We start from the raw sequence: 54,905 nt of genomic DNA, 5'->3' as shown, positions 1-54,905 counted from the left end.
AGGCGGGGGCCATTTCCGGCACCCGGGGGCTCAGCGGAGGGTGGTCAGGAAGTCCGTGCAGGCCTGGGCGCACTCCCGGCAGGCCTTGGCGCCGTCGTGAGCTCCGGGAGAATCGTCGAAGACGCGTGCGCACTCCAGGGCGACGGTGCGGCACCACTCCACCTGGAGGCGGATGCCCGCCTCGTCGAGGTTGGCCTCCTCGGAGAGCGCCCGACACGTGGCGTCGCACACCTCCGCGCACATGATGCCCTTGCGGCGCATCTTCTCCTGGGCCTCGGGCCCGTCGGGATCGGCGAGGCTCGCCCGTAGCGCGCACGCCCGCGCGCACTCGGTGCACGCCTGCGCACAGGCGAAGCGGTCCTCGAGGAATTGGATGAGTTCCCGCTGGGATGTCGTCGTCGTGGTCACCCCGGGCGGGTAGCCGGTGCCCCTCGCACCAAACACGGGCCACCGGGATCCGCCCGGCACGCGGTTCGGGGGTTCCGTTTCCGGGAGTCCGGACAGGGCACCCGGGCACCAGCCGTTCGATGCGGGCCGGTTCACTCGACATATTGGGGGTATTCATCCCTTATGAACATGGAATGGACTGATATAGCCGCAGAACGAAGCGTACTGGCCGGTGCCGCCCCGTTCGTGGCAGGGCTCGTGGTGGTCGCCATGCTCATCGGCGCCCTGTGGCTGGGCGCCCGCGTACGCGCTCGTGAGCCGCGCCGACCGCGCCCCGACGAGCAGCCCCGGATGCCCGAGGGCGGCCCCGTCCGTGAGGAGCAGCTGAACCGCGAGCCCGACGAGATCCCCCAGAGCGACCGCCGGCTGACGCCCTACGAGGTGCACGGCAACCAGGGGACCCGGCCGAGCCCGGACAAGAAGCGGCCCCGCTGGAGCAAGAACAGCAGCGGCGGCTTCGGCAGCGGCGGCCTGGGCGCGCACTGACGGTATACAGCGAACGCCGAGGGGCGTGGCGTCGAACAGATTCGTTCGACGCCACGCCCCTCGGCGTTCGCGCGGTCGCACCGGGCGATGCCCACCGCAGCGCGCTCGCCACCGCCCGGTCAGGAATCGGCCTCCAGCGGCAGCCCCGTGTAGTTCTCCGCCAGTTCGGCAGCCGCGTGGCGCGAGGTGGCGACCCGGTCGAGCTGCGAGAGCTGGAGCCTGGTCTCGAACGGGGACTGGTCCGGGTCCGCGTGCAGGGTCGTGGTCATGAAGTAGGAGAAGTGCTCGGCCCGCCAGACCCGGCGCAGACAGGTGTCCGAGTAGGCGTCGAGCAGCTCGGTCGAGCCGGTCTCCCTGAGCCGGGCGAAGGCGCGGGCCAGCACGATGACGTCGGTGGCGGCCAGGTTCAGCCCCTTGGCGCCGGTGGGCGGCACGATGTGCGCGGCGTCGCCGGCCAGGAACACCCGGCCGTAGCGCATCGGCTCCGTGACGTGGCTGCGCATCGGGAGGACGGCCTTGGAGGTGACGGGCCCGCGCTTGAGCCGCCAGCCCGGGTGTGCGGTGAGCGCGAGGCGGGCGTCCAGCTCGTCCCAGATCCGCTCGTCGGGCCAGTCGGCCGGGTCGGTGCCGTTCGGGACCTGGAGGTAGAGGCGGCTCACGGACGGCGACCGCATGCTCGCCAGCGCGAAGCCGCGCTCGGAGTGGGCGTAGATCAGCTCGTCGTAGACGGGCGGGGCGTCGGCGAGGATGCCCAGCCAGGAGTAGGGGTAGGTCCGCTCGTACGTCGTCCGCACGCCGGCGGGGACGGCGTCGCGGGCCACGCCGTGGAAGCCGTCGCAGCCGACCACGTAGTCGCAGGTCAGGGTCTGCTCGCGGTCCCCGTGGGTGTAACGGATCGAGGGGCGGTCGCTGTCGGCGCCCTCCACCGCGTGCACCTCGGCCTCGAACAGCAGGGGTCCGCCGCTGGTCAGCTGGAGGGCGATGAGGTCCTTGACGACCTCGGTCTGGGCGTAGACCCACACCCGGCGCCCGCCGGTCAGCTCGGGGAAGTCGACGCGGTGGGCGCGGCCGTCGAAGCGCAGCTCGATGCCGTCGTGGGGGATGCCCTCGGCGTCCAGCCGGGCCCCCGCACCGGCCGAGCGCAGCACGTCGACGGTGGCCTGCTCCAGGATTCCGGCGCGCTGACGCTGCTCGACGTAGGCGCGGTCCTTGCGTTCCAGAACCACACTGTCGATTCCCGCGTTGTGCAGCAGACGGGCCAGCAGCAGCCCCGCCGGGCCGCCGCCGATGATGCCGACAGTGGTGTGCATTGAGTACTCCTCGTCGTTGAGGACGAGCCGCCGCGTCCCGTCCCCGGGTCCCGTGCTTGTTCGCCAGGTGAAATTAGCTTCACTATGTTGTGCACAAGAGTCTGCGCCCGGCCTGCCCGCCTGTCAACGGTCACACTCCACCAGAGGGGCCGGGCGGGCGGTCGGGTTCCATGGCGGGGCGAACGGGAGTCAGGCGACGAAGTGGAGACCGGGGTGCGGATGCATCAGGAAGTCGTGGTGCGAGATGTTCCAGGCGTAGGCGCCCGCGAGGGCGAAGGCGACCCGGTCTCCCGCCCGCAGCCCCGGCGCGTGCGCCCGGCGCGCGAGGAGGTCCTTCGGTGTGCACAGCTGCCCGGTGAGGGTGACGCGCTGCCCCGCGGCCGACGGGCGTGGCCACGGGTGCGGCCACTCCGCCACCGGCAGCACCGAGCACGGCTGGTCGTGGCCCTTGGCCGCCGGGGTGCGCAGATGGTGGGTACCGCCCCTGACCACGGCGAACTCCTCGCCGTGGCTGCGCTTCACGTCGAGCACCTCGGTGGCGTACCAGCCGCAGTAGGCCGTGAGGGCCCGGCCGGGTTCGATGCGCAGTGTCAGTTCCGGGTGCGTGTCGGCGAGCCGGGCGAGGCCTTCGCCGTACTGCTTCCAGTCGAAGCGGCTGTCGGGGCGCGTGTAGTCGACGGCCATGCCGCCGCCGACGTTCACCTCGCGCGGCGGTACGTCAAGAGCCGTCGCCCATTCCACGATCGAGCGGGCGAGGAGGAGCAGTCCGGGGGCGTCGAGCCCGCTCGCCAGGTGGGCGTGGACGCCCAGCGGTTCGAGGTGCGGGTAGGTGCCGTCGGTGAGCGGGCGCAGTACGTCCGCCGCCCGGGTCGGGTCCAGGCCGAACGGGGTGGGCCGGCCGCCCATCGCGAGCGAGCTGCCCGCGAGCGAGCCGTCCGTCACCGCGAGGTTGAAGCGGAGCAGTACCCCGACGGGCCCGGCCGGTGCCACCCGGCGTGCCAGCTCGCCGAGCATCCGCAGCTCGTGCTCGCTCTCGACGTGGAAGCGCGCGACACCCCGCTCCAGGGCGGCCCGGATCTCGTCCGGGGTCTTGCCGGGGCCCCCGAAGGCCAGCGGTCTGTCCGGTACGGCCCCCGCCACGTGGGCGAGTTCACCGCCGGAGGACACCTCGTAGCCGTCGACGTACGGACCGAGCGCGGCCAGGATCTCCGGCTCGGGGTTGGCCTTGGCCGCGTAGTACAGCTCGACCCGGTCGGGGAGGGCGGCCCGCACCTGCGCGGCGTGGTCGCGCAGCGCCGTCAGGTCGTACACGTAGGCGGGGAGTCGGGTGGGCGGCAGGGACAGGACACGGTCGCGTACGGCGGAGGTGGGCAGGGTCATCGAGGCTCCTGGATCAACGGGCGCCCCGGCTCAGGACGTCCTCGGCGAGGGGGGAGGGCAGACGGACGTAGTCGGCCTCACGGTCGGCCCTGCGCTCCCAGCGGGTGAGCAGATTGGCCTTGGCGGGGAGCGGGTCCCCGGCGAGGAGGGCGGCGAGAAGGGGCGGGCAGCCCTCCTCGTCGGCGTGGGCCCGCAAGGTCGCGCGAACGGCCGCCCACAGGTCGCGCTCGGTCCCGGGGTGCAGGTCGGCGAGGGCGGCGAGGAGCTCGGCGACGTGGTTGACGAGGAGGCAGTACACGACGCGGTCCCAGCCGCGCCGGGCGTCGTACGACATCGGTCCGGCGACCTCGGGCGGGAGGGCCGCGAGGGCGTCGGTGTGGTGGTCGGGGACGAGCTTGGCGCCCTCCAGGTCGCGGAAGAGGACCTGGGCGGGCATGCCGTCGGTGTCGACGCAGACGAGGACGTTCTGGAGGTGGGGTTCGAGGACGAGCCCGTGGTCGAAGTAGGCGGCGAGGACGGGCGGCAGGAGGAGGCGGAGGTAGGACTTCCACCAGGTCAGGGCGGTCTCGGGGCCCGTACCGTCGAGGAGGCGGGAGATGTGGGCCGCGCTGGTCGGGTATTCGTCGGCGACGGCGGCCGCGAGCAGCGGGGTGGTGCCGGGCAGCAGGCGCCGGGACAGGCCCTCGCGGACGATCACACCGAAGCCTTCGAGGAGGGCCCGGTCGGGGGTGCCGTCGGGGCCGGGGACGGCGAGGCTGCGGTAGGCGGGTTCGCGGAGCATCGCGCTGCCGGGGAAGCGGCTCTCCAGGTCGGTGAGGACCGGGGCGAGGAGGCGGGTGAGGGCGACGGCGCCGGATAGTTCGTAACTGGCGTTCTTGCGCAGGCAGTTGGTGATGCGGACGTTGAGGCTGAACTTCAGGAAGGCGTCACCGTCGAAGAGGGTGCGGACGGAGGCGGTGGCCGCGTACTCGCGGCCGCCGGGGCCCAGGTCGAGGATGTCGCCGCGGCCCAGCGCCTCACGCAGCAGCCGGTGTCCGCGCAGCATCTCGTACTGCCAGGGGTGGGCGGGCAGCGGCCGGTAGCCCTCGGGGACGTCGCCGAGGTCCCGGTCGAGCACGGCGGTGGCCCCCGCCTCGGCGCTCTCCTCGGCGACGAGGTGGTCGCGGACGGCGAGGCGGCGCAGCGGGAAGGAGGCGCCGGCCTCGGGGGCGTACGACTGCCATGCCTCGATGTCGCCGGTGCGGGCCTTGGGAGTGGGGTGGAAGCGGTGGCCGAACAGCAGGGACTGCTCGGAGGCGAGATAGTCCGGGCGCCCGTGCGGGAGGTGCGCGCCGGTCTCGCGGGCGTCGAGCGCGGTGGCGAGGGTGCGGTGACTGGAGTCGACCTGGTGCAGGAACTCGGGGTTGCGGACGCCGGTGCGCAGGGACAGTTCGTCGTGCGTGTACTCGGCCAGGCGGCGCCAGTCCAGCCGCGTCCAGCCGGTGTCGGACCGCTCGTGGACGGGGCCGGTGAAGCGGTGCGCGCCCAGCAGGGAGGTGCGGCGCAGGGCCACCCGGAGGAGGAGGCCGCGGCGGGGCAGGCGCAGCAGGAGGTGGCCGTCGCTGACAGCGGTCTGGTGTTCGGGGCCGGACACCTCCCGCAGCAGACAGTTCAGGAGGGTGTGGGCGACGGCGTCGTCGGCGGCGGGGAGGTGGGTGGTACCGAGCGAGTCGGTGAGCGGGGGCATGCGGTGGCTCCAGCGGGTACGCGGACGTGGGGGCGGGGCGGTCACTCCGGCGGCGACGGCGACGGCCTGAGCAGGTAGTTGGGGCCGGTGGTGTAGTGCTTGTTGATGTCGGCGGCGCCCGACCGCTCCTTGCTCAGCAGGGTCCCGGCGGTCACCATCGCCTTCACCGGCAGCTCGGGGGCGTCCAGCACCCGCGCGCGCAGTACCGCCGCCGCGTCACCGCCGAGGCGGTCGACGGCCTCGGCGAGCCGCTCCCGTACGAGGCTCAGCAGTTCCGGCAGCGGGGCGCGGCCGTGCCGGGCGAGGCCGAACGCGTAGGCCCCGGCGCACAGGTGGACCGTGATGGTGGTGAAGACATCGGTCACGGCACGGTCGTCGGTGGTGAAGGTGCGGGCGTCGTCGAAGCCCCAGGTGCCGCCGTCCTCCCCTTCGCGTGCGCCGAACGCGGCGGCCAGGCGGACGCGGTCGACGCGCGGGCCGTCGTTGTCCTTCAGCAGCAGCCGCAGGGCGCCGGGGGCGGGGCCGAGGACCAGGGAGACGTTCTGCTGGTGCGACTCCAGCGCGATGCCATAGCCGAAGAGCGTGGTCTGCCAGTCGAACAGCAGGGTGAGCACGGCGTCCAGCAGCGCGATCGGGTCACCGCCGTGGAAACGGTCGGCGAGGTGGTCGAGGACCAGTCGCCCGCCGGGTGCCGGGGCGAGGAGGGCGGCCATGGGGACGACGGCCGCGTCGTCGAGGTCCGCCGGGTGGCGGCGGCACAGTACGGCGAGCAGTTCGTGACCGGCGTGCGCGTACACCGACTCGTCGGCGTGCAGCACCCGGCCCCGGAAGCGGGGCTCGCGGTCGGTCACCGCCGCCAGCAGCCGCTGTCCGGCGGCGCCGTCGGCGAGCGTGCCGGGCCTGATGGACCGCTTGTTGCGCAGGCCCAGGGTGGCGGTCGCCAGCGGCAGTTTGAGGTGCAGCGCGGGAGCGGCGGCCGGGGCGACCGTACGCATCGACAGGGTGGGAACGACCGAGAGGTACGGCCGGTCGGCGAGTACGGCACGGTCGGCGAGTCCCGCCTCGCGCAGGGCCGCGTCGAGAGGCGGGCCGACGGTCGACGGGTGCACGGGCAGGGTGACATGGGTGTGGTCGAGGCCCGCGAGACCGAGCCCGGAGGGGATGGGCCAGCCGTCGGGGAGGTCCCCGGTCACGGAGACGGACTCCCGGGGCAGGGCGAGCCACCGAAGCGGGAAGCTCGGGTGGAACTCCGGTGCGTAGAGCCGCAGTTGTTGCTCGTCGAGGCCGGAGCGGCCGCGTGCGGTCGGGTAGACCGGGTGGTCGAGGCGTGCGGCGAGGGTGTCGTGGGCGAGGCCGGCGCGCAGGCCCGTCCAGTCGGCGGGGTCGGCGCCGTACAGGCCGGCGAGGTTGTCGGCGGTCTCCTTCGCCGTGGCCTCGTGCAGCAGCATCGTGGCGAGGGTCTGGCGGCACTCCTCGGCGAAGGCGTCGAAGCCGGCGCGGTCGACGGGCTCGGCGAGGGCGCGCAGCGCGGCGAGGACGGAGCCGCAGGTGACGAGGTGCGCGCCGTCCGACTCCCGCACGAGCAGGGGCAGTCGGGCGGCGTGGGTGTACTGGAAGCCGTCCTCGGTGACGGGCATCAGGAGGGCGTCGGCAGCGGCGGGCAGACGGAGCCAGGGGCCGTCGGGGTGGTGGACGAGGGTGCTGCGGGAGCGCAGGCCGACGACGTCCTCGCGGAGCAGGGCGCCGAGCACGCGGGTGAGGAGTTCGGCTTCGACGGTGTGCGCGGGGGCGTCGGCGGCAGGGCGGGCGGCGGGCGCGGGAGCGCTCCCGGAAGCGGCGGTCGCGTGCTCGGTGGCGGCGGGCGTGAGGTGGGTGGCGGTGTTCACGGGTGGATATCCCAGCGCTGGGCGGCGAGGAAGTCCGCCGCGACCCGGTCGACGGTCTCCTGGGAGGTGCCGGTGGCGTGGAGGACGCCGAGGTAGTCGCGGTTGGTCCGGTAGAGGTCGTGGTGCTCGCCGGTCGGCCGGAGCGGACGGTACGTCAGATGTACGCCGTCGACGTCGAGTTCGGTCGGGCCGGGCGCGGCGACGAGGGTGCCGGCCCGGTCGGCGCAGGGGTAGTCCAGGCGGGCCGCGCCGTCGCGTCCGATGCCCAGGTCGACGGGCAGCGGCTCGCCGAGGTGGGTGCGGAGGATGTGTTCGAAGAGCGGCAGGCCGAGGAGCCGGGCGAGCAGCAGGTCGCACTGGTCGCCGATGGCACGGTAGTTGACCTCGATGATGCGGGCCCGGCCCTCGTGGACCACGAACTCGGTGTGGCAGGCACCGAACCCGACGCCGAGCGCGTCGAGTTGGGCGAGGATCTGCGCCACGACCGGTTCGGGGTGGGCCGGGACGAAGGTCAGTCGCTCCTCGACGAAGTACGGCAGCGGGGACAGTGTGGTGTGGAAGCCGCCGATGACATGGCGGACCCGGCCGTCGCCGAGGGTCTCCAGGGTGTACAGCTCGCCGGGCAGGTACTCCTCGACGACGAGGGTGGCGCCCGGACGCCGGGCCAGGATCTCCTTGCCGCGGGCCACGAGGTCCCCCGCGCCGGCCACGAGCACGACGTCCTCGCTGGCGACTCCTTCGCGGGGTTTGACGACGCAGGGGTAGGGGGCGTCGGCGACGAGCGGGCCGGTGAGGCCGGCCGGGTCACCGATCTCGGCGGACCAGACGGTGTCCACGCCGGAGGCGGCCAGACGGCGGCGCATCTCGCCCTTGTCCTTCGCGCGCAGGGTGGCCCGCCAGTCCTTGCCGGGGAGTCCGAAGTAGTGGGCGGCGAGGGCGGCCTGGGTCTGCAGATGGTCGCTGTTGGTGAAGACCGCGTCGGGCCGGTGACGGGTGGAGATCCGGGTGACGACGGCACGGTGGTCCCGTACGTCGCACTCCAGGATCTCGGTCTCGGGGTACGCGGCGCGATGGGCGTCGGGCTGGTCGGTGAGAACGGTGACGTGCAGGCCGAGCCGGGCCGCGGCGGGCAGGAAGCCCTCGGTGACGGAGTCCGTGGGGTTGAGGGCGAGCAGGTACAGACGCATCGGGTGGTGCACAACTTCCGCTGGTGGGTGGGGTGTCGGCGGGGCGGGCCCGTCTCGCGGTGGGGCCCGCCCCGGGCACGCGGGAGTCACTGCTCGGGCGGCCGTACGCCGGTGGTCCTCGGAACGGCGACGGGCTCCTCCCGGCCCTGCGGATGCCCGGAAGCCGACCGCCGGGCATCCGGGCATCCGAGGTCTCGTCCGGTGCCTGGGAGGACGGGGTGGGAGGTGGCCCGCTTCCCGCCGGGTCCTGTGCGGAGTGCCGGCGGTGGTGACGAAGATCAGGTCGGCGTCGGCCCGGTCGATCTCCTCGGGGTGAGTCTGGTCATCGCTACGCGATCTTGTGGATAAGGTAAGCCTCACCTACCCCGACCGCCAAACCCCCTTCACGCTCTGGAGTGACCGATGACCGTGGCCCACCTGGAGAACACCCAGGCCGACACCGCCACGCCCGTCCCGGAACTCCTCGCCGCCGCCTACCGCCGTCTGGACGCGGAGTGCGAGGCCCTGGCCGTACGCGTCGCGGAAGCCGGCCGCCCGGCCGCCCGACAGTGGCCGCCCTCCGGACCGAACTCACCCCGACTCGGCACGCCCACCATCGGGCTGATGGACGGTCAGAGTGCCGTCGAGGCGTTCGTCGAGGCGGAGGCCGCCCGCATCCAGGACCGCTACGACCACTCCGCGCCCCGGCATGTCGCCGCCTCCCGCGCCCTGCACGACTACGCCTGGTCGGTCGGCCTGCTGATGAGCGGAGTCTGGTACCTGGAGCGGCGCGTACCCCGTATCGCTCCCGACGACATACGGGTCGACCTCGCGACGGGCACGTTCGAGGTGCGGCCCGGCTCCGGACTCCTCTGTCTGCCGGACGACCCGGTGGCGGTCCTGCCCGGTGCCCGTGCCGTGGCCCACGAGGAGGCCTTGCGCGCCGAGTTGCGGGCCGCGGTCGCGGACCACATGGGCCCGGTGCTGGACGCGATCGGCCCGTACGTCCGCCGGGGCTCGCGTGCGCTGTGGGGCCTGGTCTCCGACGACCTGGTCTCCGGCCTCTGGTACCTCGGCCGTACGCGCGGCGACGAAGCCGCCGGCGTCCGGGCCGCCTCCGCGGTCCTCCCCACCGCCCACGCGCCCTTCCCCGGCGGCGCAGACTTCCGTTCCCTCCGCACGAGTGACGGCCGCGACCACCCGACCCGCACCCGTGTGGGCTGCTGCCTCTACTACACGATCCGCCCCGCCGAGGCCTGCTCCGCCTGCCCCCGCACCTGCGACGCGGAACGGCTGCGGCGGCTGGAGGGGTGACCACCACCCGGCCGACGCCCCTACGGCGCGAAGCCGAGGGAAGCCGTGACGACCGCGTGGGCCGCTCCGCACCGCCGCCGAAACTTTCGGACCGCTCCGGAGGCCCGTTCCGATTGACGCCGCTCGCCACAGATGGCAACACTCTTCGACGAGTTTCCAACAGGAAGCGTCAAAGGTCGCAGCACAGGAGGTCGGCTTGCGCGAGTACGCCGGATACGTCTTCGTCTACTTCACCGGCGAGGGCACCCCGGACGGCGAGCGGATCAGGTTCGCGCTCAGCCGGGGGGACGATCCCCTGCGCTGGCGCGAGCTGAACGGCGGGGAGCCGGTGCTCGGTTCGGACCTGGGCACGCGCGGGCTGCGCGATCCGTTCGTGGTCCGCGCACCGCAGGGCGACCGGTTCCATCTGATCGCCACCGACCTCCGGATGCACGGCGAGCCCGACGGCGACTGGGACCGCGTCCAGCGCACCGGCAGCACCTCCCTCATGGTCTGGGACAGCACCGATCTGGTGCACTGGACCGACCGCCGTCTCGTGCGTGTCGCCCCCGACACCGCCGGCAACGTCTGGGCGCCCGAGGCCTGCCACGACCCCGTCCTCGACGCGTACGTCGTCTTCTGGGCGTCGAAGCTGTACGCCGAGGACGACCCCGACCACACCGCCGAGACCCACAACAGGATGCTGTACGCGACCACCCGCGACTTCCGCGTCTTCGGCGAGCCCCGCGTCTGGAACGATCCCGGACACTCGGTCATCGACTCGACCCTCGTCCGGCACGACGGCTCGTACTACCGCTTCACCAAGGACGAGCGCGGCAACTCCCCCGCCACCCCGGGCGGCAAGTTCATCACCGTCGAGAAGTCGGCCGGGCTGTGCGACACCTCGTACGCGTTCGTGGCCGACCGGATCGGTCAGGGGGCTGTCGAGCAGGGCGAGGGGCCGATCGTCTTCCGGTCGAACACCGACGAGGACAAGTGGTACCTGTTCGTCGACGAGTTCAGCGGACGCGGCTACGTCCCCTTCGAGACCTCCGACCTCGCCTCCGGCAAGTGGACGCCCTGCGAGGACTTCGCGCTGCCGCCCGGTGCCCGGCACGGTTCGGTGCTGCCGGTCACGCGGGCCGAGTACGAGCGGCTGCTCGCCGCGTACGCGCCGAAGGCGTCCGTCGTCGACGCCACCGTCCCCGGCGGCCTGAAGGCGTACGCGATCGTGGACGACGCCGCCTCGAAGGTCGTCCTGCCCCTGCACCCGGGCACCGAACTCGACGGTCTGGCACCGGAGTTCGACCTGTCGGCGGACGCCCGCATCGATCCGCCCTCCGGCACCCCGCGCGACTTCCGCAGCCCGCGGCCGTACACCGTCACGCCGGCCGACGGAACCGCGCGCACCTGGACCGTCGAGGCCCTGCACATGCGCAGCCCGCTGCTGCCGGGACTGTATGCCGATCCCAACATCCAGGAGTTCGGGGGCCGTTACTACATCTATCCGACGACCGACGGTTTCGAGGGCTGGGGCGGGACACGGTTCGAGGTGTTCTCCTCCGACGACCTGGTCACCTGGGAGGGCCACGGGGTGGTCCTCGACCTGGAGTCCGCCGTCGGCTGGGCGGACCGCTGCGCCTGGGCGCCGGCCGCCGGGGAGCGCGACGGGTCGTACTACTTCTACTTCTGCGCCGAACAGCAGATCGGCGTGGCCGTCGCGGACAGCCCGACCGGCCCGTTCCGGGACGCGCTCGGCCGGCCGCTCATCGGGCGCGACGACTACGAGGGCCAGATGATCGACCCGGCCGTCTTCGTGGACGACGACGGCACGGCCTACCTCTACTGGGGCAACTGCGAGGCCTACGGGGTACCTCTCGCCGAGGACATGGTGTCCTTCGACCCGGCGCGGGTACGGCGGTTCACCCCGGACGGCTTCCGCGAGGGGGCCTTCGTCGTCAAGCGGCGGGGTGTCTACTACTTCATGTGGTCCGAGGACGACACCCGCAGCGAGGACTACCGCGTCGCCTACGCGACCGGGCCCACACCGCTCGGCCCGTGGACGAAGCAGGGTGTCATCCTGCGGAAGCGTCCGGGGTACGGGATCCTCGCCACCGGCCACCACACGGTCGTGAACGTCCCCGGCACCGACGACTGGTTCATCTGCTACCACCGGTTCGCGGTTCCCGGCCCCGGCACCCCGCGCGGCGACGGCGTCCGCCGCGAATCCACCCTGGACCGGCTGGTGTTCGCTGCGGACGGCTCGATCGAGGAGGTCGTGCCGACGCTGGAGTCCATCGGGCCGGTGACCGGCGCGGGGTGACGTCCTCAGTCGTGCGGCGTCAGTCGTGCGGCGTCAGTCGTGCGGCGCCTGTCCGCTGACCCTGTGGTCCGCGTGGCTGAGGGCCTCCATGACCAGGCGGCGCAGATGTCCGTCGCCGAGGCTGTAGTAGATGTGACGGCCCTCCCGGCGGGTGTCCACCAGTCCGGCGAGCCGGAGTTTCGCCAGATGCTGGCTGACCGCCGTGCGGGACGCCTCGCAGCGGTCCGCCAGAGAGCCGACGTCCGACTCGCCCTGGGCGAGCAGCCACAGCAGATGGAGCCGGGTGGCGTCGGAGAGCATCGCGAACACGCCGGTCGCCTCGGCGAGCCGCGCGCTGTCGGGGGCGCGCAGATGCGTACCGGACGCAGGTGACACCGCGTGGCGTTCTGGCATGGCCCCAGCGTAGGCGGTTCGTCGGCGGAGCGGGGTGTCGCACGCTCGGGCACCATCATGTGCGCAGGTGCGCACATGATGGGTACACTGGGCCGTCCCGACACCCGACGCCACGCCGAGGGGAGCCGTTCCTATGCTCGCCGTTCTGCGTCATCGCGCCTACCGGCGGCTGTTCGCCGCCCAGGTCGTCGCTCTCGTGGGCACGGGTCTCGCGACCGTCGCCCTCGGACTGCTGGCCTACGACCTGGCGGGCGCCGACGCCGGTTCCGTCCTCGGGACGGCCCTGGCGATCAAGATGGTGGCGTACGTGGTGATCGCCCCGGCCGTCGGCGCGGTCGCCGACCGGCTGCCGCGCCGGGCGCTCATGGTGACGGCGGATCTGGTGCGCGCCGGGATCGCGCTGTCGCTGCCGTTCGTCGGCGAGGTCTGGCAGGTGTACGTCCTGGTGTTCCTCCTGCAGTCCGCCTCGGCCGCGTTCACCCCCACGTTCCAGGCCGTCGTCCCCGACGTGCTGCCCGAGGAGCGCGACTACACACGGGCGCTGTCGATGTCACGGCTGGCGTACGACCTGGAGAGCCTCTTCTCCCCCGCCCTCGCCGCCGCCCTGCTGTCCGTCGTCACCTACGACCGGCTGTTCACCGGCACCGTCCTCGGTTTCCTCGCCTCGGCCGCGCTGGTGGTCTCCACCGCCCTGCCCGAACGGGCCGCCGCCCTCCCCCGCACCGGCGGCGTGTACGCCAGGGCCACGGCCGGCACCCGCCTCTTCCTCGGTGTCCCCGCGCTGCGGGCCCTGCTCGCCCTGAACCTCGCGGTCGCGGCGGCCGGTGCGACGGTGACGGTCAACTCCGTGGTCTACGTCCGCGATGTGCTGGGCCTGTCGGCGGGTGCCGTCCCGCTCGCGCTCGGGGCGTACGGCGCCGGGTCGATGGCCGTCGCCCTGCTGCTGCCCCGCCTGCTGGACAGGGTGCCGGACCGGGCCGTGATGCTGCCGGGCGCCCTGTCCCTGACCCTTGTCTTCGCCGGGCTCGGGGCCGTCACGGCCGCGCGGGAGGGGAGTTGGCGGCTGCCCGCCCTGCTCGTTCTGTGGGCCGCGTTCGGCGCCGCGTCCTCGGCGGTGCTCACCCCGGCCGGGCGGCTGGTGCGCCGCTCGGTGGCGCCCGGGGACCGTACGGCCGCGTTCGCCGCGCAGTTCTCCCTCTCGCACGGCTGCTGGCTGCTGACGTACCCGCTGGCCGGGTGGCTGGGCGCGGCGGGGCTCGGCCGGGCGGTGCTCGCGCTGGGGGCGATCGCCCTGGGCGGGGCGCTGCTGGCCGTACGGCTGTGGCCGCCGGCGTCGGTGACCGCCTCTCCCGCGGCCCCCGCGCCGACGGCCCACGTGCACGCGGACCTCCCGCTCGGCCATCCCCACCTGGTGGGCGCCCTGCGCGTGCCCACGGGCTGGCGGCACAGCCACGGACACCTCAGCGACGGGCTGCACGCCCGGTAGCGGCGGCGCGCGGTCCGGCCGCCTCCCGTCGGCGCCGTCACACGCTGAGCGCGGCCCTGACGGTCCGCTCGGCCCCCGTCCCCCCTTCGCCCGAGGAGGTGACCCGGCCCGCCTCCAGTACGTAGTACCGCTGGGCCGCCCGCATGGCGAAGCCCACGTGCTGTTCGACGAGGAGGACGCAGAGGCCGCCCCGGCGGGTCAGGGCGAGGATCGTCTCCTCGATCTCGGCGACGACGGAGGGCTGGATGCCCTCGGTCGGCTCGTCGAGCAGGAGGAGCCTCGGACGGGTGATCAGCGCGCGGGCGAGGGCGAGTTGCTGGCGCTGACCGCCGGAGAGGAGACCGGCCCGGCGGCCGGACAGCTCCCGCAGGACCGGGAACAGGTCCAGGGCCTCCGCGACCGCCTCCCTGCCGTCCGGGCGGCCGTCGGCGACCAGTTGCAGGTTCTCGGCGGTGGTGAGGTGCGGGAAGGACTGCTGGCCCTGCGGGACGTACGCCATGCCCCGGGCCACCCGCTGGTGCGGGGCGAGATGGGTGATGTCCTCGCCGTCCAGCAGGACGGTCCCGCCCTTCGGCCTGATCAGCCCCATGGCGGCGCGCAGGAGGGTGCTCTTGCCGGCGCCGTTGTGGCCGAGGACGGCCGCGACGCCGTCCCCCGGAACGGAGACGGTCACGCCGTGCAGCACGGTCGTCCGGTCGTAGCCGGCCCGGACGGAGTTGATCTCCAGCATGGACGTCACGCCTCCTCGGCGACGGGGACGGGAGCGGCGACCGGCTCCGTGGCGGTCACGGACACGGGATCGGGCTCCGACGCGCGGCCGAGATAGACCTCCTGGACCCGGGCGTCGGCCTGGACCTCGGTGACGGAGCCCTCGCTGAGGACCCGGCCGGCGTGCAGGACGGTGACGCTGCGGGCGAAGGAGCGCACGAAGTCCATGTCGTGCTCGATGACCACCACCGTGCGGTCCTCGCCGATCCGCCGCAACAGCTCGCCCGTGGCCTCGCGTTCGTCGTGGCTCATACCGGCGACCGGTTCGTCGAGGAGGAGCAGCTTCACGTCCTGGACGAGCAGCATGCCGATCTCCAGCCACTGCTTCTGGCCGTGCGCGAGCACACCCGCCGGACGGTCGGCCAGCTCCGTCAGACCGGTGGTCTCCAGGGCCCGGGTCACCTCCTCCGGTACGCCCTTGCGGCGCCGGAGCATGGTCAGCGGGCCGCGCCCGGCGCCCGCCGCGATGTCGAGGTTCTGCAGGACGGTCAGCTCCTCGAAGACGGTGGCCGTCTGGAACGTACGGCCGATGCCCTTGCGGGCGATCCGGTGCACCGGTCTGCCGATGAGTTCCTCGCCGCCGAAGCGGACCGATCCGGTGGACCTCACCAGACCCGTGACGGCGTCGACGAGCGTGGTCTTGCCGGCGCCGTTCGGGCCGATGAGGAAGCGCAGGTCGCCGGGGTGGATGTCGAGGTCCACGCCGTCGACGGCCTTGAAGCCGTCGAACGTCACCCGCAGATCGCGGACCGTCAGGCCCTCGCCGCTCATGCCGTTCCTCCTGTCGGGGCCGAGGCCGGAGCCGTGATCGAGGTCGTGGCGGCGGGGCCGGCCGTGGGGGTACGACGGCGGCGCACCACGCTCGCCAGGGAGGCCAGGCCGCCGGGCAGGAAGCCGACCGCCAACACGAACAGCAGGCCCTGGAGGTACGTCCACGCGGCGGGGAAGGCGTCGGAGAGGGTGCTCTGCGCCCAGGCCACCGCGATCGCGCCGAGTACGGCGCCCACCAGGGAGGCCCGGCCGCCCACCGCCGCGCCGATGACGAAGCCGATGGACGGGACGACGCCGATCAGCGCCGGGGAGATGATGCCGACCGCCGGGACGAACAGGGCGCCCGCGAGGCCGGCCATGCCCGCCGCCACGACGTACGCGACGAGCTTGACGTTGGCGGGGTCGTAGCCGAGGAAGCGCACGCGCTCCTCGGAGTCCCGTACGGCGACGAGGAGTTCGCCGAAGCGGCTGACGAACAGCTGGCGGGCGGCGGCCATCAGCAGCAGGAGCACGGCGGCGATGACGAAGTACACCATCCGCTGGTTCACCGGGTCGTCGAGGTCGTAGCCGAAGAAGCCCCGCATGTCGGTGAGGCCGTTGGTGCCGCCGGTGGTGGCCTGCTGGCCGACGAGCCAGATGGCGAGGGCGGCGGCCAGCGCCTGGCTGAGGATCGCGAAGTAGGCGCCCTTCACCCGGCGGCGGAAGACGAAGAAACCGAGCAGCGCGGCGACCGCCATGGGCAGCAGGACGGTCATGGCGAGGGCGAACGCCGGGTCGGCGAACGGCCGCCACCACCAGGGCAGGGTGTCGCCGGTGCCGTAGAGCTGCATGAAGTCGGGCAGGGTCTGGCCGGTGTCGGCGGCGTCGGCCAGCTTCAGGTGCATGGCCATGGCGTAGCCGCCGAGGCCGAAGAAGACGCCCTGGCCGAGGACGAGCAGGCCGCCGCGGCCCCAGGCGAGGCTCACGCCGACCGCCACGATCGCGTAGCACAGGTATTTGGCGAGGAGGTTGAGCCGGAAGTCGGAGAGGACGAGCGGGGCGACGCCGAGGAGCAGGACGGCGCCGAGGAGGAAGGCGCCGGGGACGCGGAAGCGGTCCAGGAGGGACGGCGACGGCTCCGGCGCGACGGACGTCTTCTCGGGGGAGGGTGTGGTCGTCGTCATGCCAGGCTCCGGGTGCGCAGTGTGTACAGGCCCTGGGGTCGCCACTGCAGGAAGGCGACGATCGCCACGAGCACGATGACCTTGGCGACGCTGACCGTCGTCGAGTACTCCAGCACGGACTGCAGGACGCCGAGCGCGAAGGCGGTGATGACGCTGCCCTTGAGCTGGGCGACGCCGCCGACGACCACGACCAGGAAGGCGTCGACGATGTAGTTGGTGCCCATCGTCGGGCCGATCGGGCCGACCAGGGTGAGCGCCACCCCGGCCACGCCCGCGAGGCCCGAGCCGATGAAGAACGTCGTCCGGTCCACGCGCTCGGTGGCGATGCCGGACACCTCGGCGAGGTCCCTGTTCTGCACGACGGCCCGGATGCGACGGCCCAGCGGGGTCGTGCGCAGGATCAGGGTGAGACCGAGGACGCAGAGCAGCGCGAGACCGAGGATGAACAGCCGGTTGGTGGCGAAGGTGATGCCGCCGACCGCGATGTTGCCGGTGAGCAGGTCCGGGGCGCGGGTCTGGACGTTCGGGGCGCCGAAGATGTCACGGGCGAGCTGCTGGAGCATCAGGGAGACGCCCCAGGTGACCAGCAGGGTGTCCAGGGGTCTGGTGTAGAGGCGCCGGATGAGCAGCCATTCGAGCAGCGCGCCCATGGCTCCGGCGACGAGGAAGGCCAGCGGCAGGGCGAGGAGCAGGGAGAGGCCGGCGCCGCTGATGGACTTCTGGAGCACGTACGTGGTGTAGGCGCCGGCCATGATGAACTCGCCGTGCGCCATGTTGATCACGCCCATCTGACCGAAGGTCAGGGTGAGGCCGAGGGCGATGAGGAGGAGGACGGCACCGATGCTGATGCCGGTGAAGGACTGGTTGAGGATGACCGTCATGACGCGGCTCCCGGTCGGGGGGTGGGGTGCGTTGGCGGGTGCGGACGAGTGGGGGTGCTCGCGCAGTTCCCCGCACCCCTGAAAGACACGGCCTCCGCGGGCCGATGAAAAGCAGCGGGCGCAGCCGCGCTTGTCAGGGGCGCGGGGAACTGCGCGACCAGCCCCCAACCACCCGCGGACTCACGACAGACCGGCGGCCCAGGCGTACCCCTTCAGATACGGGTCCGGCTTGATCGGCTTGCCGGAGTTCCAGACCTCCTCGATCAGCCCGTCCGAGCCGATCTTCCCGATCCTCGCCGTCTTGTAGACGTGCTGCGTCGCGCCGTCGACCGTGACCTTGCCCTCGGGAGCGTCGAGTTCGATGCCGCCGGATGCCTTCTTGACCTTGGCCACGTCGAAGGACCCGGCCTTCTCGACCATCTCCTTCCAGAGGTACACGGAGATGTACGCGGCCTCCATCGGGTCGCTGGTCGGCTTGTCCTTGCCGTACGCCGCCTGGTAGGCCGCCACGAACGTGGTGTTGGCGGCGCCCGGCGTGGTCTCGTAGTAGTTCCAGGCGGTCAACTGGCCTTCCAGGTACTGGGTGCCGATGCTCTTGACCTCCTCCTCGGCTATCGACACCGAGAGCACCGGCAGACTCTTCGCGGTCAGCCCGGCGGACTTGTACTCCTTGAAGAAGGCCACGTTGCTGTCGCCGTTGAGGGTGTTGAAGACGGCGTCCGCGCCCGCGTCCTTGACCTTGTTGACGATGGTGCTGAACTCGGTGGAGCCGAGCGGCGCGTAGTCCTCGCCGACCACCTTCATGCCCTGGGCCTCCGCGTACGCCCTGATGATCTTGTTGGCGGTGCGCGGGAAGACGTAGTCGCTGCCCACCAGGTACAGCCGCGTCAGGCCCTGCTTCTTGAGGTAGTCGAGGGCGGGGACGATCTGCTGGTTGGTGGTGGCGCCGATGTAGAAGATGTACGGGGACTGCTCCAGGCCCTCGTACTGCACGGGGTAGAACAGCAGCGACCTGTAGCGTTCGAAGACCGGCTTGACGGCCTTGCGGCTGGCGGAGGTCCAGCAGCCGAAGGTGGCGACCACCTTGTCGTCGGTGATCAGGGCCTCCGCCTTCTCCGCGAAGGTCGGCCAGTCGGAGGCGCCGTCCTGGCTGACGGGCTTCAGTTTCTTGCCCAGCACGCCACCGGCGGCGTTGATCTCCTTCACCGCGAGCAGCAGCGCGTTGTGGACGGTGACCTCGCTGATGGCCATGGTGCCCGAGAGCGAGTTCAGCAGACCCACCTTGACGGTGTCTCCGGAGGTGTCCGCCTGCGCACCCGCGGCCGACGACGTACCGCTGCCCGTCTTGGCGCCGCACGCGCTGAGGGCGGCGGTCGTACCGAGGGCCGACGCACCCGCGAGCAGACCACGTCTGCTGATACCGATCCGGGACATGCAATACCTCCTAGGTCGCTGAAGTGCGACCACAGCCTGCGAGAGGACTGTTTCCCCGGCGTTTCACGGCAATTGAAGAACAGTTTCCTGAGGAAGTATTTTTCGAGGGCCACGAAATGATTGTTACTTCGCACGGAAAGGATGCACTCCTGGTTTGTCTGTGAGGAGCGGGGTGATCGACGGTAAGCTCCCGGCACCACCGTCGCGGGGTCGGTGGAGAGCGAGTCGAGGAGTGCGATGGCGAGGCGGCCCGAGGAACTGCTCCATCTGCTGACCCGGGCGGAGCGCCTGTCCGTACGCCGAGTCCAGTCCGTCCTCGACGAGTTCGGCTGTTCGGTCGAGGCGTGGCGGGTGCTTGACCTGCTCTCCGACGGGCACGGCCACAACATGACGGCCCTCGCCGAGCACGCCTTCCTGCCGGCGCCGAGCCTGACCAAGCTGATCGACCAACTCGTCGACCAGAACCTGCTGTTCCGACGCGTCGACCCCGTCGACCGGCGCCGCGTCCTGGCCCACCTCACCCCGCGCGGCAGGGAGCGCTGGCAGCTGCTCGCCCGCGAAGTGCGCGCCGACTGGGCCGAGTCGGAGCCACCGCTCACCGACGAGGACGGTCACCGGCTCGAAATCCTGCTGGACCGGCTGGCCCGGAATCTGGAGGGCGGCGGGAGCGCCGACGGCCGGGACCGGGTCAGCGCAGGTCGTGCGGAGCGCGCAGCTGGGCGAGGACGTTGAAGTCGTAGCCGTCCGCCCGCGCGAGGTAGATGCGCTGGCGGACATGCCGCCCGTCCAGGCCGAGCAGCCCGCGCGGGCCCTCGTACGAGACGGTGTCGGCGACCGCCCCGATCGCCGACACGTCCGCCGCGCCCGCCCGTTCGACGAGCGCGGCGAGCAGCAGGACACCCTCGTAGCAGGACTCACCGAGGCTGCCCGGGGTCGGCGCCTCCAGACCGAAGCGGCCGGTGTACCGGCCGTGGAAGTCCAGGGTGTTCTGATCGGCGAGCGAGGCGAAGTAGCCGGCGGCGCTGTACAGGTCGAGGGTGGCCTCGGGGCCGCTGCCCAGCAGCATGTTCTCGTCCATCAGCGTGCTCAGCCGCAGGCACCGCCGGTCCAGCCCGGCGGCGGCGAAGGCCCGGTTGAAACGGACCGCGTCGCTGCCGACCAGGAGCATCAGGACCCCGTCGGCGTCGGCCCGCTCGATGCGGCGCAGGACGGGCCCGAAGTCCTCGGTGCCCAGCGGCAGATACGCCTCACCGCCGACCCGGCCCCGGCACGCGCGGGCGTACCCCCGGGCCGCCCGCGCGGTGCCGCGGGGCCACACGTAGTCGTTGCCGACGACGAACCAGCGGCGCACCCCGCGGGACTCGGCGAGCAGCCGCATCGCGGGCAGCAGCTGCCAGGACGGCGTCTCGCTCGTCATGAAGACGCCCTCGGTGCGCTCCCCGCCCTCGTACAGGGCCGTGTAGACGTAGGGCACCCGGTGCGCGATCCGTGGGGCCACGGCCTGCCGGACGGAGGAGATGTGCCAGCCGGTGACGCCCTGCACCGCGCCCGAGGCGACCAGGGCCTCGACGTCCTCGGCGACCCGCCGCGGCTCGGCCCCGCCGTCGACCTCGACCAGCCGCAGCTCCCTGCCCAGCACTCCCCCGGCCCTGTTGACCTCCTCGGCGGCCAGCCGCGCACACGCCCCGCAGGTGGGGCCGAAGATCCCGGCGGGGCCGCGCATCGGGTAGACGAGCGCGACGTCGAAGGCCGAGTCGTCGGCCGTGTACCACCCGGGGGTGTGGAGGCGCAGCGGTCGCCGATTCATGGGCTCATGATGGCGTGATCGCCGGCGACGTCCCAGGTGGTGCCCACGGATCGAGACCGATTCGCAGGCCGGGCCGAGGGCCGGTGACGCCGGTCGCCGGGGGCGGGTCACCGGGCCGTCGCGTCCCCTCGCTCGAACAGCAGCGGCCGCCGTCCCGGGCCGGAACGTCAGGCGGTGCCGCCCTTGCGGGACCTGAGCCACCACACGCCGCCGCCGAGGGCGAGGACGACGGCCGCGCCGATGGCGAGGGGTACGGCCGGGGAGCCGCCGTCGTCGTCGGTGCTGTCCGCCGCCTGCGCCGACGGGGCGGAGGTCTTCGCACTGGGTTCGGGTGAGGGGGCGGCCGTCGTGGGCTCCTCGGACGGGGTGGGGCTGACGGCCTCGGCGCCCGGGGCGGCGGCCTTCAGTACCAGACGGGGGGCCGGGTGACCGTGGCCGTGGCCGTCTCCTTCGGCCTCCTCCTCCAGTTCGATCCAGCGGTCGACCTTGCCGTCGCTGTAGGACTGCAGGGTCTTGAAGGCCAGTGACTTCGCGTCGGGCAACTGCCGTACGGTGACGACGTACTCGACGTCCTCCCCCACGACGAGCTTGGCGCCGGAGACGGTGTAGCCCCGGGCGGTCGGGGTGAACTTCCAGCCGTCCGGGCCCTTTTTGTAGGTGAGGTCGGCGGGGGCGATGCCCTTCGGGAGGATCACCTCCAGCTTGGTGATGCCGGCGGCGGCGGACTCCGACTCCGCGGAGAAGGTCAGGTCGACGTTCTGGTCGAGGGCGCGGGCGCCCTCCGCCTCGACCTCCGCGTGGGCCGCGGCCGGCCCCGCGGTGGCGACGGCGACCGCGAACGCGGCCGCGGTGAGGACGCCGAGACGGCGCGAACTGCGTACGAAGGACGGGCGGTGCACTGCGGACTCCCTGGGCCGACGGCATGAAGGACGCATTCAAGCGCAGGCCGGGACCCGTGGCCAAGGGCGGTCACCTGTACGAACGGTTCCCGCCATCCGAGGTCGGCGCGAGGTCACTCGTGTGCGGCATGGGGAGGGTGGGGCGCGCGCCGGGGTGTGAGCTGTTCCACGGCGCCCGCGCGCCCCTCGTCGCCGCTTGTCAGCGCCCTTATGTGGGCACTACTGTCACCACGCCTTGGTGAACGGGAAATCCGGTGTGATGCCGGTGCGGCCCTCGCCACTGTGATCGGGAAGTCCGGCTCCAGTCCTCACGGACAGCCACTGGGTTGATATGACCCGGGAAGGCGGAGCACGGGCGGTGGGACCCGTGAGCCAGGAGACCGGCCAAGGCGCGTCAACCATCCACGAGGTGCTGGAGAGGGTCTGCTGAGCCATGCACATAGCCGAGGGTTTCCTTCCTCCGGCGCACGCGATCGCCTGGGGCGTCGCGTCCGCGCCATTCGTCGTCCACGGAGTCCGGGCACTCACCCGTGAGGTGAAGGAGCACCCCGAGAGCACGCTGCTGCTCGGCGCCTCCGGGGCCTTCACCTTCGTCCTGTCGGCGCTGAAGCTGCCGTCGGTCACCGGCAGTTGCTCCCACCCCACCGGCACCGGCCTGGGCGCCATCCTGTTCCGGCCCCCGATCATGGCGGTCCTGGGCACCATCACCCTGCTCTTCCAGGCGCTGCTGCTCGCGCACGGCGGCCTGACCACGCTCGGCGCCAACGTCTTCTCGATGGCGATCGCCGGCCCCTGGGCGGGCTACGGCGTCTACCGGCTGCTGCGACGGTTCGACGTGCCGCTGATGGTCACCGTGTTCTTCGGCGCGTTCGTCGCCGACCTGGTCACCTACTGCGTCACCAGCGTGCAGCTGGCGCTCGCGTTCCCCGACACCAGCAGCGGCTTCCTGGGCGCGCTCGGCAAGTTCGGCTCCATCTTCGCCGTCACCCAGATCCCGCTCGCGGTCAGCGAGGGCCTCCTCACCGTGCTGGTGATGCGGCTGCTGGTGCAGTCGAGCAAGGGCGAACTGACCCGCCTCGGCGTGCTTCTGGCCGGCCGGCGCGACAGCGCCGCCACCAAGGCCGGGACGGAGGCGGTGGCCCGATGAACCGCAACGCAAAGATCAACACCATGCTGCTGCTCCTCGTGGCCGCGCTCGCCGTCCTGCCGCTGGCCCTCGGCCTCGGTGACCACAAGAAGGAGCCCTTCACGGGCGCGGACGCCGAGGCGGAGACCGCGATCACGGAGATCGAGCCGGACTACGAGCCGTGGTTCTCCCCTCTCTACGAACCGCCGTCCGGTGAGATCGAGTCGGCCCTCTTCGCCCTTCAGGCCGCGCTCGGCGCCGGAGTCCTCGCCTACTACTTCGGCATCCACCGGGGCAGGCGCCAGGGCGAGGCGCGGGCCCGGGCGCAGCTGGACGGGGCCGCAGGCACCGGCACGGTCCCGACGACACCGGTGAGCGCGACGGCCACGGCGGCCTCCACGGCTTCCGCGGGCACGCCGGCGGCGACGGGTGCAGCGGCGTCACCGCCCGCATCGGCTTCCACGGGCACGTCGGCCTCCACAGCCGCATCGGCTTCGACGGCCACGTCGGCCGCCCCGCCCGCATCGGCTTCCACGGCCGCGACGACCGCGACCGGCGAGGAACGCTCGTCCGGCGGCCCCGCCGGGGACTCCCCCGCCGGGCGGGTCTGACCCTCGTGCTGCCGATCGACGCGGCGGCGCACAGCAGTCGCTGGCGCCGCCGCCATCCCGTGGACAAGGCCGTGCTCGGGCTAGGCCTCACCCTGCTCGCGATCTCACTGCCCCCCTGGCCCGGCGCCGCCCTGGTCCTGCTGACCGCGCTCGTCGTGCTGCTGGGCCCGGCGGGTGTGCCCGGCCGCCGGCTGTGGCGCGCCTACCGGGTGCCGCTGGGCTTCTGCGTGACCGGCGCCCTGCCGCTGCTCGTCCAGGTCGGCGGACCCGGCGGGTTCGTCGCCCTGGCCGGCGGCGGCCCGGTCCGCGCCGGGGAACTGCTGCTGCGCACCTCCGCCGCCTCCCTCGGTGTGCTGCTGTTCGCCTTCACCACACCCATGTCGGACCTGTTGCCGCGCCTGGTGAAGGCCGGGGTACCCGCGCCGGTGGTGGACGTCGCCCTGGTCACGTACCGCATGAGCTTCCTCCTGCTGGACTCCGTGCGTCGGATCCGGGAGGCGCAGGCCGCCCGGCTGGGGCACACCACGCGGGCCGCGACCTGGCGTTCGCTCGCCGGTCTCGGCGCCACCGCGTTCGTCCGGGCCTTCGACCGGGCGGCACGGCTGCAGACCGGGCTCGCCGGGCGGGGGTACGACGGCACCCTGCGCGTGCTGGTGCCCGAGGCCCGGGTCTCCGTCCGCTTCGTCGGGGCCGGCGTCGCACTCCTCGCCGCCGTGACCGCCCTCACCTTCGTCCTGGAAAGGCCGCTGACATGAGCGACCCCGTGCTGGTCACCCTGCGGGGCGCCTCCTTCGCCTACGAGGACGGCCCGGTCGTGCTCAGCGACCTCGACTTCGAGGTCCACGAGGGGCGCGCCCTGGCCCTGCTGGGCCGCAACGGCAGCGGCAAGACGACGCTGATGCGGCTGCTCAGCGGCGGACTGCGGCCCCGTACGGGCGAACTGGCGGTCGAGGGACGGCCGGTGACGTACGACCGGAAGGGTCTGACCCGGCTGCGCACCACGGTCCAGCTGGTCGTCCAGGACCCGGACGACCAGTTGTTCGCGGCCTCCGTCGCCCAGGACGTGTCGTTCGGTCCGCTCAATCTCGGCCTGCCCGACGCGCAGGTGCGGGCCCGCGTCGACGAGGCGCTCGGCGCGCTCGGCATCGCCGCGCTCGCCGACCGGCCCACCCATCTGCTCTCCTACGGCCAGCGCAAGCGGACCGCCATCGCCGGCGCGGTCGCGATGCGACCCCGGGTCCTGATCCTCGACGAGCCGACCGCCGGGCTCGACCCCGACGGACAGGAACGGCTCCTCGCCACCCTGGACGACCTGCGCCGGTCCGGCACGACCGTCGTGATGGCCACCCACGACGTCGACCTCGCCCTGCGCTGGGCCGACGACGCGGCCCTGCTCACCCCGTCCGGCGCGCGCACGGGCCCGGTGGCCACGATGCTCGCCCGCACCGACCTCCTCCAACAGGCCGGACTACGCCTCCCGTGGGGTGTCGCGGTCGCTCAACTGCTGCGCGAGCAGGGCCTGTTGACCGATGAAGCGGCCCGGCCGCGCACCCCCGAGGAGCTGGCGGCCCTGGCTCAGGTCCGCAGGCCGTAGACGCGGACGGCGGTGCCCGCGAAGACCTCCCGGTGTTCGGCCGGGCCGAGGCCGGAGAGCAACGCCTCGGCCGTGTCGAGGACTTCGCGGTAGTCCGAGGCGAGCCGGCAGACGGGCCAGTCGGAGCCGAACATCAGCCGGCGGGGGCCGAAGGCGTCGAGCACGGTGTCGGCGTACGGGCGGAGGCCGGCGACGGACCAGGTCTTCCAGTCCGCCTCCGTGACCAGGCCGGAGAGCTTGCAGACGGTGTTGGGGAGGGCAGCCAGCCGCCTGATCTCGCCCGCCCACGGCTCCAGTTCGCCGGTGGCCACGGGCGGCTTCGCCGCGTGATCGAGGACGAAGGTGAGGTGCGGGAGGCGGGCCGCCGCCTCCACCGCGGCCGGCAGTTGATGGGGCTTGACCAGGAGGTCGTAGACGAGTCCCGCGTCGGCGACGGCGGCCAGGCCCCGCAGCACGTCCGGGCGGAGCAGCCAGCGAGGGTCGGGTTCGCCCTGCACCTGGTGGCGGATGCCCACCAGGTGCTCGCCGCCGGGACCTTCGCGCAGCCTGTCGAGGACGGCGGCGACCCCGGGAGCGGTGAGGTCGGTCCAGCCGACGACCCCCGCGACCAGGTCGCCGCCGGCGGCCAGCGCCAGGAACTCGGGGGTCTCCTCGGGCACGGTGACCGTCTGCACCAGCACCGTGGCGGTGACCCCGGCGGCGCGGGCCTCCGGTTCCAGGTCGCGCAGGGTGAAGTCGCGGCGCAGTGGGGCGAGTTCGGAGCCGGTGATCCAGTCCTGATCACGGACGGAGAGGTCCCAGACATGGTGGTGGGCGTCGACGATCCCGGTGTGCGGGGCGTCCGTACGGGTCGGCGTCACAGCTCCCACACCACGGGCAGTCCCGCGTCGGAGCCCTCCGCCGAGTAGTCGTGGGTGACGGCGAGGAGGTCGGCCATGCGGGCCTGCCAGGCGATGTTGACCGGGAGTTTCTCCAGCTCGGCGATCATGGCCGGGTAGTCCTCGACCTCCAGCAGGTGGAAGAGGTCGGTGCCGCTGCGCCAGATCGTCCAGGCGCTCACCCCGGCGACGCGGATCGCGGCGGTCAGCTCCGCGGGGACCTCCCGGTGGGCCGCCTCGTACTCCTGGACGCGGTCGGCGCGGACCTTGGTGTGCAGGGCGACCCTCACGACGGCTCCTTCTCTTCGGCAGGCTCTTCGGCGGGCACGGGGGCTTCCGGTGCGATGAGACCCGCCGCGCGCAGTTCGTCCCAGAGGGCGGCCGGCACGGGGAGGCGGGACTGCTCCACGGTGTCGCGGACCTCGTCCGGTGAGCGGGCGCCGGTGAGGACGGCGGCGACGGCCGGGTGGCCGAGGGGAAAGCGGAGGGCGGCGGCGCGCAGCGGCACCCCGTGGCGCTCGGTGACCTCCTTCAGGCGCAGGGCCCGTGCGAGTACGGGTTCCGGGGCGGGTGCGTAGTCGTAGGTGGCGCCCGGTGCGGGGTGGGTGAGGAGGCCGGAGTTGAAGACGCCGCCGATGAGGACGCTCCGGCCGCGGGCGGCGGCCTCGGGGAGCAGTTCGGCGAGGCCCTGCTGTTCCAGGAGGGTGTAGCGGCCGGCGAGGAGGACGACGTCGATGTCGGTCTCGCGCAGGAAGCGGGCCGGGACGGCGGTCTGGTTCATACCGACGCCGATCGCTCCGACGACCCCTTCGGCGCGCAGCCGTTCGAGGGCCGGGTAGGCCTCGTCGAGGGCCTGGTCGGCGTGGTCGTCGGGGTCGTGGAGGAGGACGATGTCGACCCGGTCCAGGCCCAGGCGGTCCAGGCTGGCTTCGAGGGAGCGGCGGACGCCGTCGGCGCTGAAGTCCCAGACGCGGCGCAGGGTCGCGGGGACGGCGAAGCCGTCGGCCAGGTCGTCGGCCTCGCCGCCGCCTTCGGCGGGCACCAGCAGACGTCCGACCTTGGTGGAGACGGTGTAGCTGTCCCGGGGGCGCTCGCGCAGGGCGGCGCCCAGGCGGCGTTCGGAGAGGCCGAGGCCGTAGTGGGGGGCGGTGTCGAAGGTGCGGATCCCGGCGTCCCAGGCGGCGTCGACCGCGGCGGCGGCCTCCTCGTCGGCCACCGGGCGGAAGAGGTTGCCGATGCCGGCGGCGCCGTACGCCAGCTCGGTGACCCGGACCCCGGTGCGGCCGAGGGTCCTGGTTCTCATGAGCCCACCGGGCGCAGCCGCAGGCCCTGCATGCCGCCGTCGACGGCGAGGGCGGTGCCGGTGACGGATGCCGCGGCGGGGCTCGCCAGGTACGCGATGGCGGCGGCGACCTCGTCGGCGGTGACCAGTCGGCCCAGGGGCTGGCGGGCCTTGAGGGCGGCGCGTTCGGCCTCGGGGTCGTCGGCGGCGTCGAGGAGCCTGCCGACCCAGGGGGTGTCGGCCGTGCCGGGGTTGACGCAGTTGACGCGGACGCCCTCACGGACGTGGTCGGCGGCCATGGCGAGGGTCAGCGACAGCACGGCGCCCTTGCTGGCGCAGTAGAGGGCGCGTTGCGGCAGTCCGGCGGTGGCGCCGATGGAGCAGGTGTTGACGATGGCAGCGTGGGACGATTTCCGCAGGTGGGGCAGGGCGGCGCGGCTGGTGCGCACGATGCCGAGGACGTTGACGTCCAGGACGCGGTGCCACTGTTCGTCGGGGTTGTCCTCGACGGTGCCGATGGCGCCGATGCCCGCGTTGTTGACCAGGATGTCCAGACCGCCGAGCCGCGCGGCGGCGTCGGCGACGGCGGCCCGTACGGAGGTGTCGTCGGTGACGTCGGCCTTCAGTGCGAGCAGGGGGTCCGAGACCCCCGCGGGGTCGAGGTCGAGGACGGCCACCGCGGCGCCCCGGGCGGCCAGCAGCCGGGCCGTGGCGAGCCCGATGCCCGACGCGCCTCCGGTGACGATCGCCCTGAGTCCCGCGAATTCACCCCCCGGCCCGCTGGGCCCCTCTGTCGGCCCGGTCGGTGCACCTGTCTGCCCGGTCATGCGACGTCCTCCCGTCCAGCGAGGTCGGCGGCCCAGAACGTGCCGTCGGGGTAACGGTATTCGGCGAGCGAGGCGGGGTGCATGGTGGCGGAGAAACCCGGGGTCAGGGGGGCGAGGTAGTGGCCCTCGCGCATCACCACGGGTGCCGTGAAGTGCTCGTGGAGGTGGTCGACGTACTCGATGACCCGGTTCTCGGTGGTGCCGGACAGGGCCAGGTAGTCGAACATCGACAGGTGCTGGACCAGTTCGCACAGGCCCACGCCGCCGGCGTGCGGGCAGACCGGGACGCCGAACTTCGCGGCGAGCAGCAGGATCGCCAGGTTCTCGTTGACACCGCCGACGCGGGCCGCGTCGATCTGCAGGACGTCGAGGGCGTCGGCCTGGAGGAGCTGCTTGAAGACGATGCGGTTCTGTACGTGTTCGCCGGTGGCGACCTTCACGGGGGCGACACCGCGGCGGACGGCGGCGTGGCCGAGGATGTCGTCGGGGCTGGTGGGTTCCTCGATCCAGTACGGGTCGTACGCGGCGAGGGCCCGGGTCCACTCGACGGCCTCGCCGATGTTCCAGCGCTGGTTGGCGTCGATGGCGATGCGCACCCCGTCGCCGACGGCGGCGCGGGCGGTGCGCATCCGGCGGACGTCGTCGTCGAGGTCGGCGCCGACCTTCAGCTTGATCTGGGTGAAGCCGTCGGCGACGGCCTGCTTGGCCAGCCGGGTCAGCTTCTCGTCGGAGTAGCCGAGCCAGCCCGGTGAGGTGGTGTAGCCGGGGTAGCCGCGCTCCAGCAGCCGGCTCTCGCGGTCGGCGAGTCCCGTACGGCCGCGCCGCAGCAGGTCCAGCGCCTCCTCGGGGGTGAGGGCGTCGGCGATGTAGCGGAAGTCGACCTGGGAGACCAGCCACTCGGGCTCGGCGTGGGCGAGCAGCCGCCACAGGGGCTGTCCGGCGCGCTTGGCGGCCAGGTCCCACACGGCGTTGACGACGGCGCCGATGGCCATGTGCATCACGCCCTTCTCGGGGCCGAGCCAGCGCAGCTGGCTGTCCCCGATCAGGTCGCGGTTGACCGAGCCGGGGTCGGCGCACAGCTCCTCGACGGAGCGGCCGACGAGGTGGGGCCGCAGGGCGCCGATGGCGGCGACCTGGACGTCGTTGCCGCGGCCGATGGTGAAGGTGAACCCATGGCCTTCGAGGCCGTCCGCGGCGTCGGTGCGCAGCACGACGTAGGCGGCGGAGTAGTCGGGGTCCGGGTTCATGGCGTCGGAGCCGTCGAGCTCCCGCGAGGTGGGGAACCGGATGTCGTAGGTGTCGACCGCGGTGATCCGGGCGGGGGTTGCAGTCACGGGGGTGCCTTTCACGCTTGGCCGAAGGTCTGGCGCTGGCTCCCGAGCCCGTCGATCTCTAGCTCGACGGTGTCACCGGGGCGGAGGAAGGGGGTGCCGGGCAGGCCGAGGGCGACGCCCGCGGGCGTACCAGTGTTGATCACGTCGCCCGGCCGCAGGACCATGTACCGGCTGAGGTACGCCACGATCTCGTGGACGGGGAAGATCATGTCGCGGGTGTGGCCGTCCTGGCGCTTGACGCCGTTGACGCTCAGGCGCAGCCCGAGGTCCTGCGGGTCGCCGGCCTCGTCGGCGGTGACCAGCCAGGGGCCCATCGGGTTGAAGGTCTCGCAGGACTTGCCGAGGTCCCACTGCGAGGAGTACTCCAGCTGGAACTCGCGTTCGGAGACGTCGTGGCTGACCACGTATCCGGCGATCACGTCGGCCGCCTCCTCGGGGTCCTCCAGGTAGCGGGCCCGGCGTCCGATGACGACCCCCAGCTCGACCTCCCAGTCGGTCTTCACCGAGCCGCGCGGGACGAGCACCTCGTCGTACGGGCCGACGACCGTGCCCGGGTCCTTCATGAAGACCACGGGGCGCGGCGGGATCGCGGCGCCGGTCTCGGCGGCGTGGTCGCGGTAGTTCAGCCCGACACAGACGATCTTGCCGGGGCGGGCGAGGGGGGCGCCGATCCGCAGGCCCTCGGTGTCGAGCACGGGGAGTCCGCCCGCCTCGACGGCCGCGCGGGCGCGGTCGACCCCACCGGAGGCGAGGAAGGCGCCGTCGATGTCGGAGGCCACGGAGGACAGATCCAGCAGCCGGCCGTCGTCGGTACGGACGGCGGGCCGCTCCTCTCCCGGGGCGCCGACGCGTAGCAGTTTCACTGGGGCAGCTCCCTTGCCATGGGCTTCCTTCATTCATCGGAGGAATGATGCACCGCGACTTTAAGGGCAGTTCGGCGCGCTGACAACGTATTCCTCGGATGTATGTGATCGACAAGGACTATTACGCAGGTCACAGATCCGGCATGTACGACATCATCCCCAAGGTGATCGCCAGGCACCCCTGGATAACGCTCACGACTCATCGGGAGAGACCCCTTGTCAACTCCGGCAATGCCGTCGTAACGTCCTCGACGTCCGAGATACATCGGAGGAATCGCAACCACTGCATCGTGGCCGGTCAAACTCCTCTGCTCGTTCACCGGTTGACCCTCGAACCCTCCCCTCCGACGGCCCTCGCATGCCTGTACCGGAGGGCGGCCTCCCCGTCCTGGCTAAGGAGAACCCGGCCATGAAGCTCGCCCGCACCCGCTCCACCGCCGCAGCGGCCTGCGCCCTCGCGGCCCTCACCCTCCTGACCGCGTGCAACCGCGACAGCTCCTCCGGGCCGGCAGGCTCGGGCGGTGACAAGCCCGCCATCGGTATCGACCTGCCGCGCTCCGACTCGGACTTCTGGAACTCCTACGCCGAGTACCTGAAGAAGGACGTCAAGTCCGAGGACATCAACGCACTGCCGCTCAGCAACTCGCAGAACGACATCACCAAGCTCGTCGCCAACGTGCAGGTGTTCCAGAACACCGGCGCCAAGGCCGTCGTCATGGCCCCGCAGGACACCGGCGCCATCGCCTCCACCCTCGACACCCTGGCGTCGAAGAAGATCCCCGTGGTCAGCGTCGACACCCGGCCCGACAAGGGCGACGTCTACATGGTCGTGCGCGCCGACAACCGGGCGTACGGCACCAAGGCCTGCGAGTTCCTCGGCGAACAGCTCGGTGGCAAGGGGAAGGTCGCCGAACTGCAGGGCGCCCTGGACTCCATCAACGGCCGCGACCGCTCCGAGGCGTTCGCGGAGTGCATGAAGACGAAGTTCCCCAAGATCAAGGTCGTCGAGCTGCCCACCGACTGGAAGGGCGACGTGGCCTCCGCCAAGCTGCAGAGTCTGCTCGCCCAGCACCCCGACCTGGGCGGCATCTACATGCAGGCCGGCGGTGTCTTCCTGCAGCCGACCCTGGCGCTGCTGGAGCAGAAGGGCCTGCTGAAGCCGGCCGGGCAGAAGGGCCACATCTCGATCATCTCCAACGACGGCATCCCGCAGGAGTTCGACGCCATCCGCAAGGGCCAGATCGACGCCACCGTCTCCCAGCCCGCCGACCTGTACGCCAAGTACGCGCTGTACTACGCCGAGGCCGCGGCGGAGGGCAAGAAGTTCCAGCCGGGCAAGACCGACCACGACTCCACGATCATCGAGATCCCGAACGGCCTGGAGGACCAGCTGCCGGCGCCGCTGGTGACCAAGGACAACGTGGACGACAAGACCCTGTGGGGCAACAACGTCGGCTAGTCCCGTCCGGGCCGACGCCAGGGCGGAGGGACGCGGCCCGTCCCTCCGCCCGCACCCCCTCGCATCCCTCCCACGAAGGACGGTATCCACCATGGCGGACACCGCGACCGCCGCGGCGAACGGCGGCGGGCACCCCGCCGCCGGGAGTCCCGCCCCGGTGGCCGAGGCCACCGGCATCAGCAAGAGGTTCGGAGCCACCGTCGCGCTGCGCGACGCCCGGATCACCATCGCCCCCGGCGAGTCGCACGCGCTGGTCGGCCGCAACGGCGCCGGCAAGTCGACGCTGGTGTCCATACTGACCGGACTGCAGCCCGCCGACACCGGGACCCTGCGCTTCTCCGGCGAGGCGGCGCCCGCCGTCGGCGACATCGACTCCTGGCGCTCCAGGGTCGCCTGTGTCTACCAGAAGTCGACGATCATCCCCGACCTGACCGTCGCCGAGAACCTCTTCCTGAACCGGCAGAGCGACGGCGCGATGCGGCCCATCCGCTGGAAGCACCTGCGGTCGCGGGCCGAGGAGTTGCTCGCCGGATACGGCGTGGACGTGAAGGCCGACGCGCGGGCGAGGGATCTCACCGTCGAACAGCGGCAGTTCGTGGAGATCGCGCGGGCGCTGTCGTTCGGCGCGCGCTTCATCATCCTCGACGAACCGACCGCGAAGCTCGACGCCCGCGGCATCCACCGCCTCTTCGACAAGCTCCGCGACCTCCAGCGCCAGGGCGTCGCCTTCCTCTTCATCTCGCACCATCTGCAAGAGGTGTACGACCTCTGCACCACCGTCACGGTCTACCGAGACGCGGCCCACATCCTGACCGCGCCCGTCGCCGGACTCGGCCACCAGGCACTGGTGGAGGCCATGACCGGGGAGAGCACCGTCACGGCGGCGGCAGCCGTCGAGAACCGCGCCCCGGTCCGGTCCGACGCCCCCGCACTCCTCACCGTCGAGGGCCTCACCCTGCCCGGCGCCTGCGAGAACCTGTCGCTGTCGGTGCGCGCCGGCGAGGTGGTCGGCCTCGCCGGCGCCGCGGCCAGCGGCAATGTGCGGGTCGGCGAGAGCGTCGCCGGGCTGCACCGCCCCGAGCAGGGCACGATCTCCGTCGGCGGGCGGCGGGTGCGCGGCGGCAGCGTGCCGTCGGCGCTGGCCGTCGGCGTCGGGCTGGTCCCGGAGGACCGGCATCTGCAGGGCCTGGTCAACAACCGCAGCGTGGCGGAGAACGCCACCCTCACCGTCACCGACCAGCTCGGCCCGTACGGCACGGTGCTGCCCGCCCGGACCAGGACCTTCGCCCAGCGCATGATCCGCGACCTCGACATCAAGACGCCGGGCGGGTCCACCCCCGTGTCGGCCCTGTCGGGCGGCAACCAGCAGAAGGTCGTGGTGGCCCGCGCCCTGGCCACCGACCCCCATGTACTGGTCGCCATCCGCCCCACCAACGGGGTGGACGTCAAGTCCAAGGAGTTCCTGCTGCGCCGGATCCGGCAGGTCGCCGACAGCGGGAAGGCCGCGCTGATCGTCTCCGACGAACTGGACGATCTGAAGGTCTGCGACCGGCTCGTGGTGATGTTCCACGGGCGGGCGGTCGCCGAGTTCGACCGCGGCTGGAAGGACGAGCACGTGGTCGCCGCCATGGAAGGCGTGGCCGGACGCGGGCAGCCCGCCGCCGAGGGCAAGGGCACCCCGGACACCGCGGCGAAGTCCGGCGCCGCCTCCGACGACCGGGCGGACACCGCCTCGGACACCACCGAAGAGCACGGAAGGTAGTCATGTCCGCCACCACTGATGTCACCGACCCCGCCACGAGCACGGCGCGGGAGACCACCGGGGACACCCGCCGCGGGCTCGACCTCGGTCGCTTCCGTGAGCTGTCCCTGGTCCCGGCGATCCTCGTCCTCGGGCTGATCGGGTTCATCGTCTCGCCGGCCTTCCTGACCGCCGACAACCTCATCGGCGTGGCCCAGCAGTCCACCGAGCTGAGCCTGCTGGTGCTGGCCACCGCCCTGATCCTGGTCTGCGGCCGGATGGACCTGTCCCTGGAGTCCACCATCGGCGTGGCGCCGGTCATCGCCGTCTGGCTGGTCCTGCCGACCAGCGGCGCCCGGTTCACCGGGCTCGGCCTGCTGCCCGAGTGGACGGCCGTACCGCTGTGTCTCCTGGTGGGCGTGGTGATCGGGGCCGTCAACGGCTTCCTGATCCTGAAGCTGCGCCTCAACGGGTTCATCGTCACCCTCGGCATGCTCACCATGCTGCGCGGTCTCCAGGTCGCCCTGTCCGAGGGCCAGTCCATCGTCGAACTGCCCTCCTCCTTCACCTACCTGGGCAAGGCGTCCTGGCTCGGTGTGCCGGCCGCGATCTGGATCTGTGTGGTGCTGTTCGCCCTCGGCGGCGGCGCGCTGGCCTGGCTGCGGCACGGCCGGGCGCTGTACGCGATCGGCGGGAACGCGGAGGCCGCCCGCACCGCCGGTATCCGGGTGGACCGGATCGTGTGGGCGGTGCTGATCCTCGGCAGTGTGCTGGCCGCGTTCGCCGGCATCCTCTACAGCGGTCACTACGGCTCGATCTCCGCCACCCAGGGCAGCGGCTGGATCTTCCAGGTCTTCGCCGCGACCGTCATCGGCGGGGTGAGCCTCAACGGCGGCAAGGGCTCGGTGTTCGGCGCGCTCACCGGTGTGCTGACGCTCCAGCTCGTCGTCAACGTCATGACGCTGGCCGGTGTCCCGCCGCTGTGGAACCAGTTCCTCAACGGCGCGATCATCATCGTCGCACTGATCATCTCCCGCTTCGCCTCGGGCGAGAAGCAGGAATAGGCCCGCTACAGGGAGGCCTCTCGTGGCACTGACCGACGAGGCGATGGACAAGATCAAGGCGATGATCGTGGCCGGTGAACTGGCGCCGGGCTCGCGCCTGCCCAAGGAGGAGATCCTCGCCGCCCAGCTCGGCCTGTCCCGCAGCTCGCTGCGGGAGGCGGTACGGGCCCTGACCGCGATGCGCATCCTGGTCACCCGGCAGGGCGACGGCACCTACGTGTCCAGCCTGGAGCCGCACCTGCTGCTGGAGACACTCTCCTTCGCCTCGGACGTCTCCCAGGGGCGGACGGCCCTGCAACTGCTCCAGGTGCGACGGCTGCTGGAACCCCAGGCCACCGGGACGGCCGCCGCCCTGCTCTCCGCCGACGACCTCCGGGACCTCGGCACCATCCTGGAGAAGTCACGGGCCGCCGCCACGGTCGAGGAGTTCGTCGGCCACGACATCGCCTTCCACCTGCGGATCGTGGAGGCGGTCGGCAACCCGGTGCTGTCCATGCTGCTGCGGGTGCTCTCCACCCGGACCCAGCGGGCCCGGATCGTCCGGGGCACCCGCACCGAGCGGGCCGTGGAGCACGCGCACCGGGAGCACGAGGAGATCCTGCGCGCCCTGCGGGCCCGTGACGCCGCCCTGGCGGTCTCCGCCGCGACGGTCCATGTCGCGGCCGTGGAGCAGTGGATGGCGGCCGGGCTCGACGAGGACCCCCTCGGCGCGATCGAGGACTGACCGCGCCGAGGGACTCAAGGGCGGGTCGTCAGGGGTCCGGCGCTCACATGCCGGTGGCGTCCACCAGGTCGCCGAGGTCGACGAACTTGAAGCCGGTGGACGTGCGGGTGCCGCCCTCCCCGTCCGGGACCCCGGGGGTCTCCTGGCCGTCCTGGACGACGAGGAGGCCGCGCGGATAACGGTGGCCCAGCGGGGCGTTGAGGACGGCGGCGCCGTCGCACTCCTGCACCCCGTCGAGGGTGTCCGACGCGGCCCCGATCCGGAAGCCGCCCTCGTACTCGTTCCCTTCGCCGACCTCGCGGTCGTACAGGGCGAAGGTGTCGTCGCCCTGGCTGGATGCGAGCAAGTAGCCGTCACCGTCCAGCTCCTGATAGAGCGTCAGACCCTCGACGTCGGCCGACAGGTGCTTCCCGCCGAAGCCGGGGTCGGCACCCGGCGCGCACTCCTCGCTCTCCTCGTCGTAGGTGCCGGGGACGCCGTACTCCCTGGTCCGCTCGACCAGGACCGGCCTGCCGGTGAGGTCGGCGCGCAGGCGCCAGATGCCGATGTCCTCCTGGCCGGCGTAGAGGGTGCCGGTGGCGGGGTCGACGGCCATGCCCTCCACCTGCGGAAGTTCCCCGGGCTCGCCGCAGGGGCTCCACCTCGTCCCGTCGGGCAGCCGGAAGGAGGAGGGCAGGTCCAGGGTACGGATCTTGCGGTAGCCGACCCTGCCGTCGGCCGTCGGGAGGAGTTCGAGCAGGGCGAGGCGGGTGCGCTCACGCCGGCTGACCAGGGCGTAGGAGCGGCCGGTGGCCTTGTCCGTCCAGGTGGCGAGGCCGTAAGCGGTGCGCTGGTCGTTGATCTCGGCCTGGTCGGCGGAGAACACGGGGGCGGCGGCCGGGTCGGTGATGTCGGTCAGCGGCCCCTTCCGGCGGGCGGGGTCGATGCGGTAGATCCGCAGCCGGTCGTTGCCCCGGTCGCTGACCACGGCCACGTCGGTCCGGCCCGCCGGGGTGCGCAGGCCGGTGACGAGGTCGACGTTGTTGTAGCGGCCGGGGGCGTCGTCCCGTGTCGGCGGCTTCGGCGCGGGCAGCGACTGCACCGGGCGGGCGTCCAGGTCGTAGACGCGCAGACCGCCCTCCTTCGCGGTGGCGACGACGAGACTGCGGCTGGGGTCGGCGGGGTTCCGCCAGATCGCCGGGTCGTCGGCGTCGGAGCCGCCGCCGGCCTCGTCGTCGTACAGCGCGGCCGACTCGCTCGTCGCGGTCACCGTCGGGAGTGCGGACCCACCCGCCCCCGCGCCCGCGGGGGACGCCGAGAGAGTGACGGTCAGCGCCGTGACCGTGGCGAGGAGGGCGGCTCTTGCAGCAGTACGGGGCGTTCTCACAGGCGTTCGCTTCCTTACCGTCGTGTGTGCCGTCGATGGCCGGGACACGCAGATGGTGCGAGGAGAAGCTTGCGCGCAGACGGACGTGACCTGTCCATGCCGAAGCCGTCGATCGGCCGCGGTTCGGCCGAAGTTCGCCCGGTCGTCACCTGATGTGGCGCGCCGGGCTCGTTGCGAGGTGGAGGAGGTGCTCCAGGGGTCCACGGCGGAACCACCTGGTCCAGACGGTGGCGAGCAGCATCGCGACCGAAGCGTGGAGGAGGAGGTCGACCAGGGCCGGTCCGGTCTCGTCCTTCATGCCGAACTCCCGGATGGCGAGGATGTGCAGCACGTACGCGGTCAGGGCTGTCATGCCGACCGCGCGTACGGGACCGGCGAGGCGGGTGAGGCGTGGCAGCCGGTCCGTGGCCGTCACGCACGCCACCACCACGAGCAGCGCGACACCGGTGTTGCCGAGAAGGGAGAAGGTCGTCTGGCTGTGCGGCGCGCCCACCAGGAGCCAGGCCGCCGGGGCGCCGTCGACGAGGTCGCCGACGGTATCGGACCACCAGGCCGAGGCGGCGGAACCCCCGTCGGTGGCGGCGGCGACGGTGGCCCGCGCGTGCGGGACGAGGCGCAGTGCCAGCAGGGAGCCGCCGTGGCCGAGGAGAGCCAGCACGCCTGCGGTGACGGCCAGTCGGGTGCGTACCGTACGCCGGGTGAGGTCGAGGCGGGCGACGGCCATACCGGCGAGCATGTACGACGCCCAGGTGAGCACGGGGTACGCACCCGTGAACAGCAGTTCCACGAACCCGTCCGTGTCACTGACCCGGGCCAGGGGGTCGGCGGCGATGATCGCGTCCGCCCGGCTCCCCTCCTCGATCGACTGCCGGACCACGTACAGGACCTGGGGCAGGACGAGCGCGCCGGCGGCGGCGAGGAGTGCGAGGGTCCGGGCGCGCAGCCGGTACAGCGGGAGGATGACGAGGAAGGTCAGCCCGTAGAAGGCGAGGATCACGTCCACGTCCGTGTCGAGGGCGGTCAGGGCGAAGCCCAGGGCGATCAGGACGACGGAACGGATGACCATCCGCGTCACCGCCTGCCGCCCGGCGCGCCCGGTGCGCGGCTGGGGCCGACCGGTGATCAGTACGAGGGTGAAACCGGCGAGCAGCGCGAACAGCGCGGAGGAACGGCCCCGCGCCAGCTCCATGACGAGGCCCAGCGGCCCGCCGGCCCCGGGGTCGGGGCCGACATGCGCGGCGAACATGCCGAGGACGGCGAGCCCGCGGGCCAGATCGACTCCGAGCAGCCGTCCGGTCGAGGGGCCCGGGGAGAGCCCGGCGGGGCCGCCGGCGGCGCGCGGGGTGACGGCGGCCGGCGAGGTCACCGGCCGGGACGACAGGTGCGATGACGTCTCTGGTGTCATGGCCTTCAGCGTCGGGGGCGCGAGGGGCGCGAACCCATCCGGCGGGTGGCTGGACGATTCCCGCCGACCGGCCGGGGCCACCCCCGCCAGGTGACCGGAAACCGGGAGAAAAGGGAACCCGGCGGCGGTCCCGGACGTCGTAGGTGTTCGGGACAGCTCCATAGGTGGTCCGACGGCGAGCGGAGCACGGGTGATCCGGGTACTGGTGGTCGACGACGAAGCCCTGATCCGCACGGGCTTCGAGCACATCCTCAACTCCGCGGACGACATCGACGTGGTGGCGGCGGTCCCCGGCGGCCGCGCGGTCCACGCCGTACGGGAACTGCGCCCCGAGGTCGTGCTGCTGGACATCCGTATGCCGGACGTGGACGGGCTCACCGTCCTCGCCGAACTCCGCAGACTCCCCCGCCCTCCCGTGGTGGCCATGCTCACCACCTTCGGCATGGACGAGTACGTGGCGGCCGCCCTGCGCTCGGGGGCCGCCGGGTTCCTCCTGAAGGACACCGACCCGGAACAACTGCCGTATCTCGTACGCACCTTGGCGGCGGGCGGAGTCGTGTTGTCGTCGCGGGTGACCCGCACCGTCGTCGACGGCTATCTGGACAACGGCCCCCGGCAGGCCGCCGTCCGGCTCGTCGAGCGGCTCACCGCACGCGAGCGGGCCGTGCTCGTCCTCATCACCGACGGGCTGTCCAACACCGACATCGGTGACCGGCTGCATCTGAGCACCGGGACGGTCAAGGACCATGTGAGCGCGCTCCTCACCAAGCTGGAGGTGAGCAGCCGGGTACAGGCGGCGCTGCTGGCCGAGCGCTCCGGTCTGCTCAGGCCGTCGCGTCCCGTCGGCGGTGAGGGGGACGGCGGATGAGGCACCCCGCCCGCGTCCCGCACGGGCCCGCCATGGACGCGTTGCTGGTCGCGGCCTCGCTGCTGGACGTGTGGATCCACGACGTGGGCCCGCATCACCCCCGGGAACTGGCCGCCGCCCTGCTCGCGACCCTGGCACTGCCCCTGCGCCGCAGGCTGCCGCTGCCGACCTTCCTGCTCACCCTGCCGACGGCCCTGTTCACGGACGCGGTGTTCGCCACGCTGGTGGCGCTGTACACCCTCGCCTCGCGCACCCATCACCGGGTTCCGCTGGCCGTGTGCGCGCTGGCGTTCACCGTGTGCGACCTCACCTGGTGGTCGTGGCCGTCACCGGAGTTCACCGACCTCGACGACCGTCAGGCACTGATCCCCCTGTCCTACAGCGTGGCGCAGGCGACCGCGCCCCTCTTCCTCGGGCAGCTCGTCCAGGCCCGCCGGGAGCTGTCCCTGCGGCTCGTCGAGGTCTCCGAGGCGCGTGAGCACGAGCGGCTGCTGATCGCGCAGAGCGTCCTGGCGAAGGAACGCGCCCAGCTCGCCCGCGAGATGCACGACGCGGTCTCCCACCAGGTCAGCCTGATCGCCGTGCACGCCGGGGCCCTCCAGGTCGGCAGCCGGGACCCCGAGGCGAAGGAGGCCGCGGCCACGATCCGGCGGCTCGGCGTGCAGACCCTGGACGAACTGCGGCACATGGTCGGCGTGCTGCGCGCCTCCGGCAGCCGTCCCACCGAACTGACCCCGCAGCCCTCCCTCGCCGATCTCGACCGGCTCGTCACCGGCAGCGGCATCGACACCGACCTGCGGACGGACCTGCCCGACGACCTCCCGCCGCCCGTGCAGCGTGCCGTCTACCGCACCGTCCAGGAGGCCCTCACCAACATCCGCAAGCACGCCCCCGGCGCCACGGCCACCGTCCGCGTCGTCGGGCGGGACGGCGCCCTGCACGCCACCGTCACCAACACCGCGCCCAGCCGCCCGGCCCTCTCCCTGCCGGGCGCCCACCACGGCCTGATCGGCCTGCGCCAGCGAGCCGAACTCCTCGGCGGCACGGTCACGTCCAGGCATCTGCGGGACGGGGGCTACGAACTGCGGCTGGAGCTGCCCATGGACGGAACACGCTGAGCAGCGCCTGCCGGGTGGAGGGCCGCAGATTGTTCACGATCAGCCGGTAGGCCTTCTCGGCGTCCTTGAGGCGGGCCCAGCACAGGGCGCGTCAGGCGTTGGCCCAGCCGAAGCTCTCCATGCCGCGTGCGGTGAGCAGCGCGGTCGCGCCCTCGACCATCGCCTCGGGGGTGTAGCCGTCGGGGCGGATGCGGTCACCGGGGAACAGCTGGACGAGCGGGGAGACCCGAGGCATACGTCCACCAGGTCCTCTACCGCCGGCAGATCAGCCGGTGGCGGCAGCGCGAAGCCGCGGCAACGACGTACCCCGCCGGGACGACGGTGCCCGTGCGGCCCGAGTCCGCCGGGGAGGTGGGCGCCGAGTCGGACACCGAACCGCGGATCGCGCTGTGGGCGGCGTTCGGCCGTCGGCCGAAGCGGCGGGCCGTGGAGCACAGGGGCTCCGGCCCACTGCCCGGCCTCCGGCCCCACCTCCTGCTCCACCAGGCCGCGTCGATCGCCGCGGACGGCCCCGGACGGCCCCGGACGACAGGAGGATCTTCACCCTGTCGCCGGGCACCGGCGACCGACCCGCACGTCCGGTGGGCCGGAGCGGCGCCCCGCTCCGGCCCACCGACGCACTACGCGACGCCTACGGGCCGACCCCGGACTCCGCTCCGTCCCGTCAAGTGGAACGTTTCGTCCAGTCGATCAAGCCGGTCCGGTCGCCGCCCTGGACGATCGGAACGATCCGCCAGGTCCGCCCCGTCCCTCCTGTCCGTCGTATCCGTCCTGTCCGTCCTGTCGACCCGTTCACCGCGGTCGGCCCTCTCCACCCGGTCCGTCCGCAGCGCCAGGATTCCCGCACGCAAGGCCGTGACGATGAGATGCGTGCGGTTCTTCGCGCACAACTTCTCCCGGATGCTGCGCATATGGGCAGCCACCGTGCGGGGTGAGATCGACAGCCGCCGGGACATGTCCGCGTCCGACATGCCGTGGGCCGCCAGAAGGAGGATCTCCAGTTCCCGGGCGCTGAGCCGGCCGTCGCTGTCCACTGCCATGGGGTGCCTGCCTTGTTCGGAGGGGGTCGGGGACCCGTGGGTCGTCCGCCTGGTGCGCTGTGACTCTTTCGTGACAACCGGGGCCCGGGCATCGACCGTTCGACCGATACCCGGAAGTAGCCATCGGCCGATCGGCCCGGTCCCCCCGCTCGGGCACATCTTTCGCCGGGAAAGTGCCAACCGCCCGATTCGGGACAGCAGTTCAGTCCGGCGGCTTCCCCCGACAGCCGGATCGGTCACGTGATCCATGGCATGCTCGGCCGCGTGAGCGACACCCCCACACGCGTGCTGATCGCCGACGATCAGGACCTGGTCCGGACCGGCTTCCGTCTCATCCTGAACGCCCAGCAGGGCATCGAGGTGGTCGGAGAGGCCGCCGACGGGCTCGCGTGCGTGGAGCTGGCGCGCGTGCTGCGGCCGGACGTGTGCCTGGTGGACGTCCGGATGCCGAAGCTGGACGGACTGGAGGTGACCCGGCTGCTCGCCGGGCCCGGGGCGACGCACCCGACGCAGGTCGTGGTGGTCACCAGCTTCGACCAGGACGACTACCTCGACGTGGCCCTGCGCAACGGCGCGTGCGGATTCCTGCTGAAGGACGCCGCGCCCGCGTTGCTGATCGAGGCGGTACGGGCGGCGGCGCGGGGCGACGCGCTGGTCTCCCCCGGCGTCACGGTCCGGCTGCTGCGGCTGCTGGAGGAGCGGACGTCGGCCGACACCGGCGGGGTGCCCGAATCCGCGCTCAGCGCACGGGAGTTGGAAGTCGCCCGGCTGGTGGCGGTGGGCCGCACCAACCAGGAGATCAGCGACGAGCTATGCCTGTCCCTGTCCACGGTGAAGACGCACCTGGGCCACATCCACCACAAACTGGGCGTACGCAACCGGGTCGAGGTGGCCGCGTGGGCCTGGGCCAACGGGACGGTGCGGACGGAGCGGTGAGGGAGCCGCCGTGAGGCTTCTGTGGATGATCTGTGTCCCTCCCCACAGATGGATACTCCGTCTGCCAGGCGGGCATGCGCATGCCTAGCCTCACGAGGCATGACCACCTCGTCACTCGCGGCACTTTCGGCACAGGCGACCCAGCCACACCTCGGACCGCCCCGGTTACCCGTACGGCAGCTGAAGCACCGTGCCCTGTACCCGGCTCTGGGGGTGCTGTGGATCCTCGACGTCGCCGTCATCGGGTCGTATCAGCGCGGCCCCGTCGACTGGCTTCCGCTGGTGACCGGCCCCGTCGCCCTGGCCCTGGTGGTCGTCCCGGCACCGAGGCTGAGCACCGAGTGGCGGGCGGGGATCTGCGCGGCCGCCTCCACGGCGGTGACGCTGGGCACCTCCCTGATGGGATCGGACCTGCCCGCGTGGGGGCTGCTGGAGACCGCGTGCATGCTGGTCCTGCTGATCCGCATCTGCCGCAACGTCCGCCGCCCCGGCATCGTCCTCGCCCTGGCCGCCGCGCTGGGGGCCAGCATCATCGACGAGCCCCTGCGCACCGGGGGCACGGGCATCACCCTGACCTATCCCTTCCTGCTGACGTTCGCGGTCGGCGGCGCCGTCGGAGCCGGGTGCTACCTGCGCACGCTGGACGCCCGGCGGCGCCGTACGATCTCCGCCGTACGCCTCGCCGAGCGCATCCAACTCGCCCGGGAACTGCACGACTTCGTCGCCCACCACGTGACGGGCATCATCGCGCAGGCCCATGCCGCCGGCGTGATCCACGAGAGCGCGCCCCAGCAGGTCGGCCCCATCCTGGGCAACATCGCCGAGGCCGGGCAGCGGACCATGGACTCCATGCGCCGGCTGATCAGTGTGCTGCGCGAGGACGGCGAGCAGGGCTCCATCGAGTCCCCCGAGGCGCCGTACGCGGAACTCGCCAAGCTGGTCTCGGCCTTCGGCGGTCAAGGTGACGGATCGTCAGCCCAGCTGGAGGTCACCGGAGTCGCCCGCGGGAGCACGCTGCTGCCCGAGGTGGGCTGCGCGGTCCATCGCGTGGTACAGGAGGCACTGACCAACGTACGGCGGCACGCGCCGGGCACCAAGGCGACCGTGCGCGTCCAGCGCACCCGCGGCGATCTGCTCCGGGTCGACGTGTACAACGCCGGTCCCGAGCGGCGGGTCTCCCGCCCCACCGGAGGTCGTGGCGGCTACGGCCTGATCGGACTTCGGGAGCGGGCCGAGGCCGTCGGCGGCTCCCTGACGGCGGGGCCCGCCGACGACGGCGGCTGGTGGCTCATCGCCCACTTCCCGGTCCTCACGGACGCCCCGCCCCCGGACACGGAGAAGTCCACCGCGGCGGCGTCCCGGCGGCCCGCCGGACGCCATGCCAAGCCGATCGCGCACACGGAACCCGAGCCGGACATGAGTTGGGACGCGGGGTAGGCGGTCCGGGAGGCGAGGAGACGTGCGGGGACGTGGATTAGGCAATTCTGCGCATCGCGCCGGGACGGCGGACACACTAATATCGAAGAGCCAAAGGCGCCGGGACGGCCTCATCTCGTCCCGCAGAGCGGTGAACCGGCCCGGACCGGGCCCTTTCGAGGGCCCGTTCCCTCTTTTATCGCCCGCCATTTCGCGCGTCGGCGGACCGGTGTCCACCGTCGGGAAATCGCAGGAAAAGCGGAACCAGGAAAAGCGGAACGCAGAAGACGCGGGAGACATATGACTACGGCCGTCGTGGTGGGCAGCGGTCCGAACGGTCTCGCCGCCGCCGTGTACCTCGCCCGGGAGGGCGTCGAGGTCACCGTCCTGGAGGCCGCCGACACCATCGGCGGCGGCACCCGCACCAGCGAGCTGACCCCGGGCCTCCTGCACGACCACTGCTCCGCCACCCACCCCATGGCCGTCGGCTCGCCGTTCCTGCGGAGCCTCGACCTCGGGCGCCACGGGCTGACCTGGCGTCTGCCGGACATCGACTGCGCGCACCCGCTGGACTCCGGCGAGGCCGGTGTCCTGCGCCGGTCCGTCCAGGAGACGGCCGACGGCCTCGGCGGTGTCGACGGCCGCCGTTGGCGCCGGATGTTCGGGCCGCTCGCACACGGCTTCGACGCGCTGGCCGAGGACCTCATGCGGCCGTTGACGCATGTGCCGCGCCACCCACTGCGCCTGGCGGCCTTCGGTCCGCGGGCGCTGCTGCCCGCCGCCGCCCTGGGCCGGCTGTGGCGCTCGCCGGCCGCCCGGGCCCTCTTCGGCGGCGTGGCCGCGCACGCCTTCCGCCCGTTCCACCGGCCGGCCACCGCCGCCGTCGGGCTGACGATCATCGCGGCGGGCCATCGGCACGGCTGGCCGGTGGCGGCGGGCGGCTCCCGGGCGATCAGCGACGCGCTCGCGGCGCGGCTCGCGGAGTTCGGCGGCCGGATCGAGACCGGCGTGCGGGTGCGCACCCCGGCCGATCTGCCACCGGCGGACGTGGTCCTGTTCGACCTCGCCCCCCGCGCGGTCGCCGACATCCTGGGCGACCGGCTGCCGAGGCGCGTCGCGCAGGCCTACCGCCGCTTCCGCCACGGGCCCGGCGCCTTCAAGGCCGACTTCGCGGTCGAGGGCGGCGTCCCGTGGAGCAACGAGGCGGCCCGCAGGGCGGGCACCGTCCACCTCGGCGGGACGTTCGAGGAGGTCGCCCACACCGAGCGGCTGATCCACGCCGGCCGCATGCCGGAACGGCCCTTCGTCCTCGTCGGCCAGCAGTACCTGGCCGATCCTGGCCGCTCGAAGGGCGACCTCCACCCGGTCTGGACCTACGCCCACGTCCCGCACGGCTACGACGGCGACGCGAGCGAGGCGATCATCGGGCAGATCGAGCGGTTCGCCCCGGGCTTCCGCGAGCGTGTCCTCGACATGGCCGTCCGCCCGCCGGCCGCGTTCGAGGCGTACAACCCGAACTACGTCGGCGGGGACATCGTCACGGGGGCGAACACCGCCCTCCAACTGGCGATGCGCCCGCGCGTGGCGCTCGACCCCTACCGCACGGGAGTTCCCGGGATGTACATCTGCTCCGCCGCGTCGCCCCCGGGCGCCGGCGCCCACGGCATGTGCGGCGCGAACGCCGCCGCGTCGGCCCTGCGTCACCTCGGACGACGACGCGCGGAAGGATGAGAACGGGATGAGAACGGAAAGACCCGCCGCCCGCACCGGCCGCTGAAAAGGCCTGGACCGATTCGGTCCAGGCCTTTTCCGTGCCGGGGGACCACCAGAGAAACTCCGGAGAACCGCCGGTGAACCAACAATAGGCAATTTTATCGATGCGCAGGCGTCCGGCGAGAGCCTAATGTTTTCTCCAGAAGGGCACCGGAAGAAAAGAACTTCCGAAGTCCCGAACGCGAGAGGACAAAAGAAATGAGCAGCATCGAGAACGCGCTGAACAGCGTGGAAATCCCCGTCGAGGGTGTCGTCTACGTCGCCGCTCGCCCGACCCTGGGCACCCCGCGGATCGCCCGGGTGGGCAACAGGCTGGGCGGGCTCGCCCAGGCTGCCGAGGGCATCGGGGCCATCGGGGCGCTGGCCACCGCCGCGGTCGGTGTCGCCCAGGCCGCGGAGGCCAACAACCTGGCGGCGGAGGCCAACGCCCAGAACGCGGCCGCCCTCGCGGCGGTCGGTGGCGCGCCCCCGGCCTGACGCCGACGGTGAACACAAGGAACCCGCTGTCGGACCAGAGGGCTGTTCTGGTCCGGCAGCGGGTTCCTCCGCACGTGAAAAACGTGCTCAAAAGTACCAGGAAAAGAGGTTCCATGAAACTCGTACGAAGGATCAATTCCGCGGTGCCGGGCAGGGTCGCCTCCGCGGTGTTCAGCCCGATACCGGTGGGCCGGGACCGTGCGCTGGGCCTGTCGGAGCGGCTGGCCGCCGCGACGAGCCTCACCTCGTCCCTCGAATACCTCACCCAGCGCCACGAGATGGACAAGGGGGGCATGAACGACTGGGAGATCGCCAAGGACAGCATCGCCCACGCGAACCCTCTGGTGCGCCGGCTGGTCGACATCGCCAGCGGCCCCCGGACCACGACGGCACTGCACGTCACACGGGCCGCGGTCGCCACCGCCATGCTGCTGCCCGGCAAGTCGGGTTGGCGCGGGGCGGGCAGCCTCTTCCTCGGTGCGACCTCCGCCCTCCTCGGCCCCCGCCAGCACTACGGGAGCGACGGCGCCGACCAGGTGGCGACCCTCGTGCAACTCGCCACCGGCGGCGCCCGCCTGGTGCCCTCGCCGGCCGCCAAGGACGCCCTGCTCTGGTACGTCGCCCTGCAGTCCAACCTCTCCTACCTGGTCTCCGGGTGGGTCAAGCTGCTCGGCCCGGACTGGCGCGACGGCTCCGCGCTCGCGGGCGTGATGCGCACCCACACCTACGGCCACGAGGGCATGCACACCTGGGTCCGGAACAACCCCCGGGCCGCCAAGCTGCTCGCCCACAGTGTGCTGGCGCTGGAGTGCCTCTTCCCTCTCGCCTACCTCAAGGGCGGCAGGCTGACCCGTCCCGTCCTGGCGAGTGCCGCCGCGTTCCACCTGGCCAACGGCTACTTCATGGGACTCGGCAGGTTCGCGACCGCGTTCCCCGCGATGCACCCCCTGATCGCCTACACCGCGGCCCCCCGCACCCACCCCGCCGTCGCGGGACGCGACGACCGCGCCCTGCCGGCCGCGCTCACCGTGCTCGCCGGGGCGACGGCGGCCGCGGCCGTCACCGCCGTCCAACGGCGCATACGCGCCACCGAGGGCTGGCGGACCTCACGCGTGCTGACGACCCGCCACGGCAACCGGCTCCAGTACGAGGAGATGTCGTCGGGCGACCCCGACCGGCCGGTCTTCGTGCTCGCCGCCGGGCTGCTGTCCACCAGCGAGCACTACGCCTGGATCAGCGAGCGGCTGTCCTACGAGACCACGTACGGCGTCATCACCTACGCCCGCGCCGGATACGCCGGAAGCCGCCGCCGGGCGGTCACCGCCTACCGGCTGACGGAGTCCGTCGACGACCTCGTCGACCTGGTGAACGGGGCCGTGGCGCCGCACCGCAAGGTGATCCTGGTCGGCCACTCGATCGGCGGTGAACTCGCCCGTCGCGCCGTCCAGCACCTCGGCGACCGGGTGCACGGCGTCGTCTACCTCGACTCCTCGCACCCGGACCAGCTCAACCGCTCCGCCCAGCAGCGGGTGACCGGTGCCGCTCTGGGCAGCTCCTTCGCGTCCATGAGCCGGGCACTGCGCCTCGGCACCGGGGCGCTGCTGACCCGCCCGTGGTGGATCAAGGAACTGCCCGCCGCCTACCACGACAAGGTCTTCGCCCAGTACGGGGACACCCGGATGTGGTACGCGGCCCGCCGCGAATGGGCCGCCCTGCAGGAGGACTTCAAGGCCTTCTCCGGGCCGCTCGACCGGATCGACGGCGTGCCCGGCCTGGTGATCTCCGCCCAGCGGACCGTGGACCGCGACCCCGAGCAACTGCTCATGCACCGGGAACTCGCCGAGGCCCACCGCCGGGCACCCAGCGAGACGGTGGTCGTCGAGGGCGCGGGACACGACTCCCTGCTGATCAACAGCCGTTACGCCCACCAGGTCACCGACCGCGTCCTGGCGTTCTTCCAGGGCGTCGAGGAACGCGCCCGGGCACCCCGGTCGGGCCGGTCCGTCACGCTCGCCAAGGAGACCACGCGATGAGCACCCCCCGACGTTTCCCGCCGCAGAACCCGTTCACCGGCGAGGGCGCGGCCTGGCGGATCGCCGGCGCCGCCATGCTGGTCGTCACCGTCGCCGGCCAGCACCCCTTCGAGCAGTTCTCCCGGTTCCGTGCCAAGGACGTGCTGTCCCTGGTGCCGAACTGGCGGTTCTTCGCCCCCAACCCCTGTATGCACGACAGCCACTTCCTGTACCGCACGGTGGACGCGGACGGCGGCGCCTCGCCGTGGCACGACGCGTTCGCGACGGAGACTCGCAAGCCGCAGCACATCGTGTGGTTCCCCACCCGCCGCGCGGACAAGGGAATGGTCGACGCCTGCGCCGACATCCTGCCGACCCTGGAGTTCGGCGGCTTCGAGGGGGCCGCGCGCACGCCCGGGTACCGGATGATCACCGAGAACCTCCGCGTCCTCATCAGGTCCCGGGGGCCCGTGCCCGAGGACGTCCGGGGCTTCCAGTTCGCGCTGGCCAAGGACACCGGCTACGACACACGCCACCGTCCCTCGCTGCTGTTCGTCTCCCCGTTCGTCCCCCTCGACCCCCAGGCCCCGGGCACCCCGTTGACGCGGGCCCCGGCCAAGACCCCCGCAAAGGTGTGACCCATGGACAACGCGACCCCCTTCATCCTCCTCGGCATCCTGATATTCGCGGTCGGCCTGCTCAAGGCGGGCCTGCGGCTCGCCAAGGCCCGCTCGGAATCGGACGAGGACGGCAGGGAGCACGAGTGACCCGGGTCCGGGCGGCCACCGCGGAGCCGGGGGCGCGCGATGAGTGACCGTCCGGCCGGCCGGGGGCGGCACACCCGCCCGCAGGACCCGCCGGTGAACCTGGAGAAGGAGGGCGGGTCCGGTGCCGGGCGGCGCGCCGCGCACCGGGCGGTGCCCCAGCTCAACCTCCATCTGCTCTGGGGCGAGGGAGCCAAACCCTGGCGGGCCATGGGCCGGCACCGCCGCATGGTCCTGCTCGGCATCCTCCTCGGCCTGCTGGGGGCCGCGACGTCCCTGGCCCAGCCCGCGGTCATCGGCCAACTGGTCGGCGCCGTCGGCGAGGGACGCTCGCTGACCGGCCCGATCATGGTGGGCGCGGCCTTGTTCATCGCCGACGCCACCCTGGGCGCGCTCCACTCGTACGTCATCGGGCTGGCCGGGGAGAACATCGTCTACGACATCCGCCGGACCCTCGCCACGCGGCTGCTGCGCTCCCGGTTCAGGGCGTACAGCGGCCTGCAGCAGGGCGATGTGTTCTCCCGGATGGTCAGCGACACCATGCTTGCCCGCTCCACCATGACGCACGCGATCGACAGCATCCTCAACAACAGCTTCCTGGTCATCGGCGGCATCGTCCTGATGGCCTACATCGACACCGTGCTGCTCGCCGCCACCCTGGCCTGCCTCGGCGTCACCAGCGTCGTCTCGCTCTATCTGGCGCGCGGCGTACGGAAGGTGTCGCTGCTCAACCAGACCGACCTGGGCACCTTCGGCACCGCCCTGCTGCGGGTGCTGGGGGCCATGCCCACCGTGAAGGCGTCCCGGGCCGAGGACCGGGAGGCCGAGGGGATCGCGGCCATCGCCCGGCGGGCCCGGAAGTCCGGGATCAAGGTGACGGTGATGTCGTCGCTGCTCGACCCGACCATGAGCATCGGCACCCAGCTGGCCCTGACGGTCGTCATCGGTCTGGGTGCGGCCCGCACCGCGACCGGGGCGATGCCCACCGCCGACCTGACGGCGTTCATCCTCTACCTGTTCTACCTGGTGGCGCCATTGCTGACGCTGTTCGAGTCGATCGCGCAGTTCCAGATCGGCAGGGCGTCGGTGGAACGGCTCGCGGAACTCGGCAAGATCGAGGTCGAGACCGACCCGGACAGCAGCCGGCCGGCGCAACAGCCGCGTGGCGCCCGCGCGTTCGGGCGCGGGTACGAACCCGGACTCGCCTTCGACGGCGTCCGGTTCTCCTATCCGGGCAGCGACAAGGTCGTCCTCGACGGGGTCTCCTTCACCGTCCCGGCCGAGGGGCTGACCGCCGTCGTCGGTCCCTCCGGCGGCGGCAAGTCCACCGTCTTCCAGCTGATCGAGCGGCTCTTCGACCCGGTGGCCGGCGCGATCCGCATCGACGGCACGGACATCACCGAGCTGCCGCTCAACCGCCTGCGGTCCATCGTCGGTTACGTCGACCAGGACCACACCCTGCTGCGTGGCACCATCCGGGAGAACCTCACCTACAGCGCGCCGGACGCCGACGACAAGGACATCGCCGAGGCGCTGCGCATGGCCAACCTCACCGAGGTGATCGCCGCGCTGCCGCAGGGCCTCGACACCCCGCTCGGCGACCGCGGCGCCGGCCTGTCGGGCGGTCAGCGCCAACGCCTCGCCATCGCCCGTACGTTGTTGCAGGCGCCCCGGTTCCTGCTGCTGGACGAGGCCACCGCCAACCTCGACACCGAATCGGAGAACGCGCTGCGCGACAGCATCGCGATGATCTCCGGCTTCTGCGCGGTCATCGCGATCGCCCACCGGCTGTCCACGGTCACCGAGGCCCGGCAGATCGTCGTGCTCGACCGGGGACGGGTGCACGCCGTCGGCACCCACGACGAACTCCACCGGCACAGCGACCTCTACCGCCGGCTCGCCCGGCTCCAGGAACTCAGCGACCTGGCGTCCTGATCCACCGAACGACGGGGCGGCAGACCCGCCTTCACCCCGACAGGAGAAGACATCCCGACCACCCCAACCGTCCCGGCCACCCTGGCCATCCCGATCAATCAGGCAGGAGAGGTTCATGAACGACTTTCTGCTCATCCCGTCCGTGGTAGCCCTCGGCATCGTCGGCTTCCTCATCGCCACCCGGGCCGTCAGCACCCCCGCCGTCATCGGCGTCGCCCTCGTGGTGCTGTGGGGCGCCTGCTCCCAGGCCAGAAGCACCATCCACGCGCGGCACACCCCGTCCAAGAAGCGGAGGCAGCACCCATGAGCACCACCACGACGTCCCCTGCGCCCGGCGCCACGTCCAGCGGCAACGTCGAGGACATCGGCTACGGCCGGCAGTTCGGCGACTGGTACCACCGGCTGTTCCCCGACGACGCCTCCGTCGTCGACGAGGTGGAGCGCCTGGTCTCCCTGCACCCCGATCCGGCCCTCGGCACCGTCGAGTTCGGTGTCGGCACCGGCCGGATCGCGCTCCCGCTGTCACGCCGCGTCGGGCCGGTCACCGGCGTGGACTCCTCCCCCGAGATGCTCGACGTGCTGCGTCGCGACCTGGCCGACGACACCCCCGTGGAACCCGTGCACGGCGACATCTGCGTCTACACCGCCGACCGCGCCGTGGGGCTGGTGTACTGCGTCTGCGCGACCCTGTCGATGCTGCTCACCCCCGAGGAACAGCAGCTGGCGGTGCGCCGCGCCGCCGAACTGCTGGTCCCCGGCGGCAGGCTGGTGATCGAGACCCACAACAAGCCGGCCATCCTCGCCCTGCACGAGGGCAGCGCCCGTGCCACGTACTTCTCGCCCTACCCGGAGCCGGGCACCGGCCTGCAGAGCCACTCCGTCCTCCTGCCGGAGGGGTCGCTGTGGCATCTCTCGCACGTCTGGTACGAGGCCGACGGCACCACCCGCGTCGGCACGGAGATCTCCCGGCTGACCGCCCCGGAGGAGATGGACACCTACGCCCGCGCCGCGGGTCTCGTCCCCGAGGGCCGCTTCGGCGACTGGCCCGCCGACGCGGCCCCGTACTCCCTGGAATCCCCGCTGGCCATCTGCACCTACGTCAAGCCCTGACGGCCCGCACCGCGGCACGGGTGCGCGTCACCGGGGGGCCGGACCTGGTCCGGCCCCCCGGTCACAGTGCGAGCAGACCGGCCGCCGTCTCCTTGAAGCCGCAGGCGTCGATGTAGAACGGCCGCAGGTGGTCCTCGAAATCGACATGCAGCCACTGGCACCGCGCGGCACGGGCTTCGTGGGCGGCGGTCGCGATCAGCTCGGCTCCGACGCCCGCGCCGCGGCGGTGTTCCGCGACCACCGTGTCCAGGACGAAGGCGTGGACGCCACCGTCCCCGACGACGTTGACGAAGCCGATCAACGCCCCGTCCTCCCACGCGCAGACCCAGCCGAGACTGTGCCGTTCGAGCCGTGCCCGCCAGTCGGTCGCGGCGACCGGGTGGCCGAAGCCTTCCGCGTGCAGCGCGTCGAGTGCCGTGTTGTCGAAGTGGCCCCGCCACTCGTACGTGATCGTCACGCGTCGATCGTAGGCGCCGAGGGCTGGAGCTTTGTCGGGTACGAGGACCTGTACGAGGACTTGATCGGTGGGGCGGTGGCCGGGGATCTGCCACGATCGTCGTATGGGTGCATTGGACGCGGTGGCGGACAGGGTGGCAGGCGGGGCGAGCGTGACGTTCCGGCCCAGCGGCTCCTCGATGGTCCCGTTGATACGCAGTCGCCAGCAGGTGACCGTCGCTCCGGTGGACCCGGCGAAGGTGGAGGTCGGGGACATCGTCCTCGCCCGCGTCGCCGGGACCGTGTATCTGCACCTGGTGTCGTCCGTGGACCCCGCACGAAAACGGCTGCAGATCAGCAACAACCGCGGCCACGTCAACGGCTGGACGAGCCACGAGCGCGTCTTCGGCATCTGCGTCGCGGTCGACGGCGCGGCCCGCTCGGGAGCGGCGGGCAAGGCGAGGGCGACCGGGTGACGCAGCTGCCCCCGACCCACCGAGTCCCCTACGGCGGCTTCGCCTGCTGACCGAGCGGATTCCCTTCGAGGCCGACCGAGCCGATCGCCTTTGCGGCCGACCGAGCCGCTGTCCGTCCGGCCGACCGAGCCGCTGTCCTTCCGGCAGACGGAGCCGCTGTCCGCCCGGCCGACCGAGCCGGTATCCGTCCGGCCGACCGGGCCGGTCCCTCTCGCCGGCGAGTGCCTTCCCCTCGCCGCCCCCGGCGTCGCGCCAGGTCGGGCGCGCGCACCGGCGTGTCGACGCACGTGACCTTCGCCTCCTCAAGGTCGATACTTTCACCAGACGCGCTTCGAACCGACCCGTGCCCGACGACCCCGAGGATCTGATGCCCCGTCATCGCAGTCGGCACGTCATCGCAGCCGGAGGCGCGTCTCGACATCTCACCAGGAGGTACCCATGAAGATGCTGATCAACGTCGCGGAGAGCGTCGTCGCGGACGCGTTGCGGGGTATGGCGGCCGCGCATCCGGAGTTGACCGTGGACGTGGAGAACCGGGTGGTGGTGCGGCGGGACGCGCCGGTGGCCGGGAAGGTGGGGCTGGTGTCCGGGGGCGGCTCGGGACACGAACCGTTGCACGGCGGATTCGTGGGGCCCGGGATGCTGTCGGCGGCCTGTCCCGGTGAGGTGTTCACCTCGCCCGTGCCCGACCAGATGGTGCGGGCCGCGGCGGCCGTGGACAGCGGGGCCGGGGTGCTGTTCATCGTGAAGAACTACACCGGTGACGTGCTCAACTTCGACATGGCGGCCGAACTCGCCGAGGAAGAGGGCATCCGGATCGCCAGGGTGCTCGTCGACGACGACGTGGCCGTCACCGACAGCCTCTACACCGCCGGCCGGCGCGGCACGGGCGCGACCCTGTTCGTGGAGAAGATCGCGGGAGCCGCCGCCGAGGAGGGACAGCCGCTGGAGCGGGTCGAGGCGCTGGCCCGGCAGGTCAACGAGAACTCACGCAGTTTCGGCGTGGCCCTCAGCGCCTGCTCCACTCCGGCCAAGGGCAGCCCCACCTTCGATCTCCCCGCCGGAGAGCTGGAGTTGGGCGTGGGCATCCACGGCGAGCCGGGACGCGAGCGGCGCGCGATGATGACCTCGCGCGAGATCGCCGACTTCGCGGTGAACGCCGTCCTCGACGACATGAGCCCGCGCAACCCGGTCCTGCTCCTCGTCAACGGCATGGGCGGCACTCCCCTGCTGGAGCTGTACGGCTTCAACGCGGAGGTGCAGCGCGTGCTCACCGAACGCGGGGTGCCGGTGGCCCGCACTCTCGTCGGCAACTACGTCACCTCGCTCGACATGGCCGGCGCGTCGGTGACGCTGTGTCAGGTCGACGAGGAGTCGCTGCGGCTGTACGACGCGCCGGTGCGGACGCCGGGACTGCGCTGGGGTGCGTGAGGAGCGAGCGGGTGGTCGCCCCGCCCGGCCGGGTGGCGCGGGCCAGTGCCTCACTGTCAGTCAACTCACGTACCACGCAAGGAGATTGCTGTGCTCGACGCGGACTTCTTCCGTCGTTGGATGACGGCCACCGCGGCCTCGGTGGAACGCGAGGCGGAGCGGCTCACGGCGCTCGACTCGCCGATCGGGGACGCCGACCACGGCAGCAACCTGCGCCGCGGGTTCACCGCCGTGGTGACCGTCCTGGACAAGGACGCGCCGGACACGCCCGGCGCCGTCCTCGTGCTCGCCGGACGGCAGCTGATCTCGACCGTCGGCGGCGCCTCCGGCCCGCTGTACGGCACCCTGCTGCGCCGCACCGGCAAGGCGCTCGGTGAGGCGGGCGAGGTGAGCGAGGCCCAGCTGGCGGACGCGCTGCGTGCCGGGGTCGACGCGGTGAGGGCGCTGGGCGGGGCCGCGCCGGGCGACAAGACCATGATCGACGCGCTGGTCCCGGCGGTCGAAGCGCTCGGCGAGTCGTTCGCCGCGGCGCGGGCCGCCGCCGAGGAAGGCGCCCTGGCGACCACGCCGTTGCAGGCCCGCAAGGGCCGGGCCAGCTATCTGGGCGAGCGGAGCATCGGACATCAGGACCCCGGTGCCACGTCCGCCGCGCTGCTGATCGCCGCCCTCGCCACCGCCGCCGGGGAACCGGAGGCGAGCGATGTCTGACGCCGAGCCGGTCGGCATCGTGCTGGTGTCGCACAGCGCCGCCGTCGCCGCCGCGGTCGCCGAGCTGGCGCAGGGGCTGTCCGGTGCGGGCGCCGCCGTGCCCGTCGCGCCGGCCGGCGGCACCGAGGACGGCGGCCTGGGCACCAGCGCGGAGCTGATCTCCGCGGCGGCCGCCTCCGTCGACCGGGGCTCGGGTGTCGCGATCCTCGTCGATCTCGGGAGCGCGGTCCTCACCGTGAAGGCACTCCTCGCGGAGGGCGACGAACTCCCCGCGGACACCCGCCTGGTCGACGCCCCGTTCGTCGAGGGCGCCGTCGCCGCCGTCGTGACGGCCTCGACGGGCGCGGACCTCGCGGCGGTGGCGGCCGCGGCCTCGGAGGCGTACGCCTACCGGAAGGATTGACCTCCCGGATGTCCCGGTGGACGGTGCGGGGCCTGTCGCCGCTCGGCGACAGGCCCCCACCCGCCCGGGGAGGCCCCCCCACCCCCCCGCCAAGACCCCCCCCCGCGCCA

The 54,905-nt window shown here is 72.4% G+C and carries 53 protein-coding genes, 1 pseudogene and 1 riboswitch; of the genes and pseudogenes, 29 read left to right on the top strand and 25 right to left on the bottom strand.

Going from position 1 to position 54,905, the window contains the following annotated elements; genetic code table 11:
* Nucleotides 1-30: 30 nt before the first annotated feature.
* Nucleotides 31-408, bottom strand: coding sequence for a ferredoxin (locus ACWCRJ_RS29615; RefSeq protein WP_450942181.1), 378 nt, complete (start codon nt 406-408; stop codon nt 31-33).
* A 162-nt stretch (nt 409-570) separates the two neighbouring features.
* Between ACWCRJ_RS29615 and ACWCRJ_RS29610 the strand changes: the two genes are divergently transcribed.
* Nucleotides 571-933, top strand: coding sequence for a DUF6479 family protein (locus tag ACWCRJ_RS29610; protein ID WP_450942180.1), 363 nt, complete (start codon nt 571-573; stop codon nt 931-933).
* A 119-nt stretch (nt 934-1,052) separates the two neighbouring features.
* On the opposite strand, the gene ACWCRJ_RS29605 is transcribed toward ACWCRJ_RS29610, so the two are convergent.
* The 5 genes from ACWCRJ_RS29605 to ACWCRJ_RS29585 all read right to left on the bottom strand — a co-directional run bounded on the left by ACWCRJ_RS29605 (nt 1,053) and on the right by ACWCRJ_RS29585 (nt 8,422).
* Entirely contained in the window at nt 1,053-2,243 is a 1,191-nt protein-coding gene (locus ACWCRJ_RS29605; RefSeq protein ID WP_450942179.1) for a 4-hydroxybenzoate 3-monooxygenase, read from the bottom strand.
* Nucleotides 2,244-2,432: 189 nt separating this feature from the next.
* On the bottom strand, nt 2,433-3,623 hold the full coding sequence (locus ACWCRJ_RS29600; protein WP_450942178.1) for a type III PLP-dependent enzyme: 1,191 nt from the start codon (nt 3,621-3,623) through the stop codon (nt 2,433-2,435).
* 13 nt (nt 3,624-3,636) lie between these two features.
* Nucleotides 3,637-5,349 carry an IucA/IucC family protein gene (locus ACWCRJ_RS29595; protein WP_450942177.1) on the bottom strand — a complete coding sequence of 571 codons (1,713 nt, stop codon included), beginning with the start codon at nt 5,347-5,349 and terminating at the stop codon, nt 3,637-3,639.
* A 41-nt stretch (nt 5,350-5,390) separates the two neighbouring features.
* Complete coding sequence (locus ACWCRJ_RS29590) at nt 5,391-7,235, bottom strand: IucA/IucC family protein (RefSeq protein ID WP_450942176.1); 1,845 nt, start codon at nt 7,233-7,235, stop codon at nt 5,391-5,393.
* A complete protein-coding gene (locus ACWCRJ_RS29585) occupies nt 7,232-8,422 on the bottom strand; it encodes an ATP-grasp domain-containing protein (protein ID WP_450942175.1) in 1,191 nt (396 codons plus the stop codon). The genes ACWCRJ_RS29590 and ACWCRJ_RS29585 overlap by 4 nt, the downstream gene beginning before the upstream one ends.
* A 402-nt stretch (nt 8,423-8,824) precedes the next feature.
* Here ACWCRJ_RS29585 and ACWCRJ_RS29580 point away from each other — a divergent pair, with 402 nt between their 5' ends.
* Together ACWCRJ_RS29580 and ACWCRJ_RS29575 are read left to right on the top strand one after the other, a co-directional pair.
* Entirely contained in the window at nt 8,825-9,715 is an 891-nt protein-coding gene (locus ACWCRJ_RS29580) for a (2Fe-2S)-binding protein (RefSeq protein ID WP_450942174.1), read from the top strand.
* A gap of 196 nt (nt 9,716-9,911) precedes the next feature.
* Entirely contained in the window at nt 9,912-12,017 is a 2,106-nt protein-coding gene (locus tag ACWCRJ_RS29575) for a family 43 glycosylhydrolase (RefSeq protein ID WP_450942173.1), read from the top strand.
* Between the two features lie 33 nt (nt 12,018-12,050).
* Here the strand turns inward: ACWCRJ_RS29575 and ACWCRJ_RS29570 are convergent, their stop codons facing one another.
* Entirely contained in the window at nt 12,051-12,410 is a 360-nt protein-coding gene (locus ACWCRJ_RS29570; protein ID WP_450942172.1) for an ArsR/SmtB family transcription factor, read from the bottom strand.
* 133 nt (nt 12,411-12,543) lie between these two features.
* Here ACWCRJ_RS29570 and ACWCRJ_RS29565 point away from each other — a divergent pair, with 133 nt between their 5' ends.
* A complete protein-coding gene (locus ACWCRJ_RS29565; RefSeq protein WP_450942171.1) occupies nt 12,544-13,896 on the top strand; it encodes an MFS transporter in 1,353 nt (450 codons plus the stop codon).
* A 37-nt stretch (nt 13,897-13,933) separates the two neighbouring features.
* Here the strand turns inward: ACWCRJ_RS29565 and urtE are convergent, their stop codons facing one another.
* From urtE to urtA, 5 genes are all read right to left on the bottom strand, one after another.
* Nucleotides 13,934-14,626 (bottom strand): urea ABC transporter ATP-binding subunit UrtE, encoded by a 693-nt coding sequence (urtE, locus tag ACWCRJ_RS29560; protein ID WP_046914495.1) that lies wholly within the window; start codon nt 14,624-14,626, stop codon nt 13,934-13,936.
* Nucleotides 14,627-14,631: 5 nt separating this feature from the next.
* Entirely contained in the window at nt 14,632-15,435 is an 804-nt protein-coding gene (gene urtD, locus ACWCRJ_RS29555; RefSeq protein WP_450942170.1) for an urea ABC transporter ATP-binding protein UrtD, read from the bottom strand.
* Nucleotides 15,432-16,598, bottom strand: a complete 1,167-nt coding sequence (gene urtC / locus ACWCRJ_RS29550; protein ID WP_450942169.1) for an urea ABC transporter permease subunit UrtC — start codon at nt 16,596-16,598, stop codon at nt 15,432-15,434. The genes urtD and urtC overlap by 4 nt, the downstream gene beginning before the upstream one ends.
* A complete protein-coding gene (urtB, locus tag ACWCRJ_RS29545) occupies nt 16,595-17,479 on the bottom strand; it encodes an urea ABC transporter permease subunit UrtB (RefSeq protein WP_046914490.1) in 885 nt (294 codons plus the stop codon). Before urtB ends, urtC begins: the two co-directional genes overlap by 4 nt.
* A 180-nt stretch (nt 17,480-17,659) precedes the next feature.
* Nucleotides 17,660-18,913 carry an urea ABC transporter substrate-binding protein gene (gene urtA / locus ACWCRJ_RS29540; protein WP_450942168.1) on the bottom strand — a complete coding sequence of 418 codons (1,254 nt, stop codon included), beginning with the start codon at nt 18,911-18,913 and terminating at the stop codon, nt 17,660-17,662.
* A gap of 237 nt (nt 18,914-19,150) precedes the next feature.
* Here urtA and ACWCRJ_RS29535 point away from each other — a divergent pair, with 237 nt between their 5' ends.
* The gene (locus tag ACWCRJ_RS29535; protein WP_450942167.1) at nt 19,151-19,645 is read left to right on the top strand and encodes a MarR family winged helix-turn-helix transcriptional regulator; all 495 of its coding nucleotides are present in this window, start codon (nt 19,151-19,153) and stop codon (nt 19,643-19,645) included.
* On the opposite strand, the gene ACWCRJ_RS29530 is transcribed toward ACWCRJ_RS29535, so the two are convergent.
* Together ACWCRJ_RS29530 and ACWCRJ_RS29525 are read right to left on the bottom strand one after the other, a co-directional pair.
* Complete coding sequence (locus tag ACWCRJ_RS29530; RefSeq protein WP_450942166.1) at nt 19,602-20,720, bottom strand: substrate-binding domain-containing protein; 1,119 nt, start codon at nt 20,718-20,720, stop codon at nt 19,602-19,604. The genes ACWCRJ_RS29535 and ACWCRJ_RS29530 overlap by 44 nt on opposite strands.
* A 167-nt stretch (nt 20,721-20,887) precedes the next feature.
* Complete coding sequence (locus ACWCRJ_RS29525; protein ID WP_450942165.1) at nt 20,888-21,619, bottom strand: DUF1775 domain-containing protein; 732 nt, start codon at nt 21,617-21,619, stop codon at nt 20,888-20,890.
* A 219-nt stretch (nt 21,620-21,838) separates the two neighbouring features.
* Nucleotides 21,839-22,022: riboswitch (cobalamin riboswitch) on the top strand.
* A gap of 30 nt (nt 22,023-22,052) precedes the next feature.
* Between ACWCRJ_RS29525 and ACWCRJ_RS29520 the strand changes: the two genes are divergently transcribed.
* The 4 genes from ACWCRJ_RS29520 to ACWCRJ_RS29505 are packed head-to-tail and all read left to right on the top strand — an operon-like array spanning nt 22,053 to nt 24,950.
* A complete protein-coding gene (locus tag ACWCRJ_RS29520; protein WP_450942164.1) occupies nt 22,053-22,766 on the top strand; it encodes an energy-coupling factor ABC transporter permease in 714 nt (237 codons plus the stop codon).
* Entirely contained in the window at nt 22,763-23,356 is a 594-nt protein-coding gene (locus ACWCRJ_RS29515) for an energy-coupling factor ABC transporter substrate-binding protein (RefSeq protein WP_450942163.1), read from the top strand. The genes ACWCRJ_RS29520 and ACWCRJ_RS29515 overlap by 4 nt, the downstream gene beginning before the upstream one ends.
* 5 nt (nt 23,357-23,361) lie before the next feature.
* Nucleotides 23,362-24,111 carry a cobalt ECF transporter T component CbiQ gene (gene cbiQ / locus ACWCRJ_RS29510; RefSeq protein WP_450942162.1) on the top strand — a complete coding sequence of 250 codons (750 nt, stop codon included), beginning with the start codon at nt 23,362-23,364 and terminating at the stop codon, nt 24,109-24,111.
* Nucleotides 24,108-24,950, top strand: coding sequence for an energy-coupling factor ABC transporter ATP-binding protein (locus ACWCRJ_RS29505; RefSeq protein ID WP_046913824.1), 843 nt, complete (start codon nt 24,108-24,110; stop codon nt 24,948-24,950). Before cbiQ ends, ACWCRJ_RS29505 begins: the two co-directional genes overlap by 4 nt.
* Here ACWCRJ_RS29505 and ACWCRJ_RS29500 read toward each other — a convergent pair.
* Genes ACWCRJ_RS29500 through ACWCRJ_RS29475 form a run of 6 tightly spaced genes read right to left on the bottom strand, consistent with a single transcriptional unit; the run spans nt 24,932 to nt 30,134 of the window.
* Nucleotides 24,932-25,810, bottom strand: coding sequence for an amidohydrolase family protein (locus ACWCRJ_RS29500; protein WP_450942161.1), 879 nt, complete (start codon nt 25,808-25,810; stop codon nt 24,932-24,934). The genes ACWCRJ_RS29505 and ACWCRJ_RS29500 overlap by 19 nt on opposite strands.
* Nucleotides 25,807-26,118 (bottom strand): L-rhamnose mutarotase, encoded by a 312-nt coding sequence (locus ACWCRJ_RS29495; protein WP_450942160.1) that lies wholly within the window; start codon nt 26,116-26,118, stop codon nt 25,807-25,809. Before ACWCRJ_RS29495 ends, ACWCRJ_RS29500 begins: the two co-directional genes overlap by 4 nt.
* Nucleotides 26,115-27,131, bottom strand: a complete 1,017-nt coding sequence (locus ACWCRJ_RS29490) for an aldo/keto reductase (protein WP_450942159.1) — start codon at nt 27,129-27,131, stop codon at nt 26,115-26,117. Before ACWCRJ_RS29490 ends, ACWCRJ_RS29495 begins: the two co-directional genes overlap by 4 nt.
* On the bottom strand, nt 27,128-27,937 hold the full coding sequence (locus ACWCRJ_RS29485) for an SDR family NAD(P)-dependent oxidoreductase (RefSeq protein WP_450942158.1): 810 nt from the start codon (nt 27,935-27,937) through the stop codon (nt 27,128-27,130). Before ACWCRJ_RS29485 ends, ACWCRJ_RS29490 begins: the two co-directional genes overlap by 4 nt.
* On the bottom strand, nt 27,934-29,271 hold the full coding sequence (locus ACWCRJ_RS29480) for an L-fuconate dehydratase (RefSeq protein ID WP_450942157.1): 1,338 nt from the start codon (nt 29,269-29,271) through the stop codon (nt 27,934-27,936). Before ACWCRJ_RS29480 ends, ACWCRJ_RS29485 begins: the two co-directional genes overlap by 4 nt.
* 11 nt (nt 29,272-29,282) lie before the next feature.
* Nucleotides 29,283-30,134: a fumarylacetoacetate hydrolase family protein gene (locus ACWCRJ_RS29475; protein WP_450942156.1), complete on the bottom strand. Its 852-nt coding sequence runs from the start codon at nt 30,132-30,134 to the stop codon at nt 29,283-29,285.
* A 409-nt stretch (nt 30,135-30,543) separates the two neighbouring features.
* Between ACWCRJ_RS29475 and ACWCRJ_RS29470 the strand changes: the two genes are divergently transcribed.
* The 4 genes from ACWCRJ_RS29470 to ACWCRJ_RS29455 all read left to right on the top strand — a co-directional run bounded on the left by ACWCRJ_RS29470 (nt 30,544) and on the right by ACWCRJ_RS29455 (nt 35,122).
* A complete protein-coding gene (locus tag ACWCRJ_RS29470; RefSeq protein ID WP_450942226.1) occupies nt 30,544-31,593 on the top strand; it encodes a sugar ABC transporter substrate-binding protein in 1,050 nt (349 codons plus the stop codon).
* 91 nt (nt 31,594-31,684) lie between these two features.
* On the top strand, nt 31,685-33,355 hold the full coding sequence (locus ACWCRJ_RS29465) for a sugar ABC transporter ATP-binding protein (RefSeq protein WP_450942155.1): 1,671 nt from the start codon (nt 31,685-31,687) through the stop codon (nt 33,353-33,355).
* Between the two features lie 2 nt (nt 33,356-33,357).
* A complete protein-coding gene (locus ACWCRJ_RS29460; protein WP_450942154.1) occupies nt 33,358-34,398 on the top strand; it encodes an ABC transporter permease in 1,041 nt (346 codons plus the stop codon).
* Nucleotides 34,399-34,420: 22 nt separating this feature from the next.
* On the top strand, nt 34,421-35,122 hold the full coding sequence (locus ACWCRJ_RS29455; RefSeq protein ID WP_450942153.1) for a FadR/GntR family transcriptional regulator: 702 nt from the start codon (nt 34,421-34,423) through the stop codon (nt 35,120-35,122).
* 43 nt (nt 35,123-35,165) lie between these two features.
* On the opposite strand, the gene ACWCRJ_RS29450 is transcribed toward ACWCRJ_RS29455, so the two are convergent.
* On the bottom strand, nt 35,166-36,488 hold the full coding sequence (locus tag ACWCRJ_RS29450; protein ID WP_450942152.1) for a phytase: 1,323 nt from the start codon (nt 36,486-36,488) through the stop codon (nt 35,166-35,168).
* A 145-nt stretch (nt 36,489-36,633) separates the two neighbouring features.
* Complete coding sequence (locus ACWCRJ_RS29445) at nt 36,634-37,893, bottom strand: DUF418 domain-containing protein (RefSeq protein ID WP_450942151.1); 1,260 nt, start codon at nt 37,891-37,893, stop codon at nt 36,634-36,636.
* Nucleotides 37,894-38,083: 190 nt separating this feature from the next.
* Here ACWCRJ_RS29445 and ACWCRJ_RS29440 point away from each other — a divergent pair, with 190 nt between their 5' ends.
* Nucleotides 38,084-38,761: a response regulator gene (locus ACWCRJ_RS29440; protein ID WP_450942150.1), complete on the top strand. Its 678-nt coding sequence runs from the start codon at nt 38,084-38,086 to the stop codon at nt 38,759-38,761.
* Nucleotides 38,758-39,879, top strand: coding sequence for a sensor histidine kinase (locus tag ACWCRJ_RS29435; RefSeq protein WP_450942149.1), 1,122 nt, complete (start codon nt 38,758-38,760; stop codon nt 39,877-39,879). The genes ACWCRJ_RS29440 and ACWCRJ_RS29435 overlap by 4 nt, the downstream gene beginning before the upstream one ends.
* Nucleotides 39,880-39,892: 13 nt before the next feature.
* Here ACWCRJ_RS29435 and ACWCRJ_RS29430 read toward each other — a convergent pair.
* Nucleotides 39,893-40,105, bottom strand: a pseudogene (locus tag ACWCRJ_RS29430) (glycosyl hydrolase family 95 catalytic domain-containing protein); the annotation flags it as partial.
* A gap of 394 nt (nt 40,106-40,499) precedes the next feature.
* Complete coding sequence (locus ACWCRJ_RS29425; protein WP_450942148.1) at nt 40,500-40,919, bottom strand: response regulator transcription factor; 420 nt, start codon at nt 40,917-40,919, stop codon at nt 40,500-40,502.
* 252 nt (nt 40,920-41,171) lie between these two features.
* On the opposite strand from ACWCRJ_RS29425, the gene ACWCRJ_RS29420 reads away from it, so the two are divergent.
* From ACWCRJ_RS29420 to ACWCRJ_RS29375, 10 genes are all read left to right on the top strand, one after another.
* Nucleotides 41,172-41,855, top strand: coding sequence for a response regulator (locus ACWCRJ_RS29420; RefSeq protein WP_450942225.1), 684 nt, complete (start codon nt 41,172-41,174; stop codon nt 41,853-41,855).
* A gap of 99 nt (nt 41,856-41,954) precedes the next feature.
* A complete protein-coding gene (locus tag ACWCRJ_RS29415; protein WP_450942147.1) occupies nt 41,955-43,292 on the top strand; it encodes a sensor histidine kinase in 1,338 nt (445 codons plus the stop codon).
* 279 nt (nt 43,293-43,571) lie between these two features.
* Complete coding sequence (locus ACWCRJ_RS29410) at nt 43,572-45,002, top strand: phytoene desaturase family protein (RefSeq protein ID WP_450942146.1); 1,431 nt, start codon at nt 43,572-43,574, stop codon at nt 45,000-45,002.
* A 240-nt stretch (nt 45,003-45,242) separates the two neighbouring features.
* The gene (locus tag ACWCRJ_RS29405; protein WP_450942145.1) at nt 45,243-45,521 is read left to right on the top strand and encodes a hypothetical protein; all 279 of its coding nucleotides are present in this window, start codon (nt 45,243-45,245) and stop codon (nt 45,519-45,521) included.
* A gap of 113 nt (nt 45,522-45,634) precedes the next feature.
* A complete protein-coding gene (locus ACWCRJ_RS29400; RefSeq protein ID WP_450942144.1) occupies nt 45,635-47,554 on the top strand; it encodes an alpha/beta fold hydrolase in 1,920 nt (639 codons plus the stop codon).
* Nucleotides 47,551-48,171 (top strand): hypothetical protein, encoded by a 621-nt coding sequence (locus ACWCRJ_RS29395; RefSeq protein WP_450942143.1) that lies wholly within the window; start codon nt 47,551-47,553, stop codon nt 48,169-48,171. Before ACWCRJ_RS29400 ends, ACWCRJ_RS29395 begins: the two co-directional genes overlap by 4 nt.
* A gap of 3 nt (nt 48,172-48,174) precedes the next feature.
* The gene (locus tag ACWCRJ_RS29390) at nt 48,175-48,300 is read left to right on the top strand and encodes a hypothetical protein (protein WP_257034935.1); all 126 of its coding nucleotides are present in this window, start codon (nt 48,175-48,177) and stop codon (nt 48,298-48,300) included.
* Between the two features lie 39 nt (nt 48,301-48,339).
* Nucleotides 48,340-50,232 (top strand): ABC transporter ATP-binding protein, encoded by a 1,893-nt coding sequence (locus ACWCRJ_RS29385; protein WP_450942142.1) that lies wholly within the window; start codon nt 48,340-48,342, stop codon nt 50,230-50,232.
* Between the two features lie 115 nt (nt 50,233-50,347).
* Nucleotides 50,348-50,539 (top strand): hypothetical protein, encoded by a 192-nt coding sequence (locus ACWCRJ_RS29380; protein ID WP_046915045.1) that lies wholly within the window; start codon nt 50,348-50,350, stop codon nt 50,537-50,539.
* Complete coding sequence (locus ACWCRJ_RS29375) at nt 50,536-51,342, top strand: class I SAM-dependent methyltransferase (protein WP_450942141.1); 807 nt, start codon at nt 50,536-50,538, stop codon at nt 51,340-51,342. The genes ACWCRJ_RS29380 and ACWCRJ_RS29375 overlap by 4 nt, the downstream gene beginning before the upstream one ends.
* Nucleotides 51,343-51,403: 61 nt before the next feature.
* Here the strand turns inward: ACWCRJ_RS29375 and ACWCRJ_RS29370 are convergent, their stop codons facing one another.
* Complete coding sequence (locus ACWCRJ_RS29370) at nt 51,404-51,799, bottom strand: GNAT family N-acetyltransferase (RefSeq protein ID WP_450942140.1); 396 nt, start codon at nt 51,797-51,799, stop codon at nt 51,404-51,406.
* 103 nt (nt 51,800-51,902) lie between these two features.
* Here ACWCRJ_RS29370 and ACWCRJ_RS29365 point away from each other — a divergent pair, with 103 nt between their 5' ends.
* The 4 genes from ACWCRJ_RS29365 (at nt 51,903) to ACWCRJ_RS29350 (ending at nt 54,795) form a co-directional block, all read left to right on the top strand.
* Entirely contained in the window at nt 51,903-52,253 is a 351-nt protein-coding gene (locus tag ACWCRJ_RS29365; RefSeq protein WP_450942139.1) for a S26 family signal peptidase, read from the top strand.
* 438 nt (nt 52,254-52,691) lie between these two features.
* Nucleotides 52,692-53,684 carry a dihydroxyacetone kinase subunit DhaK gene (gene dhaK, locus ACWCRJ_RS29360; protein ID WP_450942138.1) on the top strand — a complete coding sequence of 331 codons (993 nt, stop codon included), beginning with the start codon at nt 52,692-52,694 and terminating at the stop codon, nt 53,682-53,684.
* 90 nt (nt 53,685-53,774) lie between these two features.
* Complete coding sequence (gene dhaL / locus ACWCRJ_RS29355) at nt 53,775-54,392, top strand: dihydroxyacetone kinase subunit DhaL (protein WP_450942137.1); 618 nt, start codon at nt 53,775-53,777, stop codon at nt 54,390-54,392.
* Nucleotides 54,385-54,795 carry a PTS-dependent dihydroxyacetone kinase phosphotransferase subunit DhaM gene (locus ACWCRJ_RS29350; protein WP_450942136.1) on the top strand — a complete coding sequence of 137 codons (411 nt, stop codon included), beginning with the start codon at nt 54,385-54,387 and terminating at the stop codon, nt 54,793-54,795. Before dhaL ends, ACWCRJ_RS29350 begins: the two co-directional genes overlap by 8 nt.
* The last annotated feature ends 110 nt before the right edge of the window (nt 54,796-54,905 follow it).

The organism is Streptomyces sp. NPDC002324 (genome assembly GCF_053593335.1).
Note: the sequence above shows the minus strand (reverse complement) of the source record. Positions and strands in the feature narration are given on the sequence as shown.

Coding starts and splice junctions, on each gene's coding strand:
- ACWCRJ_RS29490 (WP_450942159.1), bottom strand. CDS start 27,131: ATGAGAACCAGGACCCTCGGCCGCACCGGGGTCCGGGTCACCGAGCTG.
- ACWCRJ_RS29580 (WP_450942174.1), top strand. CDS start 8,825: ATGACCGTGGCCCACCTGGAGAACACCCAGGCCGACACCGCCACGCCC.
- ACWCRJ_RS29385 (WP_450942142.1), top strand. CDS start 48,340: ATGAGTGACCGTCCGGCCGGCCGGGGGCGGCACACCCGCCCGCAGGAC.
- urtB (WP_046914490.1), bottom strand. CDS start 17,479: ATGACGGTCATCCTCAACCAGTCCTTCACCGGCATCAGCATCGGTGCC.
- ACWCRJ_RS29610 (WP_450942180.1), top strand. CDS start 571: ATGAACATGGAATGGACTGATATAGCCGCAGAACGAAGCGTACTGGCC.
- ACWCRJ_RS29600 (WP_450942178.1), bottom strand. CDS start 3,623: ATGACCCTGCCCACCTCCGCCGTACGCGACCGTGTCCTGTCCCTGCCG.
- ACWCRJ_RS29535 (WP_450942167.1), top strand. CDS start 19,151: ATGGCGAGGCGGCCCGAGGAACTGCTCCATCTGCTGACCCGGGCGGAG.
- ACWCRJ_RS29415 (WP_450942147.1), top strand. CDS start 41,955: ATGACCACCTCGTCACTCGCGGCACTTTCGGCACAGGCGACCCAGCCA.
- ACWCRJ_RS29595 (WP_450942177.1), bottom strand. CDS start 5,349: ATGCCCCCGCTCACCGACTCGCTCGGTACCACCCACCTCCCCGCCGCC.
- dhaK (WP_450942138.1), top strand. CDS start 52,692: ATGAAGATGCTGATCAACGTCGCGGAGAGCGTCGTCGCGGACGCGTTG.
- ACWCRJ_RS29460 (WP_450942154.1), top strand. CDS start 33,358: ATGTCCGCCACCACTGATGTCACCGACCCCGCCACGAGCACGGCGCGG.
- ACWCRJ_RS29465 (WP_450942155.1), top strand. CDS start 31,685: ATGGCGGACACCGCGACCGCCGCGGCGAACGGCGGCGGGCACCCCGCC.
- ACWCRJ_RS29400 (WP_450942144.1), top strand. CDS start 45,635: ATGAAACTCGTACGAAGGATCAATTCCGCGGTGCCGGGCAGGGTCGCC.
- ACWCRJ_RS29520 (WP_450942164.1), top strand. CDS start 22,053: ATGCACATAGCCGAGGGTTTCCTTCCTCCGGCGCACGCGATCGCCTGG.
- urtD (WP_450942170.1), bottom strand. CDS start 15,435: ATGAGCGGCGAGGGCCTGACGGTCCGCGATCTGCGGGTGACGTTCGAC.
- ACWCRJ_RS29485 (WP_450942158.1), bottom strand. CDS start 27,937: ATGACCGGGCAGACAGGTGCACCGACCGGGCCGACAGAGGGGCCCAGC.
- ACWCRJ_RS29435 (WP_450942149.1), top strand. CDS start 38,758: ATGAGGCACCCCGCCCGCGTCCCGCACGGGCCCGCCATGGACGCGTTG.
- ACWCRJ_RS29470 (WP_450942226.1), top strand. CDS start 30,544: ATGAAGCTCGCCCGCACCCGCTCCACCGCCGCAGCGGCCTGCGCCCTC.
- ACWCRJ_RS29410 (WP_450942146.1), top strand. CDS start 43,572: ATGACTACGGCCGTCGTGGTGGGCAGCGGTCCGAACGGTCTCGCCGCC.
- urtC (WP_450942169.1), bottom strand. CDS start 16,598: ATGACGACGACCACACCCTCCCCCGAGAAGACGTCCGTCGCGCCGGAG.
- ACWCRJ_RS29395 (WP_450942143.1), top strand. CDS start 47,551: ATGAGCACCCCCCGACGTTTCCCGCCGCAGAACCCGTTCACCGGCGAG.
- ACWCRJ_RS29570 (WP_450942172.1), bottom strand. CDS start 12,410: ATGCCAGAACGCCACGCGGTGTCACCTGCGTCCGGTACGCATCTGCGC.
- ACWCRJ_RS29390 (WP_257034935.1), top strand. CDS start 48,175: ATGGACAACGCGACCCCCTTCATCCTCCTCGGCATCCTGATATTCGCG.
- ACWCRJ_RS29420 (WP_450942225.1), top strand. CDS start 41,172: ATGCTCGGCCGCGTGAGCGACACCCCCACACGCGTGCTGATCGCCGAC.
- ACWCRJ_RS29585 (WP_450942175.1), bottom strand. CDS start 8,422: ATGCGTCTGTACCTGCTCGCCCTCAACCCCACGGACTCCGTCACCGAG.
- urtA (WP_450942168.1), bottom strand. CDS start 18,913: ATGTCCCGGATCGGTATCAGCAGACGTGGTCTGCTCGCGGGTGCGTCG.
- ACWCRJ_RS29565 (WP_450942171.1), top strand. CDS start 12,544: ATGCTCGCCGTTCTGCGTCATCGCGCCTACCGGCGGCTGTTCGCCGCC.
- ACWCRJ_RS29530 (WP_450942166.1), bottom strand. CDS start 20,720: ATGAATCGGCGACCGCTGCGCCTCCACACCCCCGGGTGGTACACGGCC.
- ACWCRJ_RS29405 (WP_450942145.1), top strand. CDS start 45,243: ATGAGCAGCATCGAGAACGCGCTGAACAGCGTGGAAATCCCCGTCGAG.
- ACWCRJ_RS29445 (WP_450942151.1), bottom strand. CDS start 37,893: ATGACACCAGAGACGTCATCGCACCTGTCGTCCCGGCCGGTGACCTCG.
- urtE (WP_046914495.1), bottom strand. CDS start 14,626: ATGCTGGAGATCAACTCCGTCCGGGCCGGCTACGACCGGACGACCGTG.
- ACWCRJ_RS29425 (WP_450942148.1), bottom strand. CDS start 40,919: ATGGCAGTGGACAGCGACGGCCGGCTCAGCGCCCGGGAACTGGAGATC.
- ACWCRJ_RS29380 (WP_046915045.1), top strand. CDS start 50,348: ATGAACGACTTTCTGCTCATCCCGTCCGTGGTAGCCCTCGGCATCGTC.
- ACWCRJ_RS29350 (WP_450942136.1), top strand. CDS start 54,385: ATGTCTGACGCCGAGCCGGTCGGCATCGTGCTGGTGTCGCACAGCGCC.
- ACWCRJ_RS29515 (WP_450942163.1), top strand. CDS start 22,763: ATGAACCGCAACGCAAAGATCAACACCATGCTGCTGCTCCTCGTGGCC.
- ACWCRJ_RS29375 (WP_450942141.1), top strand. CDS start 50,536: ATGAGCACCACCACGACGTCCCCTGCGCCCGGCGCCACGTCCAGCGGC.
- ACWCRJ_RS29605 (WP_450942179.1), bottom strand. CDS start 2,243: ATGCACACCACTGTCGGCATCATCGGCGGCGGCCCGGCGGGGCTGCTG.
- ACWCRJ_RS29365 (WP_450942139.1), top strand. CDS start 51,903: ATGGGTGCATTGGACGCGGTGGCGGACAGGGTGGCAGGCGGGGCGAGC.
- ACWCRJ_RS29505 (WP_046913824.1), top strand. CDS start 24,108: ATGAGCGACCCCGTGCTGGTCACCCTGCGGGGCGCCTCCTTCGCCTAC.